Genomic DNA, 46,169 nt, shown 5'->3' on the forward strand with positions numbered 1-46,169 from the left:
TTCGAATTTGGAAATGCGGCCCACCTACTGGGTAGTGCCTGGTTAGCACTAACAGTAGACGGCTCACGGGTAGTCTTCTCGGGAGATGTTGGCGGCCGGTCGAATCATCTTCCCGAAATCGATGAGCCTCCGCAGGCAGACGCCCTCTTTCTTGAATCGACATACGGAGGCACCCATTCGCACACCAGTGCCACTGACACCCGAACGGACATCTACAACGAGGCTGTCGACGCAGCTACCGATGGGAAGCCAGTCCTCATCCCCTGCTTCGGGGTCGGGCGATCCCAAGAGTTGCTCTATATGTTCAAAAACCGGATTCACACGCTTCCGGAAGAGGACCGAAAGCAGCTCAACGTAGTCTACGATGGGATGGCGCAAAGCGCTACAGACACGTATAACGAGCACTGTAGAGCCGAGTTCGCAGCCGAATCGATCCGGAACTACATAGTGAATTCGGGTGACCAACAACCGTTCCTCTTCGATCAGGCGTCGGCTGCTAGACGAATGCCGATGTCTCGCGAGGAATTGCTCGAAGCTGATGAGACACCGATCATTATTGCTCCATCTGGAATGCTCTCGGGTGGATTTTCACCGACCTACTTACTCGAATTCTGCCAGCGATACGATGATGCACGCGTAATTCTCTGTGGATATCAAGCCGAGGGGACACCTGGTCGTCAATTGGAGGATGCTATAGAGGAAGATCTCGAGAGAGTTGGTGTCACTCTTCCCTCGAACGGACTTAACGGAGGGATACCAGATGAGGGCGATGGAACCCGTGTGAAGGTACCTGTAAGCTGGATAAGTCGATATCATGGGCTCTCAGCCCACGCAGCCCGAAACACGTTGCTTCAATTCGCTCGCCAAGTTTCACCGTCCCAGGTGTACCTTATTCACGGTGAACAGGAGCAGCAGGAGAAGATGGCGCAGCACCTGGTAGATAATCTAGACTCAGTTTCCGAGATCCAGCTGACAGGAATGATGCATCCGGTATCCGTGACACCGGACCTTCCCGAAGAAGAGATCGTTGGTGACAGGCCTGCAAAACGGATACTAGACGAGCGTGGTGCTGACATCGAGGTTGGTGATAGTGCCCAATTCGGGTCAGACGCAATCCACGGGACGTTATCTGAATTCAGCGATCAGATCGAAGCTCTTGAATTAGCACTGCGCACGTTGAGTGGTCAGCTCGCCGTTGAACGACATGATAGTGGATTTTCGGAGGAGGACATCCGCCAAATTGTCCGCGATGAGATGGACGAGATCGTCCGTGAAGCAGTTGAAGAGAACCAATCCAACTGACCGAGTCAGAGCGTCTCCATAGCCAAGACACCAGTTCGAATCATACTGACTCGATGGTGGCTACCTCATCTCCTAGAAATTTCAAGTCTACGCGACATCATCAATTTCTTCGAGGGCCTCCGTAGCCACGTCGCCCAACTCACCGGCCTCGATGTGCGAGTATCGTTCGCGAACCATCTCTTCGGAGTTATCCAGATACCGGGCCGCCACCGTGTACCCGAACGCTCGGACGAGGACCTCACCCATCCCACGACGGCCGCCGTGCGGAGCAAGATAGTCGTGTTTCGGATGGTCGATTTCGATCTCTGCGGCCTCCGAGAGTCGTTGGAGAATCGACCTTGCGCCGTCTGTCGTGATCGACGGCGGCCGAATATCCTCATCGAGTGCCAGTAATAGGTCGCGAGCGTATTCTTCCCGGCGCTCAGTAATTGCTTCTGAGCGTTCTCCCCGGTCTGTGAGCCCATCCTGAACAAGTCTCGCAAGCGTCCGTTGGTCGAACGTCGGAAACACCGGCCAGCGCTCCGTCGGCGGGTCCATCAATTCACGATAGCTCCGTAGCGGCGAGAGCACCGGATCGGGGAGACTCGCGGCGTCCCACTGCTGTTTCTTCCGGTAGACGTCCATACTCCCGTCGTCGAGGGAGAGATCCTCCCAGCGGACGCCGCGCCGGCGCGGGTCGTTCGGATCCCGGAGTAGCTCCCCGACACGGACAGCTGTGTACGCGAGGACGAACACAAGCGCACGGTCACGAGCCGTCTTCAGCGCCGTGTAGCGCGCTCGCTGCTTGTCGAGGAGGTCAGTATCCTCCGGAAGTGTCGTGTACGCCTCGACGGCGTCGCGGGCCCGTTCGTCTACGTGGCGGGTGAGGGCGTGGCGCTGTTCGGACGTCCAAGCCTGTTGGTCGCCGGGCTTCCGGCCGTCGTCCTCCGGCAGCGGCGCCATCGCACTCGCCCGCTGGGCGTAGTGCGCTTCGAGATACCCTTCGTTGACACACCAGCCACACCACGCAGAAATATAGCGATAATAGGTTTGAACGGTGTTCTGTTTGAGGCCACGGTCACCAGCGAGATGTCGGGCGTACTCGCGGAAGACACGTTCGTCGAGATCGTCGAAGGTCGGCTCCCGGTCAACGTCGTCGGGGACGATCCCAGTCCAGTCGTCATCGCCACGGTCGCCGGCGGCCCACTCGGCGAACCGTTCAAGCTCGCGTGCAGCGTTACGTCGATAGTTCCCACCGTCGCCGCCGCGGCCTTTCCCCTTGTCCTGGAGGTATCGCTCGAAGGAACTCGTGAGCGGTGTCGAACCATCGCGTGTCGATGAGGTGTTCTGATTCATAAGTTTCGTCACGGGAGCAAGTGGTCATCCAGAATATCACTGCAATCAATCGGAATCCCCTCCCACGCAGCCTTCACGGCGTTGTATCCGGTCCAGCCCTCACGTTCTAACAGCTCGCCGCACGCTTCGCAGAACTCACGACGCGAAATGATGTCGTTGTCGTAGAGGATATAGAACAGAAACGGCGGTGTCACAACACGGATATCTTCGGCTTGGTCGTCGACAGCGCGGCGAATCGAACGCCGGCCCGCTGCGTCCATCAAGATGACGTAGTCGATAGTCTCGGGATTCTGTACCACTTCCTGTCGGAGCGATTCCTCGCCGGCGTCCGCTCCGTGGGGCCGGGGGACGCTCGTCACTTGGGTAAGCGGTTTCTCGTCATCTTCCAGCGCCCCGAGAGCGGTACGGCTCCCGTAATGAAGCCGGTATGGGCGGCTTCCCTCTGGGGCGGTCTCGCGCGTGTTTTCGACGTGCCGCTTGAGTTCCTGTTTGCAGACGTTCGTCGTCGTGAGACCGACGTGTTCAGTTAGTTGGGTCCACAAGGAGCTATTCGCAACGGCGATCAGCGTGTCCGTATCGACGAGGATCGGATACCGTGTGTCGGCGCTACCATTTAGACGAGATAGTCACTGGTGTCGTCGTCGGCAGCCTCACAGAAGGCGTCAATATCCTCTTCGAGGAAGTCGAGTTCGTCGTCGAGGAGCACTCGAGCAGCGTCCTCCGAGAGGTCACCTGCCGAATAGCGCTCGTAAATCGCGATTTTGTCGTCATCCGTCATCGATCGCTGAAGCATCTGCGTAAGCCCCTCACGTGCGAGTTCGCTGATATTGATGCCACCCAAATGGACGGAATCCAGTTCGGTTGCCGCTTCTTTAAGCGGACCAGCACGGAATTTGATCGTATCGTCGAGCGATTCCTGACTCATACCAAGAGATACACGGTCCAGTTTGATAAATTGTTCCCCTATGTGTGAACACAGGGGTACAAATCTACACGGGCACAGTAGCTGTCGACACGTCTCTATTCATCAACAGTTCCTTCCTCCAAGAGGAGGTTCTCGACAGTCTCGAAGTCACTCGTCTTGAAGACCGGAAACCCTGAAACGACGATCTCTCGGATGTCTTCGGAGTACGCCGGGATCGCCTAGACGGCCTCGACGTCGATATCATAGGCGTATCGGTCACCATTGAACACCGTGTCTTCGAGGTCACGGGCAATGGTGTTCGCGTCGGTTCATAGTTTATTTGTATATTATATGGGTGGGCAATGACGTTGCCAAGAGATCTTATCGTACGAGGTTCCGAATTTGTTCACAATCCTCTCTAAACGAAGCAGTCGGCGAATCAGTGTCGTACGCGTACGTACATCCGTTACGAATCGTTCCCTCACAGCGGTCGGACGCTGTTGCAACGTCTGTAAGGGCTCTGTCTAATCGGCACTGAGCTTCGGTTCTAAACAGTCTACCTCGGCTTCGCTTCTTTTCTACGTCCTCGTATGAAACGTATTCCCGGACGACCGCGAAGCGGTATTTGAGGGGTTCACTATTGCGATCTCAGGGAGAACCTTCGCGGCCGCCAAGGCAATTGCTCGTTCGGTCCGGTCAAACTGGTCGAGTGTGTTCGGTGGAATACTGTATCGGCGGTTAATAGCACCGATGAGTTCCCTTCCGTTATCCTTGTTTATCTCGCTGAAATCTTCAGCATCAGACAGTTCGGTACACATAGGTTGGTAGTGTTCAGATTAGCTGATTCCATGCGAAGGCGAACGCTCGAAGCCAATTTTCAACGGTGTCTGCTTCAGCATGGCTGAAACAATTTGAAAACTGATTGGTTCGACGTTTTAGTTCTCGAAAGACACGTTCGACGGTATTCCGATTACCATGTTTTTCGTATCTGTAATCGAGGCCGTGTCGATGGAGTGCCGCTTGCAGCCACGGTGCAGAATCGACGAGAAAGAGCGCATCATCGACGAGATGTTTCTCGCGGAGTTCCGAAAGGAACATCTCGGTAATCGCTTGGTTTCTCGTCGGAGAGAGCTTCACATGCAGCAAGCGGTTCGTGTCGGCATCGACCGCAGCGTACAGCCAATATCGTTCGTTATTGAGCTGGATCACAGTCTCGTCGACCGCAACGTGATCCGGGTCGGCACCATCTGTGGGCTGTAAATCGGCCTTCTGCACCCAGTTGTGAACGGTGGATCGACAACGTTCGACACCCAACATTTCAAGAATCGAGATGATATTCGAAAGTGATAATCCAGCTAAATGTCGAATACCGAGCTTCATCGCTGGCTCGGGTGTCGCCTCTCGCTCCACAAGTCCTAACTCGAAGCGGTCGCTACCGTCGCTGAGGCGTGCGATTTCGAGCATAGCCACTCAAAAATCGCACCGCCTCATCCTTGATCCTTATCTGAACACCGCCCGGCGACAATATACTACACTTCTTCAACGGGAGCGTGAACAGCAAGGACAGGATTGAGACATGGCACTCAAGGGACCCGCCATCGTAGGCGAATGTAGTGAATCAGGACGTCATCGCGATCCTCTTCCATGACCCGTTCGCCGTCATGAACACGATCGGATTGGTCGCGTTCGCCCTCGTCGGTTCGTCGAAGGCGGTCCGCGAGGAGTTCGACCTACTGGGGATTACCATTGTCGGGCTAGCGATGGCGTTTGCCGGTGGTGCGACCCGCGATATGCTGGTTGCGCGCGTTCCGTTGGTACTTCAATCCCCTATCGAGATCGGTCTGGGATTGTTCGGCGTCGGCTTAGCCATCGCACTCAGAATCGTGTTGTCAGCTCCGGATACGCACCCCATTACCCTCGTCGCGGATGCGATCGGTCTCGCGGCCTTTGCGACAACCGGTGCTATCGTCGCGACTGATGCGGGTATCTCAGCATTTGGGGTCGTTGCAATTGCGACGATCAACGCCGTTGGTGGGGGTGCGGTAGCAGATATCTTCCTTGACCGCGCCCCGTTCATCCTCTTCGAGGATTTCTACGCGAGTTGTGCCGTCCTCGGGGGGAGCGCATACTGGCTCGCGGGAGCGTTGGGCGCGGCAGGGAGCACGGCTGCTGCGGTGTGTGCAGGGATGACCGTCGTGACTCGCTTAGCCGCGGTAACATTCGACTGGCATCTCCCGACAGTCCAACAGTTGGGTACACGACGTGACTAAAGATGATGTCAGAGTGGGGACAATTCCCATGCAGTTTGCAGGCACCCTAACCAATTGATGCACTCACCGAGTATGGAACAACACGAATCACATACTGGCTACATCCTCCATATAGAGCAGGTCATTTCTATCAGAAATTAAGTGTTTCAACCGAGTCAGCGAAAAGAGACTCACGCGGTCTGTAACTGCGCGTGTTGTTGCGCCAGCGATGGCTGCCGGCGCACACGTGCCGACGATCATCGATGTCAACACGAAGTCAGCTCCGAGTCGTCGAACTCGTCGCCGACGACCTCTTCGAGTTCATCCGTGACGCCCAGGACAGCGACCTCGACTTCTCGGAGCTCCCGTTCACCGTCACGGAGTTCTACAGTCTGCTGGGCTTCCCGGACTACCTAGCCGAGCGCGCTGCGAGCGATGCGGAGGCCAACGCGACCTCTCCCGTCGAGATCGATATGTGGACGCTGCATTCCGGCGCGACGTACGCGCTCACTCACTTCTTCCAGGGCAAGGAGGGTGCGTCGCTGGACGGCTACGTCCGCACGGCCAACGACATCCTGTTCAACCCGGGGGGAACGATCGAGCGCGTCAAGCAGGCCTATGAGCAGGAGTTAGAGGCGGACGGCGACGACGGGTCCCAAGCCTCGCTGGCCGGCGAACGAGCGCTGGCGAGCATCGAGCGAGTCAGCGACGACCTACAGGAGAAGGTCAATCAGTTCGAGGAGCGTGAAGATGCGCTTCGCGAGCGATTCCAGGACGTGATGGCCTGACGCCGCGTCGGTGATGTAGTCGTCTGTTCTGTTTTTCTCGCCCTTGAGAGGTGGAGGACTACCGAGATGAAACAGTCCACGATTAGCGACGGGAGTGACGACGAATTCCCACCTGAGAAGCGTCTTGAAGCACCGAATTACTGGTTGGTCAAGGCCGGTATCGCGACGATCTCGGATATGGAAACCCTTCAGGAGTGTGTTGCCTACGAGAACGCCCATCAGAATCGGGAGCAAATCCTGCGCCGACCCAAGTGGAAGGCTGAAGAGCTACGTGAGGACGAAGAGTAAGCTCCGCTCTTAACCAACAGGTACTGCGTGAGTTTTCCTATTGTTGATTAATCAGCTGTGTCAGTACTGTTGGAGCCTTATGAGTTCGAAGCCAACTCTGGGAATCGACCGAGAGAAGGAATGCCTACTGGCCGGAAGAAGCCCGATGTCCCCCTGAAAGAGGGCTGTTCCAAACCGTTATTTAATACCCCGAGAACAACCCTTTATCTGGATAATGAATCCCCTCCTTCTAGGTCACGTCACAATTTTCGCACTATCTGCGATTGCCTGTATGGCGACTATTCCACAAGCACGGAAGATACAGCATCCGGAGACACGTGAAGGACTGATCGTCTTCCTCGGTTCCGTTGCTCTGTGGTCTGGAGGGTACATAGGCTATCTTCTCGCACCGACACGTGCGGGGAAACTCGCTTTCTATATATTTGGCTTCATCTTTGCGTTCGTCGCCGTTGGGGCCTGGCTCTACTTTTGTGCTGCATATACCGGTCGGCCACCTCGACACGCCCCATTCCGAAACCTCATACTCGGGACGTTCCTCTTTTTCACCGCTCTCAAAATCACGAATCCACTCCACAATCTCTACTTTACGACGGAATGGGTCACAGAACCATTCCCGCACCTCGTGATCCATCACGAACTGCTCTACTGGATCGTCTTGGGGCTATCATATGCCGCCATCGCTGTCGGGTTCTTCGTACTGATGGAGCGGTTCCATCATACTGGTAGTGACAGCCGTCCGCTCGTCGTGCTCGTTGGACTCTCAGGCCTCCCAGCTGTTGCAACGATTATTGGCGGTCAGGTCGACTGGCTGCTCCCATTAATGTATGAGCCACCTGGCGTCGCCCTCTTCGCCGTTGGAACGCTCTTCTTCTACAGACAGCGGTTTGAGGCAATCCGATTAACCGGGGAGTCAGATAAACCCGCAATCTTCCTCGACCAAGAAACCCGGATCCAGGATTATAATCAAGCGGCTCGCAACCTTTTCCCAGCCCTTGAGGATTCCTTTGGCGAACCGCTTGAGGCTGTGAATATCGCACTCGCAGATCATCTCACCAAACAAGATATCCTGGCAGTTACGCAGGATGGTGAAACACGGTATTATGACGTGTCGAGCACGCCATTCTTAGCAGGTGAGGTAACGACCGGCCAATTAGTGACGGTTACCGATGTAACTGAACGCGAGTCGTATCGACAGCGACTCGAGGAGAAAACCGAACAACTCGAGGCCCTGAATCGTGTGGTTCGACACGATATCCGGAACGATATGGCAGTGATTCTCGGATGGGCCGAGATCCTCAAAGACCACGTCGATGAAGATGGGGAAGACGCCCTAGACCGAGTGTTACAGAAGTCCCTGCACGTAATCCAGTTCACAGAGGTCGCACGTGAGTTCGTTGAATCACTCTCGGAAGAAGGAACAGCTGAATTAGAAGAAATCCAGCTTCAGCCACTTCTTGACGCTGAGCTCGCTGCAGTACGTGATTCGTTCCCGAACGCGAAGTTTCACGTATCGGGTGCACTCTGCGACGTGTCGGTACAGGCAAACGAGATGCTCTCGTCGGTCTTCCGGAATATCCTCGAGAATGCGGTCCGACACAACGACAAAGAGACCCCTGAGATCACCGTCTCCTGTGAAGAGAATTCAGAGACTGTCCGGTACCGGATTGCAGATAATGGGCCTGGCATCTCTGACCAACAGAAAGAACAAATCTTCGGAAAAGGGGAGAAAGGATTGGACAGTCCAGGATCGGGGATTGGTCTATATCTCGTCCATCTCCTGACGGACCAATTCGGTGGTGACGTGTGGGTCGAAGACAACGACCCAACTGGTTCAGTCTTCGTCGTCGAACTGCCTATTCATAAACCGTCGAACAAGGCGTCATAGGTTCGGCGTCCAGTATAAAACGAAACCCTGGCAATAGAATTTCTACCGCCTGTCGGCGTGACTTCGCGACCTGTTTTTCATGCCCCCGGAGAGGGCGAGGGCTCCTTTGAAAGCCCTCAGAGGTGACTTCCAGTGAGTCAACAACAGCGTCCTGACAACGTCTCGATTGACGAAATTCCGGTCGATATCGACAACACGCAATCAGCGGAGATCGATCCCGCCGACGTCCCCGACGAAATCGAATCCATCACCCGTGTGCTCGCCGGTGAGCAGCCGCCGACGAACTTGGCGTGACGGTTCGTATCGTTCCGGAAGCGGAGTGGACGCACGGCGAGGCGAAAGGCATCTGCGAGCAGTTGATTCTCGTCGATCTGCAACCGCGTGTCGAGGTGCGTGATCGGGAGAACGATGCCGACCTTGCGCGGACGTTGATCCACGAGTACGCCCACGCCCTGCTCCACTTCGACGTCGACGACGACACCGAGCGGTCGAAGCGCGAAGTCGAGGCCGAAGCCGTCGCGTACGTCGTCGGGCGGTACTGTGGGTTAGATACCAGCGGGTCGGCGTTCTACTTGGCCGCGTGGGTGTCGGACGATCCCGAGATCGTTCGCGACCGTCTCGACCGGATTAGTTCCACAGCAGAAGAGCTCATCGACGTAGTCGAAGACGGTGCTTGAATCTTTAACCAACGCACGGTTCCACACCCCGATTCCATTGGTTAAGTCTGCTCGTCTCCGTCGTCCGTTGCAGCCGCAAGGCTAAAGCAGGCCTGTGTTTATATTCTATGTAAGAAACGCAGGTATGAGCGCCATAGAACAAACGCAAAATATACGCCAGGGTCTCTCGACTCGAGAAAGTCGACTCCTTGCACGACTCGCTGGCGCGGGGCACCAGATCATCTCCGTTGACGACATCGAGACGACGCTGGAGGTTCCCCCAAACACCGCCCGCGAGATTGCCTCCCGGCTCACCGAGAAGGGCTGGCTCGACCGACTGTTTCCCGGCCGATACCTCATCATCCCACTCGCAGCCGGTGAAGAGGGCCTGTACACGACCCACGAGTACCTCATCGCCGCCCACGTCGCCGAGCCGATGTACATCGGCTACTACAGTGCCCTCAGCCACCACGGGCTGACCGAACAGGTTCCCAGGACGGTGTACGTCGTCACGCCGACCCGAGCGCAAAGCCGGGAGATCCACGGTGTTTCGTACCGCGTCACGACAGTCACCGAGCGGAAATTCTTCGGCTTTGAGCCGACCTCGATCGAGGGTACGACCGTGCAGGTCAGCGACCTGGAGAAGACGCTGGTCGACTGTGCGGATCACCCTGGGTTCTGTGGTGGCCTTCGGGAACTCGCAACCGCGATGCGTACTGCCGACGAACGGGGTTGCGACTGGTTCACTGTCGGCGAGTACCTCGAGCGCCTCGACAACGGCGTGGCAACCAAGCGGATCGTCTACCTCGCCGACCAGCTCGGCATTAATCTCCCGGCGCGTGAGGAACTCGTCGCGTCGTTCACGAGTGGCTACTCGCTGCTGGACCCGACGCGGCCCGACACCGGGCCGACCGACAGTACGTATCGCCTCCGGATCAACGTCGAGCCAGCCATGCTGGAGCCCACGGAGTCCTGACCTAGGTACGAAGTCGGCGTACCTTCTCTGCAGCGTCGAGAACGGTGCTGTTCAACGACGAACTATGGGTTTGTGCCACCATCGACGGCGTCGAGATCGGGCTCGTCGAACTCGAGGGCTTCTGCGACGGCATCCGGAAGCTCCGGGCGAGGGGCCGATTCGTGGCGCTCGATTTTCTCGGTCTTGCGCGTGTTTTCGTAGAGGGCACGTGCGACCGGAAGCCCACGGAGATACTTGTAGTCGTGGAGGACCTCGACGCCCCGCTCTGTGAATCCGTAGAACTGGGAGGGGAGATCACGTTTCCCCTCGCTTGGATCGTACGTGTAGCGTGCGAGGAGTCCGGCGTCGATCAACGTCTCCAACTGGTCTTTGATGGCCGCCTGGCTCTTCCCGGTCATATACTCGAGTTCGGCGAGCGACATTAGATGGGCGGGATGGCCCAGCAGCTCCTGGATGATGAGATGGCGCGTATCCTGGGACAGCAGCTTGAACAGCCGATGCTGTTCCGCGAACGGCCCTGCATCGGCCGCACCAGTGTCGGTTTCGCTCATACGTGCTGGTACGAGGTAGGACGCTATAACAGTTAGGGTCGTCCAAGTTGGTTAATCTATAAAAAACCAAAGTGATTCAGAAGGGATAAGGTGGTGTGGTTTGAATCGGCAGCTAATGACCGACCCAAGCCCGCCGCCGGACGCTGGGGAGATTATGACCGTTGTTCACGAGGCCGTCGGGGGCATCGAACTTGAGCCTGCAGAGAAACGGGAAATCTGGCGGTTCACCCAGCGTGAATTGCCGTATCTCTGGAGTCAGCGGACATCGTATTTCATCTTGGGGAGCTATCGCGACCCCTATATCCGCCGGCTTCGCGCCGTCCAGAACGAACTCACGAAGCAGCTCGGTGCCTATCCGTTCATCATGGGTGATCTCCTCGAACTTCCGACTGACCGGCTCAATACGTTCGATATCATGTTTTCGTTGCTCGCGACATACAGCGACTACATCGTTGGGATCTTCGAGAAGGAGAGTGGTGGGGAGGCACCTGAATTGGGCGAGATCGATGACCCGCCGTATTTCGACAAGTCGTACGTGTTCCCACGTGATTACGCGTGGGTGACTGACGAGAACCTTGACTCGACACAGCACGTCATTCAGGCCGCCCTCGAGATTGCGTTCGCAGACGATTTGTCGGCGGATGAAGTCCAATCAAAAGTCGAGTCGCTCGTTGATCGCACCCAAGAGAGCAGTCTCGACATCGACGAACAGGAGGTGTGGGATGTGATCGACGACCGGGCAGATGAGGACGAAGAGCCGGCAACGTACAGTTGGGTCCATCTCAACAAGTTCCGCAAATTCGAACTCCACGAGCGGTGCTTCCCGTGGACGACAGAGGACGAACTTCGAACTGTGGTTGACGAACTCCCATCCCCGACGCCACGTCCGGAGTGGGAAGAGAGTGGGTAACAGTGAATTATCCTGCCCTACTCGCTTGGCGGTACACTCATCAGAGTGAGTCAGCTCGGTAGTTTACTCTCGGGTAAACTACTTTACTACGCCCGGTCGAATACATCGTTATGGAGGCTGGTTCGGGTGTCGGTGACGACACGACACCACGGGAAGTCATCCACTTCATTACACAGCAGACACGGTTTTCGCTTATCAGCGATATTCTCGCTCATCCCCAACAGCTCCCATCGATGTACGAACTCGAGGAGCTCAATCCCAGTGTGAGCGATGCGACCGTCTACAAGCACATCCAGAAGCTGATCGACGCCGGCATCGTCACGGAGGTCGCTTTGGACGACGACCAGCGCCGACAGGGGTATCCCTGGAAGTTCTACGGCCTCACCGAAGACGGCTGCGAGTTCTTGGAGACGCACAATCTGCTCGCCGCGGAGGAGACACTTCAGCAGATCTACGACACCATCGCCGATAAGCCCGAGAAGATGGTCAAGTACGAGAACGCACCCCGTCCAGATTAGGAGTGGTTGTCAGAGAACAGGGAGCGATAGTCTGCCGTTATTCCCGGAGATCAGCCACTGGCTGACCGACTTCACGGACGTAGCCGCTCCGCTCAAGATCAAATTCTTCGGCTACGAGTCGAGGCTCATCGAGGACACCGTCGTGAACGTCGCAGACGTGGAAAAGACGCTCGTTGACTGTGCCGACCATCCCGAGTTCGGTGGTGGAATCCGGGAACTCGCACAGGCGATAGTCGCCGCGGACGCTCGGGACTGTTCGTGGGCGACAGTCGGTGAGTACCTCCAGGGACTCGACAATGGCGCTGCAACCAAGCGAATCGTCTACCTGGCAGACGAACTGGGTATCGACCTCCCGACGCGTGAGACGCTCCTCGAATCATTCACAAGCGGGTACTCGCTGCTCGACCCAACGCGAAACGAACAGGGACGCTACGACAGTGAGTATCGTCTCCGAATCAACGTCGACCGGAAGAGACTCGGTTCGATGGAATCCTGATGCCGGGTCGATCCGAGGGGGACGTGAATTAAGATGCTCCTCCAAGTACAGCGAATCAGGTAGATGGGTCACGTCTATTATCATCATCCGGGCGACAATCAGTTCTCTCTTGATTTTGTCCACGAAACTCCATCAGAAATCGTTGCCAGGATTGTCGAGTACGACGATGACGTGGCGGTGAAGGTTCGCAAGTACGATCTTGACAGCGAGTTCTTCGGTATCTATACCTCCCGCGTCGGTGGTGGGGACGTCGGCGATCTCGAATTCGATCTTGGCGAGGCACTCTCTGAGATGGGTGCTGATAACGGTACCATCGTTGCCCGGCTCCTCGAGATCTATCAAGCGCTCATAGCCCAGAACGAGGAAGAAGAAGGAGTTCCTGTTGAAGCGTACAAGAACATCGACATCGATGCACTCCCAGACGCACTCAACCGGACGTCGTGGGAGGGCAGCGCGACTGATGTTGCAGGCCGTCTCGCCTCAAATCTCATTCTCAAACACGCGCTTCCGAATGCGAACCATCGGACTGCTGTTGCCCTGATTCAGTTCTACCTCCGTCGGATTGCTCCCGACTTCTCGATGCCAGAGACCTCCGTGGAAATCGACTCAGAGACATACGACTGGCGGGAGTGGGTAAACCAGTATATTAACGATTCAAAGCGTCTCTTGACGGTTCGTCGGAAGAATGTGCTCCTCAAACATCTCTCTGACTTCGGAGCGACAACGCTTGAGCGGAAACACGAGGTCCAGATCGACCTGACGGCATACGAGCTGGATATGTATCCCGCAGAAGCGAAAACAGTCTACGCAACAGCGCACGAGGAGCTCTGGATCGAATTCGTCGAAGAGGCGGTTGAGCGCACCGACAACCCTGAGCTGATGGAAACCCCTGGGCTATCGAAGGCGGAGTTCGCAGAGAAAATTCGGACTCTCGAGTAAGCGGCGTGCGCTAGTCTTGGAGCGTCGCGACTGTTCGGCCCGTCTCCTCGGCCTCTTCGCTCCGCGACATTCCGTATGTTGCGAGAGCCTCTTCAACCGCGTCGTCCAGACTCATCGGTCAAACAAATCTTGGCTCTGCCGAGGTATAAAGTCTCGCACGATTTGCGTATCTGCCTAGGTACGCTCGGTTTCACGGTGGGCAACGTCAAGATCGAGATCCTCGTACATCCGGTCAAGCATCGCCAGCCCCGACTGGAACTGGGCGTAGTTCTCGCGCATATACTCGATCGTCTCTGCTCTCGGGATCACCGGGTACCCCTCGACGTGCTCGATGTCGAGGGACGGCCCTGGCTCGAGGACGATCTGCAGCGGTCCGTCCAACTCGTCTCGGCGCTGTCGCTCGAATGCGGTCGGGAGGTCGAACCACTCGAAAAATGTCTCCCAGGCGTCGACGTCTTGTTCACGAACAGCGAGGAACAGCGGATAGTCGTCGGGCTCGCGACTGACTTGGTAGCCGCCCTGAGTCCACACGTAGACGGCGTCGATCCGCGTGAACGCGAACGGCCAGTCACTGAACTGTGGGATGACGTACGTTTCCTCGATGGAGGGTGGACTGACGCCGGCGCTGGCAGCGACGAGCTCGAGCGCTGCTTCGCGTACGCGCTCGTCGACGACAGTGAGGCCGTCGTCATAGGACACGTAGCCTGCGTCTTCCAGCCGATTGACGGCCTGTCTCACTGTCTCGTAGGGCGTGTGGAGGTGTTGAGCGACACGCCGGATGGAGTCACCACTCTCGATGGTGAGGATGACCTGCGCTGCGGTATCGTCGAGCACCTCGTACATCTGGTAGTTACCAATACTCCGGTAACAGTTAAAATAGCAGTAGACTCGCTATTGTACCAGGCTTATCTTGACTAACACGCCGAAGTGGCTCTGTTTGGTAAGAGATGCCCGTGCTGTAGCGAACAGCACAGTCCGATTTTGAGATGCTCAAACCAATCTCAACCACCCAACACAGGTGTGTTTCACCGGCGAGATCCATCCACGGTGGCTACTATGTCGTTTATAAACGTCGTGAGGAGATCAACAGGGTCGCGATCAGCGTCCTCCACCGGCGGCTCCCAGAGTGCGACATCGAACGCCTGGGCGGCCGATGCGTCCCCTTCAGTAGCCGTGACCATAAGAATGGCACTTTGATAGATGACAATCGTCCGGGTGTCGTCGACGTCGAGATACTCGATCCCAGCTGCCTCGAGCGCATTCGGAATATCTACACACGTATCCAGTCGACAGTGTTGCACCGGCTCATCGTCGTCCGCCATAGCAGTTGCTACTCCCTGTCTGTACAAGTATACCCGGTCCCGTGGCGGCCAGACGAGCGAAGTACACGGTTCTCAGCCAGGTCAATATTCCACAAAGATGTCCACCCATCCGTTCCCGGTCGTAGTCCGAGGAGTTACACAGGTCGGTAGAGAACACACGAGCATGGACCAGACACCCGACGCGTTCGCTGCTGCACTGGCCTCGGGTGACACCGACCGTGTAAATCGTGCGATCAACGAGATCGAGGATCTGGATCTCGAGGAGCGAGCAGCTCTCTTCGAGGATTGCTTCGAACGGTGTCGCGAACTCTACGAGAGTGGCGATGGGTATCAACGCCAGTCTGTCGTCCGTTTTGTGGCCGCGCTGTATCCATGACTTGCGTTCCGAACAGTCGGCACCGAACTCACTGATGAGGCATTACCGGGTGACTGGACACTCGAGGAAATCGAAACCCACCGCCGCCGGCTTCGCGAGTTTTACTTGGACACTCTCGTCGACGACGATGGACGAGTCCGACGCGCCGCAGCCAAGGCTCTCAAAGAGCTGGCCGTGACGGCAGAGCTGATCGGCGCCGATGACGAACTACAGACGATGCTGACGGAGTTAGAGACGCTGGCCGAGGACCACGACAATGAGGCCGTCCAGAAACACATTGACCAGGCGTACGAAAACGTCGCTTTTCACGCGGAGAAGCCGGGATCGCTACTCCCTGACGCCTTTCGAGACGCACTCGAATGAGCCAGGTCGTGGTGCCGCTACGTTCGATTCCAACTCAAGGAGGAGAATTACAGAACTCAGTAGTCTTACCAAACCAATATCGTGGTTGGGAGACCTCTATTTGGTAAGAGAGCTTCGAAGACCCATTCGTTTTCAATCCAGCTGATCGAGTTCTCCCCGTCGTTCACGATGCATAATTCCGCCGGCGAACCGCCGCAGTTTGGCCACGAGTTCGTCCTCAGTCTCGTAGGTTTCGACGCGCAAATCCCACCGGACGGACGCCGACCGGATCATCGCACTCGTCACGTCATCCTCGTGGACGAAAATCAACCGCTCCCCGTGGGTTGCCGCGAGGTTTTCGAGAAGACTCCCGGCCTCTTCGCCGACGCCAAAATTGTGGCCAAGAAACGGCACCACGAACGCGGTTGCGTTGCTACACCGTGCGTACTCAATGCTCTGGGTCACCGCATCGATGTCGTCTGTGTCGATGTCGACGTCAAGGGCGAGAAACGCATTCACTCCCGGGTCGGTCCGAAGTTCCCCTTGTACACGTCGCAAGAGTGCCTGTGCCGCGTTGATGTCGTCCTTATTCCTGAAGAGCCGGCGTAACGGTCCAGGAAGATCGTCGACGTCGATCTCGCGACGGTCCTCCTCGCTGAGGACGTAGTTGAGGTTGAACGACTTGTACGGCCCCATCAGATAGAAGAGAAACCGATCGTATGTCACACGCCCGAGCCGGTCAGCGATCAGATCGCGCGTGATTTCGACGGGCATATCGGGCCCCTATTCAGCGGGAATATATAAATAGAGGTATTTTTGGGAATTCCCGGCTTGACAACGACTAAGCGTCTTCGACGCATAGCGTGACGTACGATGGCGACGGATCAAACGCGAACGGTTGGTGGCGACGCCCCGGACGATCCGGCAGATCTGCTCCCCGAAGAAAGCATTCTTAGCCTTGAGGAGTACCTCGATATGCACGCGGCTGTCGGTCACCGCACCCGCTATGAGATCCTCTATCGACTCGTCCACAGCGGCGAGATGAGTCCAAAAGAACTCGAGGACGCACTCGACATCGACGACAGTACACTCCACTACCATCTCAACAAGCTCGTCGACGTCGGCCTCGTCGAGAAGCGCCAGCGCACGGAGCGCGGACAGGACGGCCTGTACACGTATTATCGAGCGACCGTCTTTGGTGAGGTGACGCTCACTGACGGTGTCGACGAGTTGATCCGTGGCGAGCAGGCCTTCGAAGAGATGTACGACAGTTCGACCGCTTAGCCGCGATACCGTCGCTACTGTTCACACGCGTTTGTCAGGCTTCCCATTCAATACCGACTGTTCCCGAAGCTTATCAGCGGCTCGTATTCTTACCTAACAAATCACCTCATCTATAGTTATTTAGTTTGGTAAGACTCTGTGCAATCGTAGTAAGAGTCGTACCACTATTCGAAGTGAAGTACGTCAAATGAGAGTCAAAGGTGAGTATCCCGGCCGACACACCACTGCTGCAAGTGAAACTGATTGAGATTCGTAGATAGAGCCGGTATATCTCCGGTCTTCACTTACAAAAGTGGTGTGTGGTCCCTACAGATCGATGGCAGTCTGGAAAGACACACCCACCACTGTTTCAGGAATTAATCCAGCTGGAAAAACATCACACCCCAGAATCAGATTGAGTGCGTAACTCGAAACTGAAGTTACGAATGGCCTCGGGACCCCCACCACCGTTTCAGCAATTCCCGTGGAGAAGGGTGGAATCGGTCGATTTCAGATCAAACACACAATACAGTACAAGACACGCTGGCTAGCCGCTGAGTACTTACCCACTCTCTACTCTGGGTGAATTCATGAAACGGTGGTGTGGGTGTGATCTGCCTGTTTCTCTTGGAACCTCCCATTCAGCGTCACGCGAAAGATCTCCGGCAAGACGTCCCGGACACCTTCTTTAGCAGAATACAACACGGCCAGCCAGTACACGCTCAGTACGGTTCGATCCAGCACGCGGGCCGACGGTCGAAGTCGCTGAAAGATGGATCGAGGACCTCACTGGCTTCGATTCAGCCGAGAATTCTATCCAATTCACTAAATTCAGCAGGATTGTCTCACGGTCGCCATACGTACTGCTTCAAACTGACCGAAAGGGGACTGTACTCTCCGGTATTTCCGAAGCTTTGCTACCCCTCCACTATTTCCGAAGCTTCCACTATACATCTCGACTAGCCTTACCAAACTCTTCAGCACTATTGGTTCAAGCTGTTTGGTAAGACACACCTAGCGGTATACACTCTCACTCCACTATTTTCGGAGTTTTAGGACGATCTACACCCTCCGTCGTTTCCGGAGCTTTCAGGAACTCAGTACTACGTTAGAGATTACGAAATCCCGGTTCAGTAGTCGGAGATATCCGACTGGAGGAGATTGTTATCGTCGGCCGTCGACTCGATGATGTTCGCGAGTTCTTCGAAGCGGGTCGTCGACAGGAGGACCTCAAGCACGGCTTTCAGCGGAACGTCGAGTTCGTACTCGTGATACCGGCCAGCCGAAAGCCCCTCGTTCCGTTCATAGACGCTGATGAGCCCGAGCATATTCATATCCGAGAGGTGGTCGCGAACACGGCGTTCGCTCACGCTGTCGGCGTCAAGCCGGTCGCAGATCTTCACGTATCGCTCGTAGAGATCGCGAGAGCGAACGGGGACGTCGTCGAGCGCCTGGTGGTACGCGAGCGCACAGAGGACAGCGTGCCCCTGTGTCGTGAGTTCCTGCATCCCCTCGTAGAGTTGGTTCTTTTCGAGCTCGTCCTGGGCATCCCGGACGTGCTCCTCGGTTACGGCGTCAGAATCGGCGGCTTGCGCGAGTTCGCCGGCCTCACGGAGCAGTCGGATCGCCTGTCGGGCCGATCCCGTGTCCTGGGCGGCAAACGCCGCACAGAGCGGGACAACGTCATCCGCTAAGACATCGTCGTGGAACGCTTTCTCAGCACGTGGGTTGAGAATCGAGCGTAGCTGATTCGCATCGTATGGGGGGAAGAGAATCTCCTTTTCGGCGAGTGTGTCCTTGACCTTCGGCGAGAGGTTGTCCCGGAACTGGAAGTCGTTGCTGATGCCAACGATCACCGGGCGGACGTCGTCGACGTAACCGTTCGACCGTGCTCGTGGGAGCCCGTAGAGGATGTCGTCGGAGTGGCCGATATTGTCGATTTCGTCGAGAACGATCACGACGGTCCCACCGAGCGCGTCGAGTTCCTCGTAGAGGATGTCGAAGACTCGTTGCTGAGAGTAGCCGGTGGTACTGATGCGGTCCTTGTCCTGGCTTTCGCGAAGTTCGTTGACCAGGGCGACGGCGACCTGGTAGGACGAGGAGAGGTTCTCGCAGCTGACCCAGACGGTCGAGAGATCGACGTCGTCGTACTCGGCCGCGTCGTTCTCGAGATGGGACAGCATGAACTTCGTCGCGACGGTCTTCCCCGTTCCCGTCTTGCCATACAGAAAGATGTTCGACGTCGGGCGGTTATCGATGATCGGCTGGAGGGCTCGTTGATATTTTTCGAGTTCCTCGTCCCGTTCCCGGATATCCTCGGGCTCATAGGAGTCGTCAAGTGGTTCGGCATCAGCGAACACCTGACGGTCTCGTTGGAACATCCCCATGATAGACCGCCACACGGGACGATATGATAAAACCACCGCTTCCTTAGTTTCCGGAGCGTCCGAAGCTCGGTTATTTAAAAGAGATATCCACACCACCGGTTCCGAAGCCCCGATTCTTTATAATACCCTCTCACTCCACTGTTTCCGAAGCTATCGAAATGACGTGGGGCTTCCATTCAGCAGAGACACTATACAAGACAAAAGAACTAAGACACTTACCGTAAAACAGTAACCGCAATACAGCAAAAACAACACTCTAGAAAAAGAATATGTTTAGAGTGGAAGGACAGAACTCGTGGAGCGGATCGTCTTCTCGGCAATCTCTGCCGTCTCTGTCGTGGCCCCCTTCCTTCTCACGTGGATAGCTCCGGAAATGGTGGAGTGAGGGTTCGCGTTATTGGTCGTCAGCAAAAGCTTCGGAAACGGTGGAGGGTTCGTGGACTCTATCTTCTCCGATTTGTCCTGCGGCTTCTTTCCTCGAACGCCTCTCAGCTCCGAGTCAGTTCAAACTGCGTGGCAGGGCGAGTGTGTCTTCATCGTGGTCAGCGACTCCTTGGACGACAGCCGTCACTGTGTACGTCACATCATTCGGAACGATTGGATCAGCGTCACAACCATTAGCTCCGGAACCGACGGAGGGGTAGCTCAGCCGACGGATCCGTCTCTTCCGCTGCTACTAAACTCGCGATAATCACCCGATAGCGTTGACCTCAGCGGTGTTTACTTCGGAAACGTTGGAGGGGTGTCTCCGAATCTTACCAAACATTTATTCCTTAACGGGACTCAGCGTTTGGTAAGACAATGCCGACACGGCCACCAGCTCCAGAGGGGCTGCCGCAATATCTCGCTGAGGGCGTCCCGAAGCAGGACGACACGGATTTGCGTGCTCTTCAGGACTGGATCGACGATCTCCTCGAGTACCGCCAGGATGTCGCCGCTGAGGATATCGACGCCGGCGAGGGCGAGTCGATTGAAGCCGTCGAAGAATCGGGCGGTGGGACCGTGGTGATCAAGAAGGTCAGCTGTGGCAAGGACAACTGCAAGTGCCAGTCCGGCGCACTGCATGGGCCCTACAAGTACATCGTCCGTCGGCAGGGAGACAGTCTCGACTGGGAGTACAAGGGGCCGGTCACGGAGTGATCGTCTCCTTCTGACTCGGTCTATACCAATTCGGTGCTCGCCAAAGTAGTTAACATTCAGGCAGTCATAGCTCCGCGTGAATCAACGGTCGGCCTATGATTACGAACGCCTACTATGCCATCTGATTCCTCGAACTCGGATACGCCACGGACGCTCTCCGATCTAGACAGCACCGTTGAAACTCAGCGCCAGCGTCTCAACACTGTCACCCAGGAGACCCGCTTCGTTTTGATTCAGAATATTCTGTCCCATCCGAAGCAGTTGCCCTCACTCAAGGAACTCAGCTACGTGAACCCCAGTAAGAGCCAGAGTACGATCCGGGAGCATCTCGAGATCTTGATCGAGGAAGATATCGTCGAAGAGCGGGTGCTTCCCGACGACCGTCGACAGCGTGATCTTCCTTGGCGCTTCTACGGGTTGACCGAGGAGGGACGAGCGTTGCTGTCGGAGGCGGGCCTCTTGCGAGCCGAAGCGACGTTGCAGGATATGTATACGCGGCTGGACACCACGCCCGAGATCGATAAGTATGCCAAAGCGCCACGTCCGAAGCAAGCGGTTGAGTAAGTTGGGAAACGAGTCAGACACCGGGCCTGGCTACTGAGCTATACCTCGCTTGTGGTTGTTTTCACCAGTTAATCGTCAGTATAGTATTCTCTATAGGTTTTCCTATGGCTATTCATATATGTGATCTGAATAAAATCTGAATATATAGTGTAAGGATTGACGTCAGGTCTGTTTCCTGGTATGGTGTTTTATCAGTCCACCGTATAATCTTGGTGTAAGTATGGCTGACGACGCTTCTGACATAGACGAGAATATTAGATCAGTCCTCAGAAGTGCGCCTGCTGTGCAAGATTCGGTCCTCTCTGGCGAATTTGATTGTTCTGTTGATGATGTTGAGCAGGTTAGAGACGAGTTCGATGAAGATCTCAATATTTCAGAGTTAGATTTTGGGATATCGTTCGGTCACCCGTATTCGATTTCTGCTACCGAGAGAGTGCTCCGAACCACCAACCTCAGCGATGGTGACGTGATACAACTGGTGTTTGAGTCAGAGGGTGAAACGAATAGTGCATATGGCCAGGTCCGAAGGATTCCTGACGACGAGGATTGGTGGGAGAAGGAACTACACGCCGTTGCGTACGGCGTATACCATTGTTTTGATGATGTGGTCGATGCCTATCCGGACGTATTTTCCGGACTTACCATTGCAGGCGACGGGACACCTGAGATAGACGGTCAGGAAGAGTTTCAAATCTTCATCGAAGGCATCAGGGCGGTTACGGAAGACGTTTGTAGTACAAGTGGATTCATCATCGGTGCGGGGCTGATGGAAATTGGCACCGATGATCGTCATATCGACGATCTCGTTGAGACACCGTTGTTCAAGCTAGAACGTGCCGACTTCATAGACTTTCTCGACGGAGACCGTCTTAATCTGGTGGATTGGATTTACTATGAAGGTGATGTTGACACACCCGAGCGTGTTCACTTTGCATACTATGGAGAACCCTTCGGAGAAGATCGGCTTGAACGAGCGCGTAACGCGATACTCGAACACGATATTTATCAGGCGGACTGGAACTACACGATTCCTAACTTCATAACACTTGTCGGACCTACAGCAATCGGTACTTCGTCGCCGGTTATTGAAGTTACAGACGAGAATTTAGAAATTATCCCTGGGAAACAACGGGAAGCAATATCTCAGGATGGGTTGGGAGTGGACTTCGACTGGTTTGAAGAGTACGTAAGTGATATCGGAATTACAAATATTGGAGGGTCGCCATCTTCTACTCCAGAAGAGCATCAGGCAGAGAGTGACGAGTCCGTAGACGAGCCTCCAACTGTTCCCCATCGTGTTCTAGATGGAGACTCAACAATCATCTTCCTCTTCGATCCGGTTAATGTGGTACTGCACATCGAAGATGATCGGCTTGTTTGGCGGTATCCCGATGATATAGATGTTCTCCGGGAACTGGTGTTACAGCTCACCCAAGACATTGAGTCCAGATTGGATATCCAGCTCAATATTCAAGATGCCCGTGAACCACAGCAGCCGTCTCTCCCTGAATCAGATGATTGGATTCTAGATACGAATGCGTTCTATCACGAAATAATCGAAAATGAGCCATCGTCAATTCTTCATACAATCTTCCCAAACGATTGCTTTTATAAGAGTCGGATTCACCTTCCTTGGATCGTCCCGTTCGAGATAAACAAACATCCTGATCGAAGGGGGGCAACAAAAGCCGATATTAAGCAAGCAAGGACAAATATCCAACATATTAAATCACTCAGCGAATTGGGCTTCTTCGATTTAGAGGTCGATGCTCCTCCAGATGAGATTCAGGTCGATGTTGGTCAGTCAGATATCGCGGATATGCATGTGCTCCAGTATATCCAGGAGGAAGACCAAGTTCTACTAACCAGCGACAAGGATCTGCAGACTATTTCGAGATTATGGGATATCACTGTCTTGGATGTTTCCATGCTCGCTGAGGTTCCAGATACACCAACCCCCGACCAACAACTTCGTGAGGAGGTTCTAAACAAAATTGGCACACAATACGAGTACGAAGTAGATATCTTAGCTGCGATACGCCAACACCAAAATCAACAACAGACTAAGGATGCCCAATTTGAGGGTTCACCGCGTGTCTCTGATGAGACTGATAATCTCGAACAGTGGCGACGTCAAGGAGATGTGATTTGTGGTCCTGAAGAAAACCCTCCAGACGAGATTCAAGAAAGAATCACCGATGATGTTGAGGCTACTCTCCGATATGGGCAAGCCGCGCCTGTAGATCTCGTTCCCACACCGGAAGCTGTCCGTGAGATCCACAGCGAATGGATCACTGATTCAGATCATCTGAGATACGAGCTGCTCGACAACTTCAAGCAACAATTAGATTTGAGTGGTGCAGAGTTGCCTATCCCAACATTCCACGTGCCCACCCAAACAGTGATTGCTCACGCAGATTCGGGTACTCGAGAACCGAGTGAAATGAATAAGATGTTATACAAGCTTCGTTCGCTGGAAAATGCAGACTATTCGAGTGAGAGTCTTCGTGTAGACGACACAGAATTGTCTGCGACAATTACACTGGCGAAAGAGAACACATGGTCAGTAGTTGTACACTCTGACCAAGATTATCTGCACACGCTCGGCGGAGCGTTAGGCGTCCACGTGATTACTCTACCCACTAGTGGGGGAGGGCAATAGAGGGAAAAGACAGGCTATTCGTCGCCTAGACTGATCGTGCTCGTATCCTCACGACTCTTCCCCACGACGAGTGTAGCACCATCTAAATCACGCAGTGCTAAACTCTCCAGCTCACCGTGGCTGTTACTGCTAGTGCTACTCATCTCTACTTAAAATAAGAGCGGCCAGTGTCATAAGTCCTGTGTGATTGTGTGGATGTGTGAGAATGAGCTATTACACCCGTAGTCTAGAACCATTCTAGGGAAACTCCTCCGATGGTTTTCCGTTTTATTGTCTATTTCCAGCGGGTCGTATCGTCGACGAGCTACTGGGTTGTGCTGCTATCAACGGCGTCGAGGTCAGGCTCGTCAAACTCGAGTGCCGCCACAACAGCCGTCGGCAGGTCCGGACGTGGCGCCGCTTCGTGACGCTGGATCTTCTCCGTTTTCCGGGTGTTCTCGTAGAGGGATCGAGCAACAGGCACTCCTCGTAGGTATTTGTAGCTGTGGAGGATCTCCACACCACGCTCCGTGAACCCATAGAACTGCGCTGGGAGTTCCCAAGTTTCCTTGTTCGGCTCTGATGTGTACCGTGCGATGATGTCTTCGTCGCGTAGCGTGTCGAGGTGGTTTCTGATTATCACACGGTTCTTCCCCGTCATGTACTCGAGTTCCGCGAGGGACATGAGGTGGGCAGGGTGGCCGAGGAGTTCTTGGACGATGAGCTGTCGGGTGTCCTGTGAGAGAAGCTCAAATAACCGCTGTTGCTCTGCGAAGGGATCCGCGTCCCCGGTGTCCATATTCGAGTAAACGCGGAATCAGCATAATAAGTCTCGGTCTGTAATGCGGCGATCTACAGCTGTCTTCACTCTAACTAGTTAACTACGCAGTGGCGTATTTTCTGATCGGTTGGTTGAATTTTTCTGCGCCCGCAGAGCCGTATCCTGACCTACTCCGAATTATTGACTCTCTATATTAGAGCTCAGGATATTATTGCCCAGACTATTATAGTTCTACCTCTAACCTCGAAACACGTATGTATCCCCCGCCACGACGAGGAGTATGGACCAGTTCGTCAATCGTCTCGATGAACTCGATCGGTTGCAGGCCCTCTACGAGAGCGACGCTGCAGAACTCGCCATTATCTACGGGCGCCGGCAGATCGGCAAGAGCGAACTCGTCCGCCAATCGATTGCCGACCGCGACGATGCCGTATACTATCAGGCAGTTCAGGGAACGGCGACGACACAGCTCAGGCGATTTGTCGAGGCAGCAGCAACGACCTATCCAGACATCACGGCCGTCAAAGAGGAGTGGGAACCGCTCTTAACGTACCTCACCGACAGAGACGCCATCATCGTCATCGACGAATTTCCGTACCTCATCGAATCGAATGAGGGGCTTCCATCGGTGATTCAACACCTGTGGGATACCGCTGTCGACGAGAGTCAGGCGACGCTCGTACTCACAGGCTCTGCGATCGGTATGATTCATACCCACGTCCTCGATGGCGGTGCGCCACTCTACGGCCGGGTATCTCAGACACCGAATGGCCGTCTCGAACTCGCCCAGCTGCCGTTTCGCTCCATCCAAGAGTTCGTGCCGACGTACGATCCCGAAGAACGGGTGTTCGTCTATGGCGTCTTCGGCGGCACACCCCGATATCTCAGCCCACTCGATCCATCAGAGAACCTCGGAGAGAACATCACGCGGCTGCTGTGCGACCCGGATGGCTCACTCCACGACGAGCCCGAAACCGTCCTTCAGATGGAGCTCAACGAGGTAAACACGTATTTCTCCGTACTGGAATCGATGGCCAGCGGGAACCGCAGTCGAAACGAGATCGCCCAGGGAGCCGGCATCGAGAGCACCAACACGTCGTACTACTTCGACCGGCTGGACACGCTCCAGATCATCGAGAAACACCATCCAGCACTCGCCGACCCGGCACGCAGCAAGCGGACGCGATACAAGATTCAGGATCCAGTGTTCCGGTTTTACTTCCGGTATCTCTACGGCCGTGGAGGCCAGTACGAACTTTACGGCGAGGACGCCTACGCAGATCTCATCGAACCGGAATTGCCCGACTTCGTCAGCGAAACGTTCGAATCGCTCTGTCACCAGGCGGTGCCGGCGCTCTATGCAGACTATCAGCTCACACAGGTGCCACGCCAGTGGTGGTACAAGGGCCGGGAGGTGGATGTCGTCGCCCCAACTGACAAGTCAACGCTGATCGCTGGCGAAGCGAAATTCACCAGCACCCCCCTCAGCTATGACGTGCTTTCGAATCTTGAAGACGACGTGGAGCACATCGACTGGACCCCCTCTGGAGGTGATGAGCCGACATATGAATTCGCCTTGTTCAGTCGTTCTGGTTTCAAACGCTCCGTTGAGGAAGCTGCAGACGAGCGTGATGACCTCCGTCTCTTCGATCTCTCCGATATTGTTGCCATTCTCGAGAATGACTGACGCAAATCTGGAATCGACACGGGACGTCATTCCGGCTGCCCTCGAGTTCTAATTTGAAGATATTGGCTGCCCAGGCGGGGTGTTCGTCGAGCCGTCCTTCAAGAGTGTTCGCCACGCACTGTGGTTGTTGCTCCCGTTTCGGTGGACTACTTGACGGCCCGCTCACAAGAGTGTGTTAATGCGCATTAACGTCCGGGACAACAGGTATGTGTTATCACCGGTAAACCAGCAGTATGAGCGAATCACCTCAGAAGCATCCAGCAGCGGAGAAGGACACCAAGGAGGCCCGCCTGGAGAATCCGAGCGGTGTCTTGTATCTCTTTCAGCACGAGAGTGTCCCAATCCTCATCGACGCCATTCTCACGCTCCCCCCGGGCCGAGAGTTCACCAAGACGGAGCTCGCGGATCATGCTGGCGTTACTCGGCAGACAGTGAGCAAGTACATCGACCTTCTGGTAGAAACCGAGATCGTTGAGGAAGTAGCGAACTCGTCACCCCGCCGGTATCAGGTCGCCAAGAGCGATGCCGTTCAGGAACTTTTCGAGCTGAACAGTGCGCTGAACGCAGCCGGTGAGTGAGGAGACGCTACCGTTCCACTGAGCTGCGCAAGAACTGCTTTATATTGCCTATAGGTGATCCTATAGTCTAAATAGGGCCGATGTCTGACGTGGTTTTAAGACTACAGGCTTCTCTATAGGAGACACTATAGGGTTCCTAAGATGAGCGAGACACTACGCGCCGCCGCGTTCCTCGACAAAGGCGGCACCGGGAAGACGACGACCGTCGCCCACCTCGGAGTCGCCCTCGAGGAGCTCGGGCACGAGGTCCTGCTTATTGACCTCGCCGGGAAGCAGGGCGATCTCGCGAAGCACTTCGGCGTTTGGGGCGATTACCAGGCGCGGATTGAGGCCGACGAGGCATGGCCGAACATCAGCACGGTCTTCGACGACGCGTGGGGGACGATCGCCGAAAAGCTGGGCGACGACACTCTGGCTGATCTCGTTGTCTCCACTGACGAAGGACCCGATCTGATCCCGGCACACCCCGGACTCGACACCCTTGACGCCGAACTCGGGAATATCGACGATGCGCGTGAGCGCTATAGCCGTCTCGAACAGTTCCTCGACGAGTACGTCGACCCGCTCGGCTATGACGTCGTTCTCGTTGACCTCCCGGGGATGACGAATAACGTCGCATACAACGGACTGTGGGCTGCCCGCCACGTCATCACGCCCGTCGAGATGGGGCCGTTCGAGGCCGAGCAGGCCGATGCCCTCCGTCGCGACCTCGGGAAGATTGCCGACAGTTTCGCCGTCGACATCGATCTCGCGCTCGTACTTCCGAACAAGGTCGATACCCGAACGAATCTCGCCGAGGAGTACTTGGACGCGTTTGAGTCGGAGTATCCGGACGCTATCGCACCCGACTACGTCCCGTATTCACAAGACATTCGAAACGCTGCGGACCGAGGCCAGACTGCGTTTGCGCTCGAAGAGCCGTCGACGACAGCACGCCGGGCCCGTGAGGCGTATCTCGCTGCCGCTGAAACGCTTGTCGAACGGCTCGGAGGTGAACACCATGGCTGAGGACGACGACGATCTTGCGGCCCTTCGCGAACAGACGTCCCACGGTGACCGAATCGAAGAGGCGGCTGCCGAAGACGCAAAGCGTGATCTCGTCGAGGACATCCTCGATGAGTTGGAGGCCATCGACGCCGGCGACAAACAGAAGACCATCAGCGTGTGGGACGGGCCTCTTGCGGCGTTCATTCGTGCGCTGGAGGAAAATCCTGACCGCTTGGAGGAAGTCGGCCACGCGCTTCAGCGGCAGCTAGATATCGAGGAGGGTGACGTTGACCGGAGTGAAATCCTCCGCCTTGCCCTCCGCCTTGGATTCCAGGAAGCTGCTCCCAAGGAGTTCGAAGCGGTTCGCGAAGCGGCCCGGAAACAGGCGACAAAGGGTCTCTAGAGTTCCCTATAGTTTTAGCAATAGTAATTCCTATAGGACAAACTTTGGATCTACCGCTAAGGTCACTACCTAGGCCACTCCGTACTGCTCTTTGAGTGCTTCGTACTCCGTTCGACTCGGCAAATGAATTCCATCTGCGGCTGGTGGCTCGTTTTCACCAGCTAAGTACCGATACATCTCTGAGATAGTATCCGCTAACCCGTACCACGCTGCGACGTCCATCAGCTCCTGTTGGGCGATTGCTTCTGCCTCGATCAGTAGGAGGGAGTAACTCACTCGTCGCGATCCGCTGTCAAGGACAAGGGTATGGCAGACGATTTCGGCCGGCGTCAGCGTCTCTTCTGGGGCATACCAGAACGCGGGCTCTCCAGCGAGGAAGAACTGTAACCCGAACTGCTCGAACCGGGCCAGGCCTGTTACTTCCCACTCTTCGGCCGCGTAGAGCGATTCCGTATCGTGCCGTTCCTGGACACGAATGAGCGCTCGGTGAGGGTCACACCATTCGACCGTGGTGCTGGGGGCGAGGTCTCGAGCGCGATTCAGGTGATCGTGAACCACGACTGCCTGGATGAATTCCAATAGTGGTTGAATGCTATCGCTGAGTGCGTATTCCGGACCAGCTGGGGACAACAGCGCTCGGTTCTTCAGCGGCGATAGCGCCTTGTGGACGCTTTGTCGAGAGATCTCCAGCCGGTCCGCAATTGATGTGATACGGCGTGGTTCATCGAGATACCAACAGATGCGGATCGTCGCGGGAGTGAGTAGCTCCGGCCAGTCGACGTGACTGAATTCCGCTGTGAGCTTCCGATATTGCTCGATAACGGGGTGCTCTGTGATCTGGACCACTCGCTTGTTGTGATGTCGGCGCGTTTCACGAAGGAGCCCGGTATCGATCAGCTCGTCGAGGAGGTGGTAGATGTGGTCGCGTGTATACCCTGTGTCTGTTGCGAGCTCTTCAGGAGTCGCTTCACGGCCCGTGATGAGTGCGTCGACGATCGTGAGTTCGCCCTTCGAGAGCACTGTGAAACAATATTCACTGTACACTTATAAATGATACAGGATATCAGTTTACAAAATTGAGCCATAATTGGCCTTTAGGTATACCTATATGAATTTCTATAGCTTGTCACATTCCCTACTAAACACAGGCTAGAAGTTGAGGAGGGACTTTGCCGACGGACTCATTTGGCCCACTGGATTGACTCCAGGCCGGAGACCTCGGCAAGTCGGTCGCTGATCTCTTCATCCGTCATCGTCGCCGTCCAGTGAAGCGTGATTTTGACCGTGATGATCGTGGCCGAAAGCTTCGGATCGATACTGTGGAGCTCGTCAATTGTGACCGCATTCACGTCTTCCCCCCGTGAGAGGCGCTCCTCGGCATCGGTGACGAGATCACCGTCTGCGCCGCAGGGAACGCGGATCGTCACGACAGCAGTTGTCGTCGAAGCTGAGTCGTTGGTATTGGTTACAGCCATTCTATCATCTCCGTAGAGGAGCACCTCACGGGCTGATTGGTCCACGAGCTGTGCTCCGAGTGCGCGAGGGACGATTCGAACGCCCGTCTCGGTCGTGGCACGACCGCGTGTTTCCGAACTCCACCACTCGCGCATCCTCAAAGAAAAGATACAGACAGAGCTAGGTCGGCTCGAACGCTTCGATCTCATCGATGACCTGCTTCGGCTTCTCGGCGTGTTCGATGAACGAGAGGACGTTTTCCGACCACCCCGAGATGTTGTAGACGTTCTCGTAGCCTTCTGGCGTCACCAGGTCGCCATAGGCTGCGAGATCGACGAGATACAGCGCGGTGTCCGCAGACACCTCGTCTCGATACGCATCGAACACGTCTTTGACCGTCTGGGAATCGCGGGCCGTGAACGGCGTGTTGTCCCAGATCTGCATATCGGTGAAGACGACGATGCGTTCAACAGCATCCCCTCGGTCGTGGAGGTGCTTGATCGCCTTCCAGCCGTTCGTCGAGTTCCCGACGTCCTCGTCGATCGCCAACACCGCCGCTTGGCGCTGCAGGACTGGCGTGTCGACGTGCATCGGAACGGTCTGGAAGTCGTCGCCGAACCCGCCGACGTCAGCACCCTGGTCGGCCAGCATCGCACCGAACAACGCACCGATCTCCTTCAGTCGGAGCGTGCTGTTCGCGGACAGCGGCTGATCCATCGATCCCGACAGGTCGACCGCAACAAAGGTATCTCCGAATCCGCCAGGCACCGTCTCGACCGCGACATCAATTGCGTCTTCGAGCCACTGCTCGACCGTCGGTGCCTGGACATCCGCGTCTTGCAGCGCGGTGTAGGCCTGGTAGTACCGGAACGGGTACAGCGGCGCGTGTCGGACGGCCTCCAGGTCGAGGTGATCCACGACGGTGTCCTCCGGCACGCCGGCTTCGAGCATGTTCCGGAGGTTCCGGATCGACGCGAAGATGGGCAGCGTGTACTCGTCGTCCTCGATGAGCAGTTCCCAGGCGGCTTGGGTGTTGCCGCGCTCGGAGATAACCGTCTTCCACGTGTTCGGCGCCGGCAACGGGTCGACGTCGGGATAGTCGTCAAGGCCACCACGCATGAACCGCTCGAAGAGCGCTTCCTGCTCGGCGTCGACGGGCGTGGGGTGGACGCGGTTGAAGACGTCGTGCAGCGTCACCTCGCGCCGCGACAGGTCGTACTTGCCCAGCGTGTAGGCGTCGGCCATCTCCACCAGCGCGTCCTCGATCCCGCGTCGAAGCGGCCACGGCGCAGTCCCGCCGAACAGCTGATCGTGGACCGCGAGCGCGGTGGCCGTCTCGTCCATCCGCTGGATGATCGCCGGCGCCCATTCGCGGATGAGCGACTCGGGGGAGTCGTCCTTGAATCGGTCGTCGTTGGCTGCCAGTACGAGTAGCACTTGTGGGATGTCCCGCAAGTAGAGCTCCTGGCGAGCATAGGCCGCGAGCTTCAGGACGAACTCCGGGTCCTCGTTTGCGGTGGCATCGAACTGGCGAACGACAGCAGCCAGCTGCTCGTCATCGGTCTCGTAGAACGATCCCTCCAGCAGCTGGTTGATCGTGCGCTTGTACAGTGCGAGTCAGGGGTCGGCAGGCTCGAACGCTTCCCCACCTTCGTAGTTGGTGGTCCGCGTTGCCTCCGCGACCGTTTGCTTTGGCGTGTTGAATTCCATCCTATCACCCGGAGCCGCAACAGGCGACTCCGATCGCAGCTGCCCACTCGCTCTGTGAGCAGCGAGTCTCGGGAGCGAAATTTCCCGAACCAGCCTCGCATCGCTCGGCTGGACGTTCCCGGCACGATTCGAACGTGCGACACCCGGCTTCGAAGGCCGGTGCTCTGTCCTGACTGAGCTACGGGAACACGAGTGGCCGAACAATTTCTGGAGCGAACGACGGGATTCGAACCCGTAATGTGCCATCGACGTAGCGCTCCAGATCGACGGCCACTGGCGACACGGCGACCGGAAAACTGTCGGAGCGGAACCGGTGTCGAGCGTCCTCTCGGACGCTCTTTGTCCGGGATGTTCTCGATGGACTGCGCCACCGACAGGATTTGAACCTGCGAGTTCCTGGCGAAGCAACGCTCCGACTCGACGGTCGCCACGTGCGGTCGGGCAACCGGTGGTGCGACGGGCTATGACTCCCGTTGGTGTGCTTTGCGGGCGAAGAAACGCACCACCTCGACGACCACACGCTTGGGGAAAGCCGACCGTGACAGCGTCACAGATCCGTGGCTGCCCGCTATGTCAGACACGGAAAAAACGCTGTCAGGGCCAGCCTCCCCGAGTGCTCCCGAGGGGAATCGAACCCCCGACCTCCACCTTGAAAGGGTGGCGTCTCTCGCCAACGGAGACTCCGGGAGCGCAGTAGGGACGAAATCAAGCGCTGAGGTGCGGCGGACACCCACGGATTATCGCAGGCGTTCGAAGCCCTCGAGTTGCCCGTGCGTGAACGTCACTTGATACGTGACGAGTGTCTCGAGATTCTCGAAGGAGTGTTTGAGCTTGAAGCGGCCGTGGTAATCGTCTCGTTCGATCCAGCCGTCGTGGACTCGGTTCCGACAGCCGGCCATGTAGAGGAGATCTTCCTCGCCGACGTCGTCACGGCTCGCGTATGGCCGGTCTTCCGGCGGGACCGCTTCGGTGTGCCACTCCTCTTCGAGGAGCCGACCGTCCGCCGTAATCCGAAATGTGGTCATGGTCGGTCGATCGATGCCTTTCGTCTGCCAGTCGGCGTCCTCGGCAGGAGCAAGCCCGTCGGGGTACTCCGGTAGATGGACGTCGTCGTAGAGTTCGACTGTATCGAATAGTCCCATTGTTGTCCTCCATTGCGGGACCAGGAGTCGAACCTGGGCCTCGGGGATATGAGCCCCGTGGACTGCCATTATCCTATCCCGCAGCACACAATTCGGAACTCACTCATGGACATCTCTCAGTTCTCCACAGCTGTCCGTCCCTCAGTTTCGTCGGCTGGAAGTGAGAGGTCTCGGACTGTTGGAGAATGCTCCAGCCCGGATTCGAACCGGGGGCTCGGCCGTGAGAGGGCCGTGAGTTTGGCCGCTACTCCACTGGGGCGGGTTGGCCTCGTCTGGAACGGATCGTCCGCCAGTGGATGGATGGCGGTCACCTCGTTCCGTGGAAGTATGCGCCGTCCTCGGTGACGCAGATTTTCACGCTTCCAATCGTGTCGATGGACGTTGTTTCACCGAGCGGGACGTGACGGAACGCTTCCTCCTCGCAGGTAGGGCAGACATTCGTTGTCATGACGCCGCGACCCGGATTCGAACCGGGAGACCGATAGCAGACGGCCACGGCATAGCAGGCCGCTGGGTTCCCCAATACCCAGTCACGGCACAGTGAGCCGACGAGGATTCGAACCTCGGTCCTGTGCGCCCAAGGCACAGATCGTCGTCCGCTGGACCATCGGCTCACGGGACTGCCGAGCGTTCGGCAGCTGATTATCTATCTGTACGATTTTCCAACTGCGCAACCGCGACCGAGTAGTCGTGGTTGCGCGTCTCATTGCGGGGGCGTACTTCGGGTGTTCCCGGGAATACCACACCGGCTCATGTAGGTTGCAGACCCTGCTGGGCCCAGCATCGTCGGAACGATCCAGCTGACCGCACCAACGGGCTGCCTACCTCGATGGGTATCCCCACGTGGCCACGCCACGCATCCACGCCGACGCCGGGATTTGAACCCGGATCACGGCCGTGACAGGACCGTATGCTCGCCGGATTACACCACGTCGGCATGTCGCCCCGGCCGGAATCGAACCGGCGACCTCCGGATTCAAAGTCCGGCGTCCCTCGCCAGCGGAGACTCCGGGGCTCGATGTAGCCGCAGCTCTCGCTGCGGGGCTGTTGGCTAACGACTTCCGTACGCTCAGCGCAGACGAAGTCCGCTCGCTCCTGTATCGAACGAACGGAAACCAATCAGCCGCGAGCCTGGCACCCCGCACTCGCATCAGGCTGTGTCCTGAGCGAGTACTGGGCACAGGCAGGCGGCAATCCCGTGTTCCCCGACCCGTGACGGGTAGTCCGTATGGGGGCCGAGTTATGCGGGTGAGAGTGTCCGGACGTCGCCGGATTGCGTCGAACTCTCGTATTCGAAGTCGACGTGGATCCGGCGGTTTGCGCCCGGGCTCTTCGCACGCTGATCTTGTAGGCACTCGCCGAACACGGGACCCGCGGCTAAGCGAGAACGAGCACGCCGCGGCGTGAGGCGAGTGATGATCATCGTGTTGAACTCTCTCGGTTTGAGGGGTGTCTCGGACGTCAACCTGGAATATCGTGGCAATTGTATTAAAATTAGTTAGGGTGTGTTACCCACAGACACGCCAGTCACACTCCAAGATGCGGTTGCACACGACGTTTAATGTCCTAGCATTGGCTGTCGTCGATAGCCGGACGCTGGCCGGTGTTCTCGGTTGGACCCGCAGAAACTATTTACACCAACCTGCTCTCTGTGGCGATAGATGAGTGGCCGATCGCCGGTCCGGTGCTAGCCGGGAGCCCAGTCACACGGCGTGACTGACGGTTCTCGGTTAGATACCAATGACCGAGAATACCGACTCAAACGAATCTCAGAAGCCAGGGAGTGCAAACAGCGGGTGTTCCAACCACACCGAACAACGATCATCTACTGGATGCCAGGGTAGTGGTGCTTCCCCGCCGTGCGATGCGTGTGACACCACCCAGTACGACAAACTCCACGAAGTCTCTCTTGGTGAGCGGGCGTATGATGTGTGTGGAGATTGCCTCCAGCTCCTCGTTGACGACGTCGAGGAGTACCACTGGTGGGACCGCCTGACTGAAGCGCACTACAATCGCGCTGCCGAGTTTCTCCGCTCCCTTGATGCAGTCTGGTGTGTCAAAGATCAGGCCTACGCTGGCGGGGAACTGTGGGTCCATACGCCCTATTGTGACGCTGCCGTCGTCAGAGATGTGTGTGACCACTTTGGGTTCCAGATTCGCTGGTTTAGTGTTGTCTACCCCGCTGACGATGGCTTCGAGTGCGTCTCAGAGCACGGCCCCTGTGTCGAAATCAACCTCACATTCACGATCCACCGTTCGGATCCACTCCCGCTTGAATACGACATTCAGAACGACGTGGCATACCACGAGATCGAGTGGCTTGATGAGTATCGGCGCCTGTTCGATTCGATTCTCGATTGAGATAGAGGGAGCGAACGCACTCGAATTCAGTGATGGCGACGCGGACGACGAGGAGCTCTCCCGAAGAGACAGTAGGTGAGACTGGATGTTCGGATGTATACGGTCTACGCGATTGCCAGTGATTCACTTTCAAAAAATTTCGTGACTTTCACATCTAACGCTCTTTACAGCCGACTGCGTACTATTTTCAACGATGTCCATCGACCGAGACACATTCGAGAACACGAGCGAGGACGAGCTCGCGGATCTTTCGGTCCCTGATCAGGTTCTTGGCTTCCTCATAGCAAACGACGACTATGCGTTCAAGGCCCGCGAGATTGCGTCTCAGACCGGTCTTGACGAAGGCCCGGTTAGTACGGCACTCTCTCGGTTGAAGGATCGTGAGCTGGTCGAGCACAAAGCAACATACTGGGCAGTGACGGACGACGAAGAACGCCTCGAGGGATATAGCGGGTATGAGCGGGCGACTGCCCTCTTTAACGAACAGCTCGGACCGGAGGACAAGGACGCTTGGCGTGAACACGCGCCCGAGAAGGCGCATCCAAGCGTCGATACCGAGGACGACCAGTGAGCGCTCTGTCTCAGCCGGTCTAACGACGGGAGATGCCGTGCGGTGGCAGTAGTTGAGACTGGTCCCCTTAACGAATATGGCAGTCTGGCGCAGTTCATAAATAGTATGAAGTCGTAGTCTCGGATAGAACGATGGCACGAATCACCGGATCATATCCTGACGATCTCGACCTCCTGATTGAGGGTGCTGTCGAGGCTGGTGTGTTCGGAGGCAAGAGCGATGCGTTGCGGGAGTTCGTTCGTGAATACTTCGAGGACCACGAGAACGAGCGGATAGCAGCTGCGGTCGCCCTCTACGAACGCGAACGGATTACACTCGGTGATGCTGCGAGACTCGCTGATGTCGACCGCTGGACGATGCGTGACATCCTCCGCGAGCACGGCGTCGACCTCCGCCTCGGACTCGTTGACGAAGACGACGCAGCTTACGAGGTGGAGGCAGCACGCGAACTCGAATTCGACGATGAGGACTCGGACGACGTGGATTCGCCTGCGAAATGACAGGTGACGATATTCCAGCGAACCCGAGCGTCCTGAACACGACTGTCCTCTCGAATTTTGCGTATATCGACCGGTTGTGGGTGGTTGCAGGACTCTCTGGAATCTGTACGGTTCCAGTCGTCCGCGAGGAACTCGAAAACGGCGTTGACGATCATCCGTATCTGCAATCCGCACTCGATATACTCGACGACGAGATTCCAGTCGTGCCTATCTCGGAGACGGTCGCAAACAGGGAGGCGGTCGTCAGTGACCATCTCGATGCCGGCGAGGCCCAAGCGTTTGCCGTGGCGGATGCACACGACGGCCGTCTGCTGACCGATGACGGGGATGCTCGATCGTTCGCCAAAGAACAGGGTGTGACCGTTGTCGGATCAGTCGGTGTGCTCTTGGCTGCGATTGATGCTGGTAAGCTCAACGAATCGACCGCTGACGAGTGGCTGTCGACATGGATTGACGAGATTGGCTACTACGTTCCATATCGGTCGATTTCGGACTATCGGTGAGCTCCATCTTTCACCTTTTTATAACCTGTATCGTCTCAACTCCGCGCGGCCGCGAAAATATATAGTGAAATATGATTTATAAATTAGCTGGACTCTTGTATTCCGTTGTCTCAGGGTCCTAAACCCCATATTCCTCCAATATTACTGCGATACGCGCTGTTAGTGATTATTTCGATAATCACGACCACTTTGAAGTACCCCGCCGCCGTCGGTGAAGCACGAATGCTGCAACCGCCTCACGACGGCGCTTCCCCCAGGGTAGAGGCACCGAGACCGGACTCGCAGGACGGTGGAGGGCCGGTGAATGGTTGATCGAGCACTTTCGACGCCGCTCGACGATAGCTTCGAGCGTTACCTCCAGGACAAGGGGAAAGGCCGCGGTGGCGACGGCGGGAACTATCGACGAAACGCTGCGCGTGAGCTTGAGCGGTTTGCCGAGTGGGCCGCCGGCAACCGCGCCGACGACTGGACCGGAATCGTCTCCGACGACGTCGACCGCGACCCCACCTTCGAGGACCTCGACGAACGCGTCTTCCGCGAGTACGCCCGGCATCTCGCTGGTGACCGTGGCCTCAAGCTGAACACCGTCCAAACCTATTACCGCTATATCTCTGCGTGGTGTGGCTGGTGTGTCAACGAGGGGTATCTCGAGGCGCATTACGCCCAGCGGGCGAGTGCGATGGCGCCACTACCGGAGGATGACGGCCGAAAGCCCGGTGACCAGCAGGCCTGGACGTCCGAACAGCGCCACGACCTCACCCGCCACGTCGACGAACGGGCCCGCGACGCCGTCGAGGCGTACACGACACTCCCGGAGGATACTGACCCCCTCGACAAGCAGCGAGCGCGCTACACGGCGCTCAAAGCGGCTCGTGACCGGGCGCTGGTGTTCGTCCTCGCGTACACCGCCGTCCGCGTCGGCGAACTCCTCCGGGACCCGAACGACCCGCGCCGGCGCGGCGTCCGCTGGGAAGATCTCTCCCTCGACGACGGGAGTATGGATGTCTACCGGAAGAAACAGCAGTGGGACGCCGCCAGTCTCCCCGACCCGGTGATCTCGCCGCTGCGGAGCTACCGCCAGCTGATGGACCCACCCACGGAACGCTGGCCGGTGTTTCCGACGTTCGACCAACGGACGCTCGCGGAGCTCGTCCGGGAAGAGCTAGCCGAACGAGGGGAACGCCCAGAAGCAATCACTAAACGCCGTACGGAGTACGCTCGCGACCTGCTGCTGGCGCTCGATGAGGACATTCGGCCGCCGTCGATCACGACGGATGGCGCACGGTCGATTCTCCAACGGCTCTCGGGGGCCGCAGGGATCGACATCGACCATCCGAAACACGATTATCTTGCTCCACACGGCGGTCGCCGAGGGATGGGAGAGGTGCTTGTCCGAGCGTTCGGATACACGGTGGCGGCCCGGTATCTCGATAACTCCGAAGAGATGGTCCGAGAACGGTATTCACATATTGAGGCTGGAGAACTTGGTGATGTCGCCACTGAGGCGCTCGAGGAGATCGATAGTATACTGGAGTAATTTTTTTTTCGAGTGTGGGGGTGGACCGACGTGGTCACACCACTTCGACGGTGAACAGCGAGTCGTCGTTGAGGACGACCTGTACCCGGTGGTGCCAGGCGTCAGCGAACGCCTCCCGCTGTTGATCGCTTGCTGACCCATCCAGTATTTCCTGGAGATTCCCGATTGCGGGTCCCCCGTCAGGAACGTCGCCAACATGGTAGGTCACTTCGACGGTCTCGTTCGTATCGGTTCGCCGGAACCGGAACGTCGGCGCCGCCGTGTCTGGATCGAATGCGTCGAAGTGCAGGAGGTCACGGCGCCCCCCATGACCACCGGCGAGCCCGCTGAATCCGTCGTCCTCGGTCGAGCCAGTCACGTACGAAATGATGCGCCCCATCACGCCGTACGCAGCATCGTCTCGCGGGCCGGCTGCCTGGACTTCGATTACGCTTCGGATTGGATAGTCGTCGGGATACAGGGCATCGAGCCCGAGCTGGACGATCCGGTAGGCGCCCGAGGCAGTCGGACAGGAGTGACCGGCCTCTTTCACCGCGTCCGTGTAGGTGACGACGAACGGATCGCCTGATGTGAGGACGCCGAGGGCCTCCGCGACGGGGTCGCGGATTTCGATCGGGTCGGCGTCGTAGTCGACCTGCCAGTCGGTGCTAGTGTGCGTCGCGTCAGTCGCAGGTGAATTTGTTGTCATTAGTTGTGGAGATTAGTGTCGGAGCAGTCGCATCCCGTTGAGGATGACGAGGAGAACGCTGGCTTCGTGGACGAGCATCCCGGCGGCGAGCGTGACGTAACTGGTGAGCACGCCAGCGAGCAGGACGGTCACGGTCAGCACCGCGAGCCCGACGTTCTCGAGGACGTTCCAGCGCGTCGCCTTACTGAGTGTGACCGCGTACGGGATGCGTTCGAGGTCGTCGGCCATCAGCGCCATGTCCGCCGTCTCGATGGCGGTGTCCGTGCCGGCAGCGCCCATCGCGATACCGACGTCGGCGGTCGCCAGCGACGGCGCGTCGTTGATGCCATCGCCGACCATCGCAACGACTTGGCCGTCGGCCTGGTATTCTTCGATGACGGTCTGTTTGTCCTCGGGGAGGAGTTCGGCGCGGTACTCGTCGATGCCCACTTCCCCTGCGACGGCACTTGCCGTCCGCTCGTTGTCGCCGGTGAGCATCACCGTCTCGATGCCGGCATCCTGAAGCGCCGCTACGACGCCAGGAGCGGCCTCTCGAAGTTCGTCGCGCATCGCAATCACGCCGATGACGCTGCCGTCTCGCACGACGTGGACGACCGTCTCACCGCGTTCCTCGCGGCCACGGACGTACTCGGCGATGTGATCCGGGATGTCGATGCTGCGGTCGTCGAGCAGCGCCCGGTTCCCAACGACGACCTCGTGGCCGTCCGTATGGGCGACGACACCCTTGCCGGCGACCACGTCGAAGTCATCCGGATCCGAAACCGACCGGTGTTCGGCGCTCGCGGCATCGGAATGGGCGATCGCAGTTCCGCCATCGGTTGCGGCGGTCGGACGGTCGCGTGCTGCGTCGACGATGGCGTCGGCGAGGTGGTGTTCGCTTTTCTTCTCGGCAGTCGCCGCGAGCGAGATTACCTCGTCGTCGTCGACGCCGAACCCCTCGACGTCGGCGACGGTGGTCTCACCTTTCGTGAGGGTGCCGGTCTTGTCGAAGGCAACGAGGTCGATCTTGCCGGCACGTTCGAGGTGTTCGCCACCCTTCATCAGGACGCCCGACCGGGCGGCGTTCCCGATGGCCGAGACGATGCTGACCGGCGGTCCGATGACCAGCGCGCCCGGACAGCCGATGACCAGCAAGGTGAGTGACAGGATCGCGTTCTGCGTGACTGCGTACGCGCCGATTGCGAGCACGATGACGGCTGGGGTGTAGTACTTCGCGAACCGGTCGATGAGACTCTCCGTGGGCGACTGGGCCTCCTGGGCCTCCTCGACGCGGCGGATGATGCGCTCGAGCGTCGTATCCGAGCCCGCACCCGTCGTCCGGACCTCCAGTGCGCCTTCCTGGTTGACCGTCCCCGCGTAGACTTCGTCACCGTCGGCCTTGTGAACGGGCGCGCTCTCGCCGGTGACCGGGGCCTGATTGACGGCACTCTCGCCATCGACGACGCTCCCATCGACCGGAATCTTGCCGCCCGGTTTCACGATGACAACTTCACCCTCCTCGACGTCGCGGGCAGGAACTTCTTGGAGGTCTCCGTCGCGACGGACGGTCGCCGTGTCGGGCGTCATCTCCAGAAGCTCCTGGAGTGCCGTCCGGGTCTTCCGCATCGTCCGGCCTTCTAGGTAGCTGCCGAGGCTGAACAGGAAGACGACGGCGGCAGCTTCCCAGTATTCGCCGATGACGATGGCACCAATGGCCGCCAAGGTCACGAGCGTCTTGATGCCGAGCGTTCGGTTGGTGACCTCGTAGTAGGCGGTTTTGGCGATGTCGTAGCCGCCGATGATCGCCGCGAGGATGAGAATACCGGCACTCGCGGTATCGAAGCCGGTGAAGTGGCCGAGGCTCCAGCCGCCACCGTAGAGGAGGCCGCTGGACGCCGTAACGATGGCTTTCCGGTTCTTCCGGTAGTACTGTGTTATCGTTTGTGCGTTCATTGATCTAGGCGGGCTGGGGCGTGTAGTCCTGGTTTTCGATGGCCTGTGCGAAGGCGTCGGGGTCAGCGACGTCGTCGTCGTACTCGATCTCGACTCGGCCGGTCGTGTAGTGGACTTCCACATTCTGGACGCCGTCGACGTTCGATAGGGCGCGTTCAACGGTGCTCGCGCAGGTCGGGCAGTCGAAGTCCATCACACGGAGTTGGGTTGTCTCGTTCATCACAGTTCTACGTAGCACCCGGACCGCCATATATATTTTTTAAATGATATGTTTGAATAGAGATATAGGTCGTTGGAACAGTTCAATAGGTCGTCTAGGGCTTCGACTCGATCCGACCGCAGGACAGTCGTCCGGTCGAAGCGTTCGACAGTAGTGTTCGCCGCTACCTTTTCCCGCACGTGTCTCGCAGTCTCATTATGAGCAGTTCCGCCGGCGACCACCATCTCGACGACATCGCGATCAGGGATACCCGCGTCTCGGATGCCATCGACGAACCAATGCGAGCGATGATCCTCGACATACTGGCCGACCAGGCACGGACGGCAGGCGAGGTTCACGACCGACTTACCGAGCGAGGGATCGAGCGGACCGAAAACACCGTGCGGCACCACATCAACGAACTCCGCGATTCCGGGCTCGTAGACGTCGTCCGCTTCGAGGAGGGGCGTGGCGGCACGACGAAGTACTACCACGCGAACACGATCGTCCTCTCGTACTCCTTGCCCGACACCGCTGATGCCGCCGTCGAGGAGATGACCGACGCTATCCAGCCAGAGATTACAGAGGCGCTGAACCAGCTTACGGGGGAGTACGAGGAGTCTATCGAGGAGATAATGAGGGAGATGCAGCCGTGTGATCACTGTCGGAACCAGAAGTACGAGACGTACGTCCTGCTGACCGTCCTGCGGCGAGCGTTCGTCCGCGCTCAGCGGGAATCGTAAGCGACGCCAGTGAGTCATAACGATATTTACTGACTCGGTCCATGGTGGGAGACTCCGTTGTTGTTGGATCTCCTGGTCTCCCCATTCAGGATCCGTGTTCCCCGTGTCGCGCACGATCACCCGGGTGAAACGAATTGGCAGATGAAATCGCACGCCGTGAAGAGAACGTCAACAGCGTCGATATCGGCGAAACACGAGTGACTGGGGGCGTTAATCGTCGTCGAGTTCGGAACCCGCGTCTCCTTCGGCGAAGATCCGCCGGGAGATGATCGTTCCGTCGGAGATGGAATCAGGTTCGTCACGGCGGACGAAGCGTTTCTTGAGAACGTCGTAGGCGAACAGACTCGCACCGACGATAATGAGGATGTCGCCCGGCAGGCGTGCCCAGAAGAGCCACTGCACGATGTCGCGGCTGTAGAACGCGAGCGAGCGGCCGGCGTCGTAGTTTGCCGTGAAGACGGTCTCTAGCTGGAGGAAACCGACGGGGACGTCGCCGATGAAGACCATCCACGCGAGCCCGGCGTTCAGTATCCAGAACGCACGCTTGAGGTTCGTCTGATCCCACTTCCCGGCTTTGGTAGTGAACTGGAGGGCGTAGACTGCCATCCCGAGTGCGAGGAAGCCGAACGCGCCGAACATCGCGCCGTGTGCGTGCCCGACCGTGAGGAACGTGCCGTGCTCGTAGTAGTTCACCAGCGGGAGGTTGATGAAGAACCCGAGGACGCCACCGCCGACGAAGTTCCAGAACCCGGAGGCGATAATGAACATGAACGCCAGCCGATACGGGAAGTCCTTGCCCGCCCCCATCATCGCCCGGTACTCGTGAAGGGCTTCGTAGAGGATGAAGATCAACGGGATGAACTCCAGCGTGGAGAAGACACTCCCGATAGGGATCCAGTAGTCGGCCATACCAACCCACCAGTAGTGGTGGGAAACGCCGATGACGCCTGCTCCCATCACGAACAGCGCTTCGAACATGACCGCTTTCTCCGCGCTGCGACGTTTGAGGAGGTTCATCGAGACGAGGGAGATACCGATGATGGCGACGACGAAGAACTCGAAGGCGCCCTCGACCCACATGTGGACGACCCACCAGCGCCAGAACTCCGTCACCGGCATCGTAGTCTGCGGTGTGTACAGCATGCTCGCGGAGAAGAGCAGCGCGATGGACCCGCCCGCGTAGAGAATCATATGGGCGAGTCCGTATCGCTCCTCCCGGTCGAGCAGGGGTTTGAAGCCCCGTGCGACGAGAGCTGCCCAGAAAATGAACCCAGCGAGCAGACCGGCCTGCCAGAGGCGTCCCACTTCGAGGTACTCGAGGCCCTCGTTGCCGATGATCCACCAGAGTGCGCCATCGATGTAGCCCTGGGCACCGAGCCAGATACCTACTAATCCGCCGCCGACGACGACGACCAGTGCCCCCAGCAAGACGTGAATGTACCGTTTCTGATTCTTCGGCTCGTGCCCGGTGAGCAGCGGCGGGAGGAAGAGGCCAACGCCGAGCCAGAGGGTGGCGATCCAGAGGATCGCGAGGTCGATGTGCCAGGCTTTCGTGATCGCGAAGGGGAGGGTCGCCATCGCGTCGACGCCGAGGGCTTCCGCGATGCCGTAGAAGCCCTCCCGCTCAATGTAGTAGTGTGCCATCAGCCCCCCGAGAAGCGTCTGGACGACGAAGAGCACGGCCGCCACTGGGACGAACCGAATTGCAGCGAACTGGCTCGGGTAGAGGTCGATCTCGTTAGGATGGGGGACGTCGACGCCCTTCGTGTCCGGTTCCGGGAGTTCGGCGGAGTTGTACAGCCAGATGCCGGCGCCACCCCCGCCGACGAGGAGCACCATCGCGATGACGCTCCACGTCAGCGAGGACGTCGTGGGCGTATTCCCGGCGCCAGGGTTGTACGGCCACTCGTTCGTCCAGGAGACGTCGCTGTTCGGCCGGTCGATCGACGAGAACAGTGCCGTCCATAGTGCGAAGTCCGCGAACCGCTGGGCGTCCGAGCGTGTTTCGATGAACTGTTCTGGGACGCCGTGTTCGGCGGCACCGCCGTAGTACCGCTCGACGTATGATTGCTGTACCTGTTCGTAGGCGTACGACTCCGCGGCGGTGAGCTCGAGAGTGGTCCCTAGCTCGCCCTCCTGAAGCTGGCGCGAGACGACAGAGTTCACGGCCGCTTGCTCCGGTTCGGGAAGGTCTGCGTACGGCGTGTCGTAGCGTTCCTGGGCGACGTACACGCGCATGTTCGAAACCAGTCGTTCCTGGGCGTCGGCCGTGTAATCCGGGCCGAAGTACGCGCCGTTCCCGAGGATCGACCCGTGGTTCATCAGGCCGTTCTGCTGGAACGCAGCCTTCCCTTCGACGATCTGTTCATTCGTCGTGATCACCTCGCCGTCGGGGCCGACGATGCGCTCCGGGCGGTCGGGCGATTCCTGGTACGCGAAGTACGCCCCCGACCCCATCACGATTAGATTGAAGACAAACGCCAGGAGGAGTAACTTTGCAAGGGTTTTCCTGCGGACTTCCATGTGTCACACTCCCACACTCTCGCTACATAATGGTGGTGCTGAAAAAGAAAGGTTGTGAGCGCCACGCGTCGCTTATTATACTGCGGTAGAATTCTATCACCGTTCTCCTGCTACGATTTCATAATGTATTACTATCCAGACAACCCTCCGATCGATATGGAGTTTGACCTACCGAGAGCGGGCGGAATTCTTGTTGCAATAATCGCAATCGGGGTCGGGGGGCTGGTCGCCAGCGGCGTCATGGCAACCCAGACGGTACTTATGATGGTGCTCCCATCGATGGTGATCTTCGCAGCGGTCGCGTTCTGGCTCGGAATGAAATACGGCGGGTATCGTGCCCTGCAGTAAGTCATCCGGTGAGATGATATTCCATGATAGCTATGGTCTCCAGTATCGACGTTCCTGAGCAGTAAGAGGATGATTTGTTGTTCGCCGACTCTGTTACAATTCTGGGAAGGTGATACAACTGGGGCTCAGTGGCGGTCAATACAGTGTGTGTCGGCACCGATAGCAAACGGATAGATATAGCTAACTCTGTCTTGTCTGATGGATAGCAGAAGCTATAGACTGACTGGATAGGTAGGCGTAGCTGTGATGTCGTGGTATATACTCATACTCGCAGGCCTGTTCGAGATCGGCTGGGCAGTCGGACTTGAATATTCGGACGGACTCACGAAACCAGTGCCAACGGTCGGCACTGTTGTCGCCCTCGTCATCAGTATGGTACTGTTGGCACAAGCAGTCAAAGACCTCCCAATCGGGATAGCATATGCTGTCTGGACAGGTATCGGTGCAGTCGGGACGGCCACGCTTGGAATCATTCTCTTTGATGAACCCGCCACTCTCGCCCGCATATCATTCATCGGTGTGATTGTCGTCGGGATCGTTGGTCTACACGCTGTTTCGGGCGGCCACTAAGCAGCTAGTTATCATTATTTACACCTGAATCTACACGCATTGTAGTCAGTCTTCAACTCTCCTCTTGGATTTGACCACCCATAGCCATAAACGGATAGGCGGCGTATTTTCGTTGTATGACAAGTGAACGAGTAACCGAGCTCCTCCAGCGGGCGTATAGTGACGAGATCGAGACCGTGATGAACTACTTGACGAACTCCATTGTCCTCGACGGAGTCAGTGCCGAGGAGGTAAAACAGAGTCTCGAAGCCGATGTTCAGGAGGAACTTAATCACGCCCAATTGTTGGGCAACCGGCTCAAGCAACTCGACGAGCGCCCGCCCGCGTCAGCCGATTTCGAAGCGCGACAAGAAAGTCTTCAGCCGCCGGAGGACAGTACCGACGTCGTGTCGGTCATTGACGGCGTCTTGGATGCCGAAGAAGACGCCATCCAGATGTATCGTGACCTCATTACAGCCGCGACTGATGCCGATGACCCAGTCACAGAAGATCTCGCCGTCACAATTCTAAGTGACGAAGAAGCCCACCGTACGGAGTTCCGTGGATTCAGACGCGAATACAAACAGGACTGAACAGACTACCGACAGACTCACGGTCCTTGGAGCGTTGTTAAACCCCAGATTTTGACTTTCTATGGAGAGAGGGTAAGCCCATCCTCAGCCACGATTACGTCGCCGTCAAATTCTGACTCGGCGTCTCGCCGCATCGATTCGAGATCACGGTACGGCATGATGTGCGTGAGAACGAGCGTCTCGACGCCAGCGTCCTGGGCGAGTTCTCCCGCGTCTGTAGCATCACAGTGATTGGCCGTCAGCGTCGATTGGTCCAAGTCCCGTTCTCCCTCGGCATACCGTTGCCAGACGAACTGGTCGTCCTCGTCCGGCACGCGGTCCTTATCGACCGGGGCGGTGTTACAGTCCTGAACGAGGACGTCCGCATCAGAAGCGAACTCTGCGAGCGACGGGATCTTCCGCGTGTCGCCGGAGAAGACGAACGACGAACCGGTTTCGTGTTCCTCGAAGCGGAATGCGTACGTCTCGATGGAATGTTCGACTGGGAGTGCGTCGACGTCCCAACCGTCCATCTCCCGACTGAACTCCTCTGTCACGAGTTCGGTTT

Annotated in this window: 47 protein-coding genes, 9 tRNA genes and 6 pseudogenes (1 of these 62 only partly in view); 32 read left to right on the forward strand and 30 right to left on the reverse strand. The window is 57.2% G+C overall.

The genetic code is table 11. The features are described 5' to 3' along the window. Positions 1 to 1,302 carry the 3' portion of an MBL fold metallo-hydrolase gene (locus tag MXB53_RS15250; RefSeq protein WP_248898422.1) on the forward strand. 564 nt of this gene lie to the left of the window's left edge, so 1,302 of the gene's 1,866 nt are visible here — the last part of the coding sequence; the start codon falls outside the window, past its left edge; it ends in the stop codon at positions 1,300 to 1,302. 87 nt (positions 1,303 to 1,389) lie between these two features. On the opposite strand, the gene MXB53_RS15255 is transcribed toward MXB53_RS15250, so the two are convergent. The 5 genes and pseudogenes from MXB53_RS15255 to MXB53_RS15270 all read right to left on the reverse strand — a co-directional run bounded on the left by MXB53_RS15255 (position 1,390) and on the right by MXB53_RS15270 (position 5,005). Next, positions 1,390 to 2,637, reverse strand: a complete 1,248-nt coding sequence (locus MXB53_RS15255; RefSeq protein ID WP_248898423.1) for a tyrosine-type recombinase/integrase — start codon at positions 2,635 to 2,637, stop codon at positions 1,390 to 1,392. An 8-nt stretch (positions 2,638 to 2,645) separates the two neighbouring features. Further along, a pseudogene (locus MXB53_RS16065) lies at positions 2,646 to 3,230 on the reverse strand (hypothetical protein); the annotation flags it as partial. Positions 3,231 to 3,250: 20 nt separating this feature from the next. After that, positions 3,251 to 3,562, reverse strand: a complete 312-nt coding sequence (locus MXB53_RS15265; RefSeq protein ID WP_248898425.1) for a DUF8065 family protein — start codon at positions 3,560 to 3,562, stop codon at positions 3,251 to 3,253. A 95-nt stretch (positions 3,563 to 3,657) separates the two neighbouring features. After that, positions 3,658 to 3,867 (reverse strand): annotated as a pseudogene (locus MXB53_RS15900) (nucleotidyltransferase); the annotation flags it as partial. Between the two features lie 505 nt (positions 3,868 to 4,372). Further along, the gene (locus tag MXB53_RS15270) at positions 4,373 to 5,005 is read right to left on the reverse strand and encodes an IS6 family transposase (RefSeq protein ID WP_248898426.1); all 633 of its coding nucleotides are present in this window, start codon (positions 5,003 to 5,005) and stop codon (positions 4,373 to 4,375) included. 149 nt (positions 5,006 to 5,154) lie between these two features. Between MXB53_RS15270 and MXB53_RS15275 the strand changes: the two genes are divergently transcribed. From MXB53_RS15275 to MXB53_RS15305, 7 genes and pseudogenes are all read left to right on the forward strand, one after another. Next, complete coding sequence (locus tag MXB53_RS15275; RefSeq protein ID WP_248898427.1) at positions 5,155 to 5,811, forward strand: trimeric intracellular cation channel family protein; 657 nt, start codon at positions 5,155 to 5,157, stop codon at positions 5,809 to 5,811. 260 nt (positions 5,812 to 6,071) lie between these two features. After that, a pseudogene (locus MXB53_RS15280) lies at positions 6,072 to 6,578 on the forward strand (hypothetical protein); the annotation flags it as partial. Between the two features lie 66 nt (positions 6,579 to 6,644). Continuing rightward, on the forward strand, positions 6,645 to 6,866 hold the full coding sequence (locus MXB53_RS15285; protein ID WP_248898429.1) for a DUF8129 domain-containing protein: 222 nt from the start codon (positions 6,645 to 6,647) through the stop codon (positions 6,864 to 6,866). A gap of 214 nt (positions 6,867 to 7,080) precedes the next feature. Continuing rightward, positions 7,081 to 8,751: a sensor histidine kinase gene (locus MXB53_RS15290; protein ID WP_283102429.1), complete on the forward strand. Its 1,671-nt coding sequence runs from the start codon at positions 7,081 to 7,083 to the stop codon at positions 8,749 to 8,751. A 132-nt stretch (positions 8,752 to 8,883) separates the two neighbouring features. Further along, positions 8,884 to 9,036 (forward strand): annotated as a pseudogene (locus MXB53_RS15295) (DUF8013 domain-containing protein); the annotation flags it as partial. Next, positions 9,021 to 9,428, forward strand: a pseudogene (locus tag MXB53_RS15300) (M78 family metallopeptidase domain-containing protein); the annotation flags it as partial. The pseudogenes MXB53_RS15295 and MXB53_RS15300, both read left to right, overlap by 16 nt. A gap of 124 nt (positions 9,429 to 9,552) precedes the next feature. Continuing rightward, positions 9,553 to 10,383, forward strand: a complete 831-nt coding sequence (locus tag MXB53_RS15305; RefSeq protein ID WP_248898431.1) for a type IV toxin-antitoxin system AbiEi family antitoxin domain-containing protein — start codon at positions 9,553 to 9,555, stop codon at positions 10,381 to 10,383. Positions 10,384 to 10,445: 62 nt separating this feature from the next. Here MXB53_RS15305 and MXB53_RS15310 read toward each other — a convergent pair whose 3' ends face one another. Continuing rightward, on the reverse strand, positions 10,446 to 10,934 hold the full coding sequence (locus tag MXB53_RS15310; RefSeq protein WP_248898432.1) for a winged helix-turn-helix domain-containing protein: 489 nt from the start codon (positions 10,932 to 10,934) through the stop codon (positions 10,446 to 10,448). A 115-nt stretch (positions 10,935 to 11,049) separates the two neighbouring features. On the opposite strand from MXB53_RS15310, the gene MXB53_RS15315 reads away from it, so the two are divergent. The 4 genes and pseudogenes from MXB53_RS15315 (at position 11,050) to MXB53_RS15330 (ending at position 13,797) form a co-directional block, all read left to right on the forward strand. Further along, entirely contained in the window at positions 11,050 to 11,844 is a 795-nt protein-coding gene (locus MXB53_RS15315) for a DUF8170 family protein (protein ID WP_248898433.1), read from the forward strand. A gap of 110 nt (positions 11,845 to 11,954) precedes the next feature. Continuing rightward, positions 11,955 to 12,362, forward strand: a complete 408-nt coding sequence (locus MXB53_RS15320; protein WP_248898434.1) for a MarR family transcriptional regulator — start codon at positions 11,955 to 11,957, stop codon at positions 12,360 to 12,362. A 79-nt stretch (positions 12,363 to 12,441) separates the two neighbouring features. Continuing rightward, positions 12,442 to 12,858 (forward strand): annotated as a pseudogene (locus MXB53_RS15325) (type IV toxin-antitoxin system AbiEi family antitoxin domain-containing protein); the annotation flags it as partial. A gap of 63 nt (positions 12,859 to 12,921) precedes the next feature. Then, a complete protein-coding gene (locus MXB53_RS15330; protein ID WP_248898436.1) occupies positions 12,922 to 13,797 on the forward strand; it encodes a DUF8172 family protein in 876 nt (291 codons plus the stop codon). A gap of 174 nt (positions 13,798 to 13,971) precedes the next feature. Here MXB53_RS15330 and MXB53_RS15335 read toward each other — a convergent pair whose 3' ends face one another. Together MXB53_RS15335 and MXB53_RS15340 are read right to left on the reverse strand one after the other, a co-directional pair. After that, positions 13,972 to 14,640, reverse strand: a complete 669-nt coding sequence (locus tag MXB53_RS15335; protein WP_248898437.1) for a helix-turn-helix domain-containing protein — start codon at positions 14,638 to 14,640, stop codon at positions 13,972 to 13,974. A gap of 182 nt (positions 14,641 to 14,822) precedes the next feature. Continuing rightward, the gene (locus MXB53_RS15340; RefSeq protein WP_248898438.1) at positions 14,823 to 15,119 is read right to left on the reverse strand and encodes a hypothetical protein; all 297 of its coding nucleotides are present in this window, start codon (positions 15,117 to 15,119) and stop codon (positions 14,823 to 14,825) included. A gap of 163 nt (positions 15,120 to 15,282) precedes the next feature. Between MXB53_RS15340 and MXB53_RS15345 the strand changes: the two genes are divergently transcribed. After that, complete coding sequence (locus MXB53_RS15345) at positions 15,283 to 15,495, forward strand: hypothetical protein (protein ID WP_248898439.1); 213 nt, start codon at positions 15,283 to 15,285, stop codon at positions 15,493 to 15,495. Between the two features lie 105 nt (positions 15,496 to 15,600). Further along, positions 15,601 to 15,858: a hypothetical protein gene (locus MXB53_RS15350; RefSeq protein WP_248898440.1), complete on the forward strand. Its 258-nt coding sequence runs from the start codon at positions 15,601 to 15,603 to the stop codon at positions 15,856 to 15,858. Between the two features lie 132 nt (positions 15,859 to 15,990). On the opposite strand, the gene MXB53_RS15355 is transcribed toward MXB53_RS15350, so the two are convergent. Then, entirely contained in the window at positions 15,991 to 16,611 is a 621-nt protein-coding gene (locus MXB53_RS15355; RefSeq protein ID WP_248898441.1) for a DUF7509 family protein, read from the reverse strand. Between the two features lie 99 nt (positions 16,612 to 16,710). Here MXB53_RS15355 and MXB53_RS15360 point away from each other — a divergent pair, with 99 nt between their 5' ends. Continuing rightward, a complete protein-coding gene (locus MXB53_RS15360; protein WP_248898442.1) occupies positions 16,711 to 17,121 on the forward strand; it encodes an ArsR/SmtB family transcription factor in 411 nt (136 codons plus the stop codon). 588 nt (positions 17,122 to 17,709) lie between these two features. Continuing rightward, a complete protein-coding gene (locus MXB53_RS16070; protein ID WP_486606381.1) occupies positions 17,710 to 18,063 on the forward strand; it encodes a DUF7983 family protein in 354 nt (117 codons plus the stop codon). Between the two features lie 167 nt (positions 18,064 to 18,230). Here the strand turns inward: MXB53_RS16070 and MXB53_RS15365 are convergent, their stop codons facing one another. Next, a complete protein-coding gene (locus MXB53_RS15365) occupies positions 18,231 to 19,487 on the reverse strand; it encodes an orc1/cdc6 family replication initiation protein (protein WP_248898443.1) in 1,257 nt (418 codons plus the stop codon). Between the two features lie 801 nt (positions 19,488 to 20,288). Between MXB53_RS15365 and MXB53_RS15370 the strand changes: the two genes are divergently transcribed. From MXB53_RS15370 to MXB53_RS15380, 3 genes are all read left to right on the forward strand, one after another. Beyond that, positions 20,289 to 20,627: a DUF6788 family protein gene (locus MXB53_RS15370; protein WP_248898444.1), complete on the forward strand. Its 339-nt coding sequence runs from the start codon at positions 20,289 to 20,291 to the stop codon at positions 20,625 to 20,627. Positions 20,628 to 20,741: 114 nt separating this feature from the next. Next, a complete protein-coding gene (locus tag MXB53_RS15375) occupies positions 20,742 to 21,191 on the forward strand; it encodes a helix-turn-helix domain-containing protein (protein WP_248898445.1) in 450 nt (149 codons plus the stop codon). A gap of 220 nt (positions 21,192 to 21,411) precedes the next feature. Then, a complete protein-coding gene (locus MXB53_RS15380) occupies positions 21,412 to 23,853 on the forward strand; it encodes a hypothetical protein (RefSeq protein WP_248898446.1) in 2,442 nt (813 codons plus the stop codon). Positions 23,854 to 24,157: 304 nt separating this feature from the next. On the opposite strand, the gene MXB53_RS15385 is transcribed toward MXB53_RS15380, so the two are convergent. Further along, positions 24,158 to 24,631, reverse strand: coding sequence for a helix-turn-helix domain-containing protein (locus MXB53_RS15385; RefSeq protein ID WP_248898447.1), 474 nt, complete (start codon positions 24,629 to 24,631; stop codon positions 24,158 to 24,160). Positions 24,632 to 24,893: 262 nt separating this feature from the next. On the opposite strand from MXB53_RS15385, the gene MXB53_RS15390 reads away from it, so the two are divergent. The 4 genes from MXB53_RS15390 to MXB53_RS15405 all read left to right on the forward strand — a co-directional run bounded on the left by MXB53_RS15390 (position 24,894) and on the right by MXB53_RS15405 (position 28,268). After that, the gene (locus tag MXB53_RS15390; protein ID WP_248898448.1) at positions 24,894 to 26,300 is read left to right on the forward strand and encodes an ATP-binding protein; all 1,407 of its coding nucleotides are present in this window, start codon (positions 24,894 to 24,896) and stop codon (positions 26,298 to 26,300) included. Between the two features lie 233 nt (positions 26,301 to 26,533). Continuing rightward, positions 26,534 to 26,878 (forward strand): MarR family transcriptional regulator, encoded by a 345-nt coding sequence (locus MXB53_RS15395; RefSeq protein ID WP_006183402.1) that lies wholly within the window; start codon positions 26,534 to 26,536, stop codon positions 26,876 to 26,878. A 141-nt stretch (positions 26,879 to 27,019) separates the two neighbouring features. Continuing rightward, positions 27,020 to 27,886: a ParA family protein gene (locus tag MXB53_RS15400; protein ID WP_248898449.1), complete on the forward strand. Its 867-nt coding sequence runs from the start codon at positions 27,020 to 27,022 to the stop codon at positions 27,884 to 27,886. After that, positions 27,879 to 28,268 carry a DUF8115 family protein gene (locus MXB53_RS15405; RefSeq protein ID WP_248898450.1) on the forward strand — a complete coding sequence of 130 codons (390 nt, stop codon included), beginning with the start codon at positions 27,879 to 27,881 and terminating at the stop codon, positions 28,266 to 28,268. Before MXB53_RS15400 ends, MXB53_RS15405 begins: the two co-directional genes overlap by 8 nt. A 69-nt stretch (positions 28,269 to 28,337) precedes the next feature. On the opposite strand, the gene MXB53_RS15410 is transcribed toward MXB53_RS15405, so the two are convergent. From MXB53_RS15410 to MXB53_RS15475, 14 genes are all read right to left on the reverse strand, one after another. Continuing rightward, on the reverse strand, positions 28,338 to 29,288 hold the full coding sequence (locus MXB53_RS15410; RefSeq protein WP_248898451.1) for a MarR family transcriptional regulator: 951 nt from the start codon (positions 29,286 to 29,288) through the stop codon (positions 28,338 to 28,340). A gap of 161 nt (positions 29,289 to 29,449) precedes the next feature. Beyond that, positions 29,450 to 29,788 (reverse strand): hypothetical protein, encoded by a 339-nt coding sequence (locus MXB53_RS15415; RefSeq protein ID WP_248898452.1) that lies wholly within the window; start codon positions 29,786 to 29,788, stop codon positions 29,450 to 29,452. A gap of 15 nt (positions 29,789 to 29,803) precedes the next feature. After that, a tRNA-Gly gene (locus tag MXB53_RS15420) sits at positions 29,804 to 29,876 on the reverse strand. A 27-nt stretch (positions 29,877 to 29,903) separates the two neighbouring features. Then, positions 29,904 to 31,160, reverse strand: coding sequence for a TROVE domain-containing protein (locus tag MXB53_RS15425; protein WP_248898453.1), 1,257 nt, complete (start codon positions 31,158 to 31,160; stop codon positions 29,904 to 29,906). Positions 31,161 to 31,546: 386 nt separating this feature from the next. Beyond that, positions 31,547 to 31,621: transfer RNA gene (locus MXB53_RS15430), tRNA-Arg, on the reverse strand. A 426-nt stretch (positions 31,622 to 32,047) separates the two neighbouring features. Continuing rightward, a tRNA-Glu gene (locus tag MXB53_RS15435) sits at positions 32,048 to 32,123 on the reverse strand. A gap of 47 nt (positions 32,124 to 32,170) precedes the next feature. After that, positions 32,171 to 32,575: a hypothetical protein gene (locus tag MXB53_RS15440; protein WP_248898454.1), complete on the reverse strand. Its 405-nt coding sequence runs from the start codon at positions 32,573 to 32,575 to the stop codon at positions 32,171 to 32,173. Between the two features lie 12 nt (positions 32,576 to 32,587). Beyond that, positions 32,588 to 32,658, reverse strand: a tRNA-Met gene (locus tag MXB53_RS15445). A 103-nt stretch (positions 32,659 to 32,761) separates the two neighbouring features. Continuing rightward, positions 32,762 to 32,834, reverse strand: a tRNA-Glu gene (locus MXB53_RS15450). A gap of 48 nt (positions 32,835 to 32,882) precedes the next feature. Beyond that, positions 32,883 to 33,023, reverse strand: a complete 141-nt coding sequence (locus MXB53_RS15455; RefSeq protein WP_176765364.1) for a hypothetical protein — start codon at positions 33,021 to 33,023, stop codon at positions 32,883 to 32,885. 2 nt (positions 33,024 to 33,025) lie between these two features. Then, positions 33,026 to 33,112 (reverse strand) — tRNA-Ser (locus tag MXB53_RS15460). Between the two features lie 4 nt (positions 33,113 to 33,116). Continuing rightward, positions 33,117 to 33,189: transfer RNA gene (locus MXB53_RS15465), tRNA-Pro, on the reverse strand. 249 nt (positions 33,190 to 33,438) lie between these two features. Continuing rightward, positions 33,439 to 33,512, reverse strand: a tRNA-Asp gene (locus MXB53_RS15470). A 3-nt stretch (positions 33,513 to 33,515) separates the two neighbouring features. Next, positions 33,516 to 33,591 (reverse strand) — tRNA-Gln (locus tag MXB53_RS15475). A 724-nt stretch (positions 33,592 to 34,315) separates the two neighbouring features. Between MXB53_RS15475 and MXB53_RS15480 the strand changes: the two genes are divergently transcribed. From MXB53_RS15480 to MXB53_RS15500, 5 genes are all read left to right on the forward strand, one after another. Next, positions 34,316 to 34,936, forward strand: coding sequence for a hypothetical protein (locus tag MXB53_RS15480; RefSeq protein WP_248898455.1), 621 nt, complete (start codon positions 34,316 to 34,318; stop codon positions 34,934 to 34,936). A 193-nt stretch (positions 34,937 to 35,129) separates the two neighbouring features. Continuing rightward, on the forward strand, positions 35,130 to 35,507 hold the full coding sequence (locus MXB53_RS15485; protein ID WP_248898456.1) for a MarR family transcriptional regulator: 378 nt from the start codon (positions 35,130 to 35,132) through the stop codon (positions 35,505 to 35,507). Between the two features lie 131 nt (positions 35,508 to 35,638). Further along, positions 35,639 to 36,007 carry a UPF0175 family protein gene (locus MXB53_RS15490; RefSeq protein ID WP_248898457.1) on the forward strand — a complete coding sequence of 123 codons (369 nt, stop codon included), beginning with the start codon at positions 35,639 to 35,641 and terminating at the stop codon, positions 36,005 to 36,007. Next, the gene (locus MXB53_RS15495; RefSeq protein ID WP_248898458.1) at positions 36,004 to 36,510 is read left to right on the forward strand and encodes a PIN domain-containing protein; all 507 of its coding nucleotides are present in this window, start codon (positions 36,004 to 36,006) and stop codon (positions 36,508 to 36,510) included. Before MXB53_RS15490 ends, MXB53_RS15495 begins: the two co-directional genes overlap by 4 nt. 304 nt (positions 36,511 to 36,814) lie before the next feature. Further along, a complete protein-coding gene (locus MXB53_RS15500; RefSeq protein WP_248898459.1) occupies positions 36,815 to 38,047 on the forward strand; it encodes a tyrosine-type recombinase/integrase in 1,233 nt (410 codons plus the stop codon). 34 nt (positions 38,048 to 38,081) lie between these two features. Here the strand turns inward: MXB53_RS15500 and MXB53_RS15505 are convergent, their stop codons facing one another. From MXB53_RS15505 to MXB53_RS15515, 3 genes are read right to left on the reverse strand one after another with little or no spacing between them, the layout of a single operon-like run. Next, positions 38,082 to 38,735 carry a formylmethanofuran dehydrogenase subunit E family protein gene (locus MXB53_RS15505; RefSeq protein WP_248898460.1) on the reverse strand — a complete coding sequence of 218 codons (654 nt, stop codon included), beginning with the start codon at positions 38,733 to 38,735 and terminating at the stop codon, positions 38,082 to 38,084. 12 nt (positions 38,736 to 38,747) lie between these two features. Further along, positions 38,748 to 40,667, reverse strand: coding sequence for a heavy metal translocating P-type ATPase (locus MXB53_RS15510; RefSeq protein WP_248898461.1), 1,920 nt, complete (start codon positions 40,665 to 40,667; stop codon positions 38,748 to 38,750). Between the two features lie 4 nt (positions 40,668 to 40,671). Beyond that, positions 40,672 to 40,887 carry a heavy-metal-associated domain-containing protein gene (locus MXB53_RS15515; RefSeq protein ID WP_248898462.1) on the reverse strand — a complete coding sequence of 72 codons (216 nt, stop codon included), beginning with the start codon at positions 40,885 to 40,887 and terminating at the stop codon, positions 40,672 to 40,674. Between the two features lie 197 nt (positions 40,888 to 41,084). Between MXB53_RS15515 and MXB53_RS15520 the strand changes: the two genes are divergently transcribed. Beyond that, complete coding sequence (locus tag MXB53_RS15520) at positions 41,085 to 41,609, forward strand: winged helix-turn-helix domain-containing protein (RefSeq protein WP_248898463.1); 525 nt, start codon at positions 41,085 to 41,087, stop codon at positions 41,607 to 41,609. 210 nt (positions 41,610 to 41,819) lie between these two features. Here the strand turns inward: MXB53_RS15520 and MXB53_RS15525 are convergent, their stop codons facing one another. Continuing rightward, positions 41,820 to 44,132: a nitric-oxide reductase large subunit gene (locus tag MXB53_RS15525; protein ID WP_248898464.1), complete on the reverse strand. Its 2,313-nt coding sequence runs from the start codon at positions 44,130 to 44,132 to the stop codon at positions 41,820 to 41,822. A 156-nt stretch (positions 44,133 to 44,288) separates the two neighbouring features. On the opposite strand from MXB53_RS15525, the gene MXB53_RS15530 reads away from it, so the two are divergent. The 3 genes from MXB53_RS15530 (at position 44,289) to MXB53_RS15540 (ending at position 45,622) form a co-directional block, all read left to right on the forward strand. After that, positions 44,289 to 44,480, forward strand: a complete 192-nt coding sequence (locus tag MXB53_RS15530) for a DUF7333 family protein (RefSeq protein ID WP_248898465.1) — start codon at positions 44,289 to 44,291, stop codon at positions 44,478 to 44,480. 246 nt (positions 44,481 to 44,726) lie between these two features. Beyond that, positions 44,727 to 45,050, forward strand: coding sequence for a quaternary ammonium compound efflux SMR transporter SugE (gene sugE, locus MXB53_RS15535; RefSeq protein ID WP_248898466.1), 324 nt, complete (start codon positions 44,727 to 44,729; stop codon positions 45,048 to 45,050). Positions 45,051 to 45,166: 116 nt separating this feature from the next. Further along, a complete protein-coding gene (locus MXB53_RS15540; protein WP_006667206.1) occupies positions 45,167 to 45,622 on the forward strand; it encodes a ferritin-like domain-containing protein in 456 nt (151 codons plus the stop codon). A gap of 59 nt (positions 45,623 to 45,681) precedes the next feature. On the opposite strand, the gene MXB53_RS15545 is transcribed toward MXB53_RS15540, so the two are convergent. Further along, positions 45,682 to 46,169: MBL fold metallo-hydrolase (locus MXB53_RS15545; RefSeq protein WP_248898467.1), on the reverse strand; the 488-nt coding region annotated here is incomplete at its 5' end.

This window comes from Haloplanus sp. XH21, assembly GCF_023276355.1.
GTDB lineage: Archaea > Halobacteriota > Halobacteria > Halobacteriales > Haloferacaceae > Haloplanus > Haloplanus halobius.

Coding starts and splice junctions, on each gene's coding strand:
- MXB53_RS15255 (WP_248898423.1), bottom strand. CDS start 2,637: ATGAATCAGAACACCTCATCGACACGCGATGGTTCGACACCGCTCACG.
- MXB53_RS15265 (WP_248898425.1), bottom strand. CDS start 3,562: ATGAGTCAGGAATCGCTCGACGATACGATCAAATTCCGTGCTGGTCCG.
- MXB53_RS15270 (WP_248898426.1), bottom strand. CDS start 5,005: ATGCTCGAAATCGCACGCCTCAGCGACGGTAGCGACCGCTTCGAGTTA.
- MXB53_RS15285 (WP_248898429.1), top strand. CDS start 6,645: ATGAAACAGTCCACGATTAGCGACGGGAGTGACGACGAATTCCCACCT.
- MXB53_RS15290 (WP_283102429.1), top strand. CDS start 7,081: ATGAATCCCCTCCTTCTAGGTCACGTCACAATTTTCGCACTATCTGCG.
- MXB53_RS15305 (WP_248898431.1), top strand. CDS start 9,553: ATGAGCGCCATAGAACAAACGCAAAATATACGCCAGGGTCTCTCGACT.
- MXB53_RS15310 (WP_248898432.1), bottom strand. CDS start 10,934: ATGAGCGAAACCGACACTGGTGCGGCCGATGCAGGGCCGTTCGCGGAA.
- MXB53_RS15315 (WP_248898433.1), top strand. CDS start 11,050: ATGACCGACCCAAGCCCGCCGCCGGACGCTGGGGAGATTATGACCGTT.
- MXB53_RS15320 (WP_248898434.1), top strand. CDS start 11,955: ATGGAGGCTGGTTCGGGTGTCGGTGACGACACGACACCACGGGAAGTC.
- MXB53_RS15330 (WP_248898436.1), top strand. CDS start 12,922: ATGGGTCACGTCTATTATCATCATCCGGGCGACAATCAGTTCTCTCTT.
- MXB53_RS15335 (WP_248898437.1), bottom strand. CDS start 14,640: ATGTACGAGGTGCTCGACGATACCGCAGCGCAGGTCATCCTCACCATC.
- MXB53_RS15340 (WP_248898438.1), bottom strand. CDS start 15,119: ATGGCGGACGACGATGAGCCGGTGCAACACTGTCGACTGGATACGTGT.
- MXB53_RS15345 (WP_248898439.1), top strand. CDS start 15,283: ATGGACCAGACACCCGACGCGTTCGCTGCTGCACTGGCCTCGGGTGAC.
- MXB53_RS15355 (WP_248898441.1), bottom strand. CDS start 16,611: ATGCCCGTCGAAATCACGCGCGATCTGATCGCTGACCGGCTCGGGCGT.
- MXB53_RS15360 (WP_248898442.1), top strand. CDS start 16,711: ATGGCGACGGATCAAACGCGAACGGTTGGTGGCGACGCCCCGGACGAT.
- MXB53_RS15365 (WP_248898443.1), bottom strand. CDS start 19,487: ATGGGGATGTTCCAACGAGACCGTCAGGTGTTCGCTGATGCCGAACCA.
- MXB53_RS15370 (WP_248898444.1), top strand. CDS start 20,289: ATGCCGACACGGCCACCAGCTCCAGAGGGGCTGCCGCAATATCTCGCT.
- MXB53_RS15375 (WP_248898445.1), top strand. CDS start 20,742: ATGCCATCTGATTCCTCGAACTCGGATACGCCACGGACGCTCTCCGAT.
- MXB53_RS15380 (WP_248898446.1), top strand. CDS start 21,412: ATGGCTGACGACGCTTCTGACATAGACGAGAATATTAGATCAGTCCTC.
- MXB53_RS15385 (WP_248898447.1), bottom strand. CDS start 24,631: ATGGACACCGGGGACGCGGATCCCTTCGCAGAGCAACAGCGGTTATTT.
- MXB53_RS15390 (WP_248898448.1), top strand. CDS start 24,894: ATGGACCAGTTCGTCAATCGTCTCGATGAACTCGATCGGTTGCAGGCC.
- MXB53_RS15395 (WP_006183402.1), top strand. CDS start 26,534: ATGAGCGAATCACCTCAGAAGCATCCAGCAGCGGAGAAGGACACCAAG.
- MXB53_RS15400 (WP_248898449.1), top strand. CDS start 27,020: ATGAGCGAGACACTACGCGCCGCCGCGTTCCTCGACAAAGGCGGCACC.
- MXB53_RS15405 (WP_248898450.1), top strand. CDS start 27,879: ATGGCTGAGGACGACGACGATCTTGCGGCCCTTCGCGAACAGACGTCC.
- MXB53_RS15440 (WP_248898454.1), bottom strand. CDS start 32,575: ATGGGACTATTCGATACAGTCGAACTCTACGACGACGTCCATCTACCG.
- MXB53_RS15455 (WP_176765364.1), bottom strand. CDS start 33,023: ATGACAACGAATGTCTGCCCTACCTGCGAGGAGGAAGCGTTCCGTCAC.
- MXB53_RS15480 (WP_248898455.1), top strand. CDS start 34,316: ATGACCGAGAATACCGACTCAAACGAATCTCAGAAGCCAGGGAGTGCA.
- MXB53_RS15485 (WP_248898456.1), top strand. CDS start 35,130: ATGTCCATCGACCGAGACACATTCGAGAACACGAGCGAGGACGAGCTC.
- MXB53_RS15490 (WP_248898457.1), top strand. CDS start 35,639: ATGGCACGAATCACCGGATCATATCCTGACGATCTCGACCTCCTGATT.
- MXB53_RS15495 (WP_248898458.1), top strand. CDS start 36,004: ATGACAGGTGACGATATTCCAGCGAACCCGAGCGTCCTGAACACGACT.
- MXB53_RS15500 (WP_248898459.1), top strand. CDS start 36,815: ATGGTTGATCGAGCACTTTCGACGCCGCTCGACGATAGCTTCGAGCGT.
- MXB53_RS15505 (WP_248898460.1), bottom strand. CDS start 38,735: ATGACAACAAATTCACCTGCGACTGACGCGACGCACACTAGCACCGAC.
- MXB53_RS15510 (WP_248898461.1), bottom strand. CDS start 40,667: ATGAACGCACAAACGATAACACAGTACTACCGGAAGAACCGGAAAGCC.
- MXB53_RS15515 (WP_248898462.1), bottom strand. CDS start 40,887: ATGAACGAGACAACCCAACTCCGTGTGATGGACTTCGACTGCCCGACC.
- MXB53_RS15520 (WP_248898463.1), top strand. CDS start 41,085: ATGAGCAGTTCCGCCGGCGACCACCATCTCGACGACATCGCGATCAGG.
- MXB53_RS15525 (WP_248898464.1), bottom strand. CDS start 44,132: ATGGAAGTCCGCAGGAAAACCCTTGCAAAGTTACTCCTCCTGGCGTTT.
- MXB53_RS15530 (WP_248898465.1), top strand. CDS start 44,289: ATGGAGTTTGACCTACCGAGAGCGGGCGGAATTCTTGTTGCAATAATC.
- sugE (WP_248898466.1), top strand. CDS start 44,727: ATGTCGTGGTATATACTCATACTCGCAGGCCTGTTCGAGATCGGCTGG.
- MXB53_RS15540 (WP_006667206.1), top strand. CDS start 45,167: ATGACAAGTGAACGAGTAACCGAGCTCCTCCAGCGGGCGTATAGTGAC.